The following is a 57671-nucleotide window of genomic DNA, read 5'->3' as shown; positions in this document are numbered from 1 at the left end:
GAGAGAGGAAGCTTGATATTTTCACCTGGAACTAGTGCTTGTAATTGTAAGTGTGGGTTTAAGTTGTAAAAAAGTTGTAAGCGTTCTGGAAAGGTCATGGGAACTTTAGCAGGGTGTAGAGCAAATAAACTATGAATGGTATCTCCTTCAATCGTTTGTACAGTAATATAATTTGGCTCACGCTGTTGTTCACAAAGTCCGTTTTCTGAGCTCTTTGTGGATAAAGCCGCAAGTGGGATGGACCCTTCTGTTAAATCTACTTTGACGACAAAGGCAATTACGATGATGATAGTTGTTAAGATGAATGCTCGCAAAAAATCCCCTCCTTTTCTACACTATATTGAGAAGAGAGGGGATTCATGCACATTATTTTATATTTGGTTGTTTTGGATATTTTGTAAAGGCCACAATTAATAGAGAGATGGTTAAAAATAAAGATAGTACAGTGATAACAGTACTGCTAACGGGCAGATAGTCTGCTAACATCGAAAGTAACGTAGCCCAAGTGATCGCAAAGGTAGTTGTTCTCCAGATATGGCGATACTCACCCCGACGCTTCATCGCCTTCAAGATAAATAAACCTGCTAAAGCATAAAGGGCAATTTGTGCAAAAATAAGCATTGTTGTCACGACGAAAAGCATTAGGAAGGTGAATGGATATAAGAGCCATTTAATGCCCTCTATGTAATCTGTTAAACCAGTTAAACTATCCATATCGAATGTATCAACGGACATACCTGCTGCAAAACGACCTAAAGAGAATACGGACACAATGGTAATCAGTAGAAAAGTATATTGAATAACCTTTCCAATAGGTAATAAACGATAGGCTGCTAGTTTTTTAGGATGTATAAGACTATCAATAAAAAGCTGTGAGTGTTTCATGCTATATCTCCTCCAATCGATATTTTAACATGTTCAATGAGGACAAGATATGAAAGAAGTATAAATGAGGAGGGTCTTGATGTTAAAATGTTAACATTATGTAAAGAAGTTAAAGGATTTCTTTACTTTTTGTTTGGAATCATTTAATGATTAGAACGAGGGTAGTAGAGATGTAGGAATTGGAGCGAAAACAATTGACAATAGATTGGCAAAGCATTCTCTTTCAGTTTTTAGGCGGACTAGGGGTCTTTTTATTTTCCATTAAATTCATGGGGGATGGGCTTCAAAAATCAGCGGATGATCGGTTACGTGAATGGTTAAATCGCTTTACCACAAACCCTGTTATGGGTGTCCTGGTAGGTATATTTGTAACAATTTGCATACAATCAAGTTCTGCCACAACAGTCATCACTGTAGGGTTAGTGAGTGCTGGTTTTTTAACACTGCGTCAAGCAATCGGCGTCATTATGGGGGCAAATATTGGTACAACTATTACAGCATTTATTATTGGTATTAATATTGGACTCTATTTTTACCCTTTATTGGCAATTGGGGCAGCCTGTTTATTTTTCTTAAAGAAAGCAACGTATCAACATATTGGTCAGATTCTATTTGGCTTTGGCGGTTTATTTTTAGGGCTAGAGTTGATGAGTGCTAGTATGCAGGCGTTACACCAGCTTGCAGATTTTGCATCGTTAACGCTTCATTTAAGCAATCAACCGATATTAGGCATATTTTTAGGAACCATTTTCACATTACTTGTGCAAAGCTCTACCGCAACGGTGGGGGTATTGCAAGGTTTATATGCAGAACAATTAATTGGTTTAAATAGTGCCTTACCGATATTGTTTGGGGAAAATATTGGCACGACCATTACAGCTGTTTTAGCTTCTCTTGGTGCTTCTATTTACGCTAAGCGTGCAGCAGCGGCTCATGTATTATTTAATGTGATTGGGACGATTATTTTCATGTTATTGTTCACACCGTTTATGCAATATGTACAGTGGATCAGTGGCGTATTTCATTTAGAGCCTCGCATGCAGATTGCCATTGCTCATGGCTCATTCAATGTCTTTAATATGATGATCCAACTACCATTTATTGCTGGACTCGCAGCCTTAGTTACAAAGCTATTGCCGGGACATGATGGCCATATCAATGTAACAACTAAGCATTTAGATCCTTCATTCATTGATTCCTCTCCTGCTATTGCGCTAGGTCAAGCTAAAGAAGAGGTATTACGCATGGGTGAACATGCATTGCGTGGGTTAGAAGAAACGTTTTTATATATGAAATCTGGAGAGACAGAGCATATTCCGACGGTGCTACAGCTAGAAGTCGGGCTTAATCATCTAGACAATGAAATTACTGATTATTTAGTAATGGTGTCTAAGCAGCCTCTTTCCCGTGCAGACTCTGTAAGACATCATACTTTATTGACAAATGTAAGGGATTTTGAACGAATTGGGGATCATTTTGAAAATATATTAGAGCTTTTACAGTACAAAGATCACCACGAGGTAAGCTTAAGTAAATCAGCGCGACAGGACTTAATAGGTATGTTTAGTTTAGCCATAGAGGCAGTGCGCAAAAGTATAGAAGCATTAGATACCGCTAGCTTAAGTTTAGCTCAAGAAGTAACAGAGCTAGAAAGCCTGATTGATGATATGGAAGATAAACTACGTCAAAAGCATATTGCCCGATTAAACACAAATGAGTGTAGTGGGGCTGCAGGAATTGTTTATATGGATATCGTTAGCAACCTAGAGCGTATAGGAGACCATGCAGTAAATATTGCAGATTCTATTTTAGGCATTCGTCATTAATGAAACTTTTCACTTTGTTATTTCGTATGAAAGGCAATGCACGTTAAAAGGAGAGAATCTTTATGGAAGTTGTTGGCTGGATCTTAGTGATTGCCTGCTTTATTATTTCATTTATTGGTTTAGTATATCCTATTATTCCCGGAGTACTGTTTTTAGTCGGTGGGTTTTTGCTCTATGGCTTATTTTTCTCATTCGCAGAGCTAAGCTGGTGGTTTTGGGTCATTGAAATACTATTTGTCGTGTTGTTATTTGGGGCAGATACTGTGGCAAATGCGTTTGGCATCAAAAAGTTTGGTGGTTCCAATGCTGGTATGTGGGGGAGCACCATTGGGTTATTAATTGGTCCATTTGTGATCCCTGTGGCAGGGATTTTAATTGGACCATTTTTAGGGGCTGTGATTGCGGAACTAATCGTTGAGAAACGTACATTTAGTGAGGCAGTGAAAAGTGGTGTAGGTTCTTTAATTGGCTTTTTGACATCTACTGTTGTCAAGGCTGTTATTCAAATTGTTATGATTATTGTATTTTTTATCGCCATTTAATGCCTTTCTTTTAAGGTTTAGTGTGTGAGAGAAAAGGGTAAGATAGTAAACATATCGGTATTTCGGTCAAAAGGCTGAAATCTACAAATTGAAGTATTTTTCGTTGAATGGTTTGACCAATTTTGATAATCTAAGGATGTACTAATTATTTCTTATTTTAGGGAGGAACTTAACAATGGCTTACGAATTACCACAATTAACTTACGCTTATGACGCATTAGAACCACATATCGATGCAAAAACAATGGAAATTCACCATTCTAAACACCACAATACTTATGTAACAAACTTAAACGCAGCAGTAGAAGGTACTGAATTTGCAGAAAAAGACATTAACGACTTAATCGCAAACCTAGATGCTCTTCCAGCTGACAAACAAACTGCTGTACGCAACAACGGTGGCGGACATGCTAACCATACATTATTCTGGGAAGTAATCGCTCCAGGCGGTTCAAATACACCAGTTGGTGAAGTAGCAAAAGCAATCGATGCTAAATTCGGTTCTTTCGACGCTTTCAAAGAAGAATTTGCTAAAGCTGCTACAACTCGCTTTGGTTCAGGTTGGGCTTGGTTAATCGTTGATGGTGACTCAGTTGCTGTTACGTCTACTCCAAACCAAGACTCTCCAGTAATGGAAGGGAAAACTCCAGTTTTAGGCTTAGATGTATGGGAACATGCATACTACCTAAACTACCAAAACCGTCGTCCAGATTACATCGGTGCTTTCTGGAACGTAGTAAACTGGGATGTAGTAGAAGCTAAATTCCAAGCTGCAAAATAATAACGAATAATTGGCTGTGCCTAAAGTGAGCAATCACGGAGGCATAGCCTTTTTTTGTTGGATAAAACAGCAAATTAAGGGATAGAATCTGAAAATATCAGGATAATGAAGACGAAATATAAGGAGAGCGTGAAATAGGGCAACCTTTCTCCATAAAGTACCGTCAAATAAATGATGTTTTACATAAGAAATCGAAAGTGCGTGCTTTTCTGTCATACCTTCGAATGGTATACTAGGTATCGTGTATTGAAATGATCAGAAGATGAGGAGGGGAATACATATGCGCAAAGCACCTGGAAAAAATCGCGCGGCGAGTGTTAAAGCAAAACATCATTCTAACTTAACATTTCGTATGAATATCCTTTTCTTTGCAATATTTATCGTATTTTCAATGTTAATTTTTAGACTTGGCTATATGCAAATCGTCAAAGGGGAAGATTATGTACGTATTTTAGAGCGTACAGAAGAAGTTCCTGTCAACACAAGTGTACCAAGGGGACGCATGTATGATCGTTACGGTCGTATTTTAGTGGATAATCACCCGGAAAATGCCATTACGTATACGAAAATGCAAACGACCACAACAGAGGAGATGCTTGATATCGCGAAAAAGCTGGCACAGTTAATTGAACAGCCAACAAAGCGTGTCACATTGCGTGATAAACAGGATTTTTGGATATTACAAAATCACGATGCTGCCTATGAAAAAGTCACAGAGGCAGAAAAAACAAAAATTAATGCACAAGAAAATATTACAACAAGTCAAATTAATGCAGAGATTGATAAACTGGTACGGGAACGTATCACAAACGAAGAACTTTTACAATTAACAGAGGCAGATTTAGAGGTATTAGCGATTTATCGTGAGATGGTATCTGGCTATAATCTATCTCCTCAAATTATTAAAAGTGAAAATGTATCAGCTGATGAATTTGCTCGTGTATCTGAGCGTTTAACTGAACTACCAGGTGTTAATACAACAACAGACTGGAAACGTGTCAAATTATCATCTTTATCTATTCTTGGGCGTACAACGGTCCCAACAAAAGGGATACCAAAAGAGAAGCTCAATTACTATTTAGCACGTGACTACTCACGTAATGACCGTGTGGGAGAAAGTTACATTGAAGCACAATATGAAGAATTACTACAAGGTCAAAAAACAGTCGTCAAAAATATTACCAATAAAAAAGGTCAAGTAGTCGATACAGTCACAACCTATGAAGGGGAGCCAGGTAAAGACTTAATCCTTTCATTGGATAGTGAGCTGCAGGCTGAAACGGATAAGATTGTAGAAGAAGAACTGCTTAACTTAAAGGCACTTCCAGGCTCCTATTTATTAGACCGTGCCTTCCTTATTATGATGGATCCAAATACAGGCGACATTTTATCGATGGTAGGTAAGAAAATAGAAAAAAATCCCGAGACAGGGCAAAATGAAGTCATTGACTATGCATATGGATCGTTTACAACAGCCTATGAGGCAGGTTCATCTGTTAAAGCAGCAACAGTCCTCACTGGCTACAATCAGGATGTTATTTCGATGGGTACTTCAATGGGAGACGAGCCGATTATATTAGCTGGCACGGACCCGAAAACGTCTATTTTTAACAGGGCTGGATATATCCCGATGAATGACTTGTTAGCATTAGAACGTTCTTCCAACTCCTATATGTTTAAAATTGCGATGCTGCTTAATGGAACCCCTTATAGTTATGGTATGCCATTACGCTTAAAGGACGATACGTTCTCAAAAATGCGTAATAATTATGCGCAATTTGGTTTAGGTGTGAAAACAGGCATTGATTTACCAAATGAATTTAGCGGAGTGCGTGGTCCATCAGGTCCAACAATGGGTGGTAAAACACTTGACTTGGCGATTGGTCAGTATGATACGTATACACCACTTCAACTTGCACAATATATTTCAACAGTTGCCAATGGTGGCTATCGTATTCAGCCACATGTTGTGAAAGAGGTTCGAGACCCATCACAGGATGGGAAGCAATTAGGGCAGTTAGTAACAGAAGTAGGTCCAACTATTTTGAATCAAATAGATAATCCTAAAGAAGAGATCGATTATGTAAAGCAAGGGCTACGTCGTGTATATACTGGTTCACATGGTACAGCACGAGCACAATTTGCCGATACTCCATATACAGCTGCAGGGAAAACAGGGACAGCAGAGGTAGTGTATTATGGTCCGTTACGTGAGCACTACGGCACAAATACGATTAATTTAACGCATGTTGGCTTTGCCCCATATGAAAATCCTGAAATTGCCTATGCAGTTGTGATCCCATGGGTTAATACAAATTTAGCGCCACACTACTATCAAAATAATGTCATTGCTAGACGTTCTTTAGATAAGTATTTTGAATTAAAAGCAAAATATCAAGCTGAAAAAGTAACTGATAGCAATGTAAAACAGCCAATTTTACCAGCGATTACGGAAGAAAAAATTGGAGAGAATGAGCAGGAATAAAGGGTATTGGATATGCGCTAATACAAAACGGATTTGGAAAAATTATTTTCCAAATCCGTTTTATTTTTACTTTTTTATGAATTTTGAATGATGTTAAGCTAATCCTTAAGTAAATATGGAATGTATAGGAATGTATAGCTTGTTTTGGCAATAATAAGGTATTGAAATACTAGCTGGGTGATTTCTATTCATTTTCAAAAGTCCACTATAGCGATTGTTGACATTGTGCGCAATTCAGAGGTACTTGTCAAAATTGCTGATGAACTGAATATGTTGTGAAATTTAAACTTAACTAAGTAGTGAAAGGGGCGTTTGCATAGCAAAACGCCCCTTTCAGATATTTAGTGCCTTTATGCGGATAATTGCTGAATGGCTAATTCAAATTGCTCTCTTGGTTTTACCCCATAAAGTTCTATATTGTTATAGAAATAAGAAGCAAGCATAAAATCAATCGCCTCTTGAAGTGTGTAGTCCCGATGTTCCATTACTAATGATAAATATGTTTTAAAATAATCGACATTTTGTACTTTTGCATGTTTCATGACAAAGGTCAAACTCTCCTTATCATTAAAATAAATATTTCCTGACACAATTGCTTATTATAACACCTTTCCTATAGGAAGCAAGTTTCCCCTATTGTAAATTCATCTTTACAAACGTTTACAAAGCATTACATTCCTTTACATCTCTTTTACGAACCGTTTATACGACTTCAACATTCAGTCATTATAGTAAAGATTGTAAGACAAATAACTATAAAACAGTTCATGACGGAGGCAAATGAGATGAAAAAGTGGAAGTACTTAACGATGACAGCGGTAATGGGTTCTGCATTAATGCTAGGTGCATGTGGTAGCGATTCTGCACAAAACGGAAACAATACAGAAACGAACGCACCAGCAAGCTCAGGACAAGAAGCTGCTGATGAAAAGCTACAAGGGTCTGTAGCTGGAGATGGCTCATCAACAGTAGCACCAATCATTGAGGCAGTTGTTGAAGAGTATGCAGGTACACAACCAGATGTCAAAGTATCAGTGGGGGTTTCTGGTACTGGTGGTGGTTTTGAAAAATTCATCGCAGGTGAAACAGACTTTTCAAATGCATCTCGTAATATAAAAGATGAAGAGAAAGCGAAATTAGAAGAAGCGGGCATTGATTTTACAGAGCTAGCTTTAGCATATGACGGTTTATCAGTAGTCGTGAACCCAGAAAATGATTGGGCGAAGGACTTAACGGTAGAACAACTACAAAAAATTTGGATTGAAGATGGGACAGAGAAAAAATGGTCTGATATTGATCCATCATGGCCAGATGAAAAAATCGTTTACTATTCACCAGGTACTGATTCAGGCACATACGACTACTTTGATGAAGTGATTTTAGATGGAGCAGATCTAGTAAGCTCAGCAACATTATCAGAGGATGATAATATGCTAGTGCAAGGTGTAGCTGGTGATAAAAATGCGATTGGCTTCTTCGGTTATGCTTACTACCTTGAAAATAAAGATAAATTAAACATTGTCAAAGTAAATGGCGTAGAGCCAACAAATGAAACAATTGAAGGTGGCGAATATACACCACTTTCACGTCCATTATTCACATACGTAAAAAATAGTGCAATGAAGGACAATGAAGCAGCATACGACTTCATTAAATTTACACTTGAAAACGCAGGCGATATGGCTGAAGCAGTGGGCTATGTTCGTTTACCTGAAGAAAAATATACTGAAGGCTTAAAAACTTTAGAAGGCTTAAAATAAGAAGACATGCATAGAGGGGAAGAGATGTATGCTCTTTCCCTCACTTATTTGAAAGGAGCTCCCAATGGTTTCTCAAAAGGAAGATAAGACATCATCTGTGCAGCAATTAATTGTAAATTCGCGCAACCAAAAAACAAAGAAAATAGTGGAAAAAGCCATGCCAGCTCTATTATTTTCTGCAGCTATTATTTCGATATTAACAACATTTGGCATTGTTTTCACCCTTATTTTTGAAACGTTTGAATTCTTTAAACGTGTGTCGATTACGGATTTCCTTTTCGGTACTAAATGGTTACCGTTTTCAGGTAACGAACCGTTATTTGGGATACTGCCATTAATCGCTGGTACATTAAAAGTGACACTTATTGCAGTTGTAGTAGCTGTACCATTTGGAATTGCTTCAGCTATCTATTTAAGTGAATATGCAAGTGAGAAAACACGACGTACAGTGAAACCTATTTTAGAGGTATTAGCAGGTGTGCCAACAATTGTTTATGGCTTCTTCGCTTTAACATTTGTCACACCAGTTTTACAAGAAATTGTACCTGGACTCAAACTATTTAATGCATTAAGTCCTGGTATTGTTGTAGGGATTATGATTTTACCAATGATTACATCTCTTTCAGAAGATGCTATGTCATCTGTACCAAATAGTATGCGTGAAGGAGCCTTAGCTCTAGGTGCGACGAAATTTGAAGTAGCAATCAAAGTAGTATTACCAGCTGCGCTTTCAGGGATTGTCGCTTCTGTTGTGTTAGCTATTTCCCGGGCAATTGGGGAAACAATGATTGTATCGCTTGCAGGTGGTTCAACACCGAAATTTGACCTCAATGTGACAGACTCTATTCAAACAATGACTGCATACATTGTACAGGTTTCAACTGGTGATGCGGGTTATGGTACAACCATTTATTACTCAATTTATTCAGTAGGATTTACACTATTTATCTTTACTCTAGTAATGAATTTACTTGCTCACTATATTTCGAAACGCTTCAGGGAGGTTTACTAGCATGCGCTATATGGATGACACAGTCGTCATGAAACGAATGACAAAGCGTATTACAGCAAATAAAGTCTGGAAAACTCTCTTTTTCTTAGCTACTACGTTTGCACTTGTTGCTTTAGCTATTTTACTGTACCGCATTGTGACACAGGGGATTGATTACTTAAATATCGATTTCTTGACGAATTTTGCATCACGATTTGCGGATAAGGCAGGTATCAAAGCTGCTTTAATCGGTTCGCTTTGGTTAATGGCAGTTGTAGCACCAGTATCCATTATTTTAGGAGTTGGTACTGCGATTTATTTAGAGGAGTATGCCAAGAAAAATAAAATCAATGACTTTATTCGCATGAATATATCGAATCTAGCAGGTGTTCCTTCCATTGTTTTTGGATTACTTGGATTAACTATTTTTGTACGTATGATGGGTCTAGGAAAAAGTATTTTAGCTGCTGGCTTTACAATGAGTTTGTTAATTTTACCTGTTATCATTGTAGCGGCTCAAGAGGCTATTCGTGCAGTGCCAAACGAACAACGTGAAGCTTCATATGGCATGGGTGCAACGAAATGGCAAACGATTTTGCGTGTTGTATTGCCAGCTGCCATTCCAGGTATTTTAACAGGAAGTATTTTAGCCTTGTCTCGTGCCATTGGAGAAACAGCTCCACTAGTTGTAATTGGAATTCCAGTTATCCTCCAGTTTTTACCGAATGGTTTACTGAGTCAATTTACAGCATTACCAATGCAAATATATGATTGGGCAAAACGACCACAAGAAGCCTTTCAGTACGTAGCAGCCGCAGGTATTTTAGTGCTTATGACAGTGCTGCTATTAATGAATTCGATTGCCATCTATATCCGAAATAAATTCCAAAAACGTTATTAATGAGGTGACCTTATGGTATTAGATTTTAAAGAGGAAAAAACAATTGTCAAACGGAATCAGGCAACGACTAAGCCTATAGCAGATGTGGCGAAAAATATTGTCTATGATACACGCAATTTAAACTTATGGTATGGTGATCATCATGGTTTAAAAGATGTTAATTTAAGCATCTATGAAAATGAAGTAACGGCTATTATTGGACCATCTGGCTGTGGGAAATCTACGTATCTAAAAACATTAAACCGCATGGTTGAACTTGTACCAATCGTACGTACATCAGGAGAAATTTTATATCGTGAGCGAAATATTTTAGATAAAAACTATACGGTAGAGGAATTAAGAACACGTGTAGGTATGGTATTCCAAAAGCCAAACCCGTTTCCAAAATCCATTTATGATAACATTGCCTATGGACCAAGAATTCATGGCATTAAAAATAAAAAAATTCTCGATGAAATTGTGGAGAAATCATTAAGAGGGGCAGCCATTTGGGACGAGGTAAAAGACCGTTTGAATCAAAATGCTTACGGATTATCAGGTGGTCAGCAACAACGTATTTGTATTGCACGTTGCTTAGCGATTGAGCCTGATGTCATCTTAATGGATGAGCCAACATCTGCCTTGGACCCGATTTCTACGTTGAAAGTGGAAGAGCTGGTTCAAGAACTGAAAAAGGATTATTCCATTGTCATCGTGACACATAATATGCAGCAAGCGGCACGTATTTCTGATCGTACAGCATTCTTCCTAAGTGGAGAGGTTGTCGAATACGATAAAACGGATGTTATTTTCCAAACACCAGCAGATCAACGTACAGAAGACTATATTTCGGGACGTTTCGGCTAAGGAGGAGCAATGAATGATCGTACGTGAACGTTTTGAACAAGAGTTAAAAGAGGTACAGGGACAATTTCTTGCAATTGCTAATAGCAGTATCCTTGCATTAAAAACAGCTTTTGAAGCATTGGTAGAGCAGGATTTAGAAAAGTCTTTGAAAATTTTGGAGGACGATTTAATCATTAATCGCCTTGAAGAAGAAATTAATGACCATGTGATCCTAATGATTGCCAAGCAACAACCAGTAGCAACAGATTTACGCCGTCTCATGGTTCTCGTAAAGGCAGCTTCAGATATGGAAAGAGTAGGGGACTATGCGGTTAATATAGCTAAAGAAGCAATTCGAATTGGTAAGGAGCCGATGATATTTCCAATAACAAATCTCCAAACCATGTGCAATAAAACAGTAGAAATGCTAGAGAGCATCATGAAGGCCTTTACTGAGGAAGATACGGTACGCGCTAAAGAGATTGCAGAGTTAGATGATTACGTGGACGATTTATACGGGGCAACGATCACCCTTTTACTCCGTGCTGGGGTAGAAAACCCCTCCCATATTTCACAGATTACGCACCTAACATTTATATGCCGCTATTTAGAGCGTTCTGCTGACCATGCTACAAATATTGCTGAACATCTATTTTACTTAGTAAAAGGCAAACATTATGAATTAAATAATTAAGAAAGAAGAGCTGCGTTTTAGCTCTTTTTTTCATTTGCAGAAAAAAATCTCCTGAAGCAGCAACATTGTCTTTGGCTGTAGCGTCTTTATAGCAAGCGTTTTTGTATTGTCAAAAAATTTTTTTGGTTATACTATAGACATTATCCAAAAAATGTGGTGCTTAGGAGGTGCTGCTACATGAAAGATGCGATTGAATCCCTCATCAAGCAATTTGACAAGCAGTTGACAATAGAACAACTTGACTATTTACGTTTTCTCTATGAAAACCTACATATAGAGGAGTTAAGTGAAGGGGAACAACATTATTTTATCGATTATTTTTTCAAGAGTGAGCCATTACGAAATATGGCAGCATTTGCTCTGGAATTGACGGATATCATGCATGAAATCCAAGAGAATATTCCTGCTATTGAGAAGGCAGAACGCTTAGCAAATGGCAAAGAGCAACGCCAGTATTATGAACGAAAATGGTCAGAGCTTAGACGTCAAAAGCTTAAGCAACAGACAACGAAAAGCGGCAATATTTACTATGTACCCTTTCATGATTATCAACAAGACCCTGGCCCGATGATTATTTGTTTAGAACAAACGACAGGAATGGCCGCTTATTCTGAGATTTGTAAAAGTATGATTTTAGCGTTATTTATGAGTGCACATCGAGAAGGCCGTGATTTATACATTGTACCGTATGATCGGCAAATTCATGTCCACTACCGCTTTGAAAATGGTCATTTAAATTTAGCTGATTTTAAAAGTTTTATCGAATATAAGGCAAAGGGAGAGGCAGCCATTTTACCTGTTTTACAATTTGTGAAAGCATTGCTACAGGAAAATCAATTAGGTACAGAAGCAGATGTCATTATTTTTACAGAAGGAGCACCTATTGATGGGCAGCATCTCGTTGGCAAGCAAGCAAAAATGATGCTAAAGGAAATGAAGCAAAAATATCATGCTGAATTTTCGGTAATTGCCATGCATGAACATAACTTTAATAAACAGCAATTTTGGTTTGCTAGTAAGGCTTTTTTTGCAGATGATGCCATACAATAACAAGAACGGGGCTAACCATTACTGAAGGTCGGCTCCTTTTTGCTGGCGATACATAGGTAGTTATAAAGGAGAAATACATGGATTCATTACATTGGTTATTACCTAAATTTACAGTCCCAACCTGGCTAGATGGCTTAATTGCTGTCATTATTTGTTTAGTCGGGTGGCTTATTCAACGATTCATCATCAAAAAAATTATTCATCGTGTTGTGCTATTTTTAAAAGATCGTCAGCGCAATTTCCAAGCAAATGTACTGGCTCAATTTAGTAAAGCAATTGGCTATGCCTTTATGACGACGGTCATTGTGCTAAGCTTATCTTATTTAATAAAAGTCCCTTTATTTACACATCCATCAACAAAGAATTTTGTATTGTCTATTATGGTGTTTTTTGCTTTTAAAGGGATTTATGATGTTTTGAATTTTTATACGAAACAACCATTTGAATTAACAAGCGAAGAGGATCAAAATGTTTTACTACCGTTTTTTCTACGAATCGGTAAAGTACTTATCATGATTTTTGCTATGTTTACGATTGCTTCCTTTTGGGATTTTAATCTGAATGGCTTTTTAACTGGAATCGGCTTAACGGGTGTGGCGATTGCCTTTGGGATTCGCGATACACTAGCGCATGTATTTGGTGGCATGTCCGTAGCTTTAGATAATCCATTCCAAATAGGAGATTGGATTGCGACAGAGGATCAAAAAATTGAAGGAACGATTGAGGATATCAATTTAAGAAGTACGTTAATTCAAACAGGAGACAAAGGACTTGTGTATGTGCCGAACTCCTATTTAGTGAATCGCCCACTTTATAATTTATCTAAACGAGAAAAACGGAAATGTGAGCAATTTTTATATATCGCTGCTGCTAATAATGAGGAAGACATACGTAGCGCTTTAACGGCCATTCATAAGGAAATTTATTTACATGCTAAAACAGAGAAAGACATGATTCATGTATTTATAGATGAATTTCATCATGATTCGTATCGCGTGCTTGTTCGATTCTTTGTTGCCACAAATGATACCGCTGTTATGCTGGAAGTGCGGCAGGATATTTTATTTGCCATTCGTCAAATAATGGAGGAGCTATCGATTACATTAGCTAGCCATCCTGAAGAAGAAAGTCTGCGAAATAAAAAATAAATTGAATTGTAAGATAGTTTGCTTTACAATATTACCAAGAAATCAGCTTTGATGAAGAGTAGTAGCTAGTACAATTTGTTATAGAGAGCTAGTGGTTGGTGAAAACTAGTACAAATGTTTAGTGAATGGACTTCGGAGCTCTAATCCTGAAAAAAGTACGGATTAGCGGATGCCTACGTTACAAGGCTTAGAGAGGGTTTTCCTATCAGGAGACCAATGAAGGTGGCACCACGGCTTTTCCGTCCTTTTGTGATGGAAAGGCCTTTTTATATTTTTTTCTTTAGACGGCAAATGTTTTAGCTGAATGAAGAGAAAGCCTTTAGCAGATTTCTGCTGCTAAAGATAGATGAGGTGTAGATGAGCAGAGCTTAGAGAAGGAGAGAAGAGTATGACAGTTGAGCTTAGAAAGTATGCTATGAAAGTATTACATGGGGATATGATGACCCCGATCTCTGTGTATCAATCACTGAAAGGGCAGCATAAAATGTTGTTCGAATCCTCAGCGAAACATGAGGAAAGTGGGAGATATTCCTTTATCGCCATCAATCCAGTGGCTGAACTAAAAGGAAACAATGAAGAATTCGTGTTTTCAAAAGGAGCAGAAAATGACAAGGCTAGGGGCAATGTGCTTGATCGATTAAAAGAACTAATACCCTTTCATAAAGAAAGCTATCCTTTTGCTTTCTTTGGAGGAGCTATAGGTTTCTTTGGCTATGAAACAGCATTTTACACAGAAAAAATAGGTGACTATTTACAGGATGATTTAGCTATGCCTGATGTTCATGTTTTTTTCTATGATACATTTATTGTTTTTGATCATCTAACACAGGAAATTACACTAGCTTCGATTGATCTATTTCAGGATGGGCGTTCATTAGAGGAGATGGAAGCTGCTATTACAAGGATGGAGCAACAGCTTTGTGCAGGTACGACCTTTGAGGTATTAAAGGTGGATGAGCTACAGTTTAAGCCTATGATTTCAAAGGAACGATTTGTTGCTTTGGTGGAACGTGCTAAGCAGCATATTTTGAGAGGTGATATTTTCCAAATTGTGTTATCGCAACGTTTTTCTGCGCCATTTACAGGTTCGCCGTTCTCGCTCTATCGTCAATTGCGCACGTCTAACCCGTCACCCTATATGTTTTATATGGATTATGGTGACTATATTATTTTAGGAACATCTCCTGAAAGTCTTGTGAAAGTAAAAAATCGAAAAGTGACAACCAACCCAATAGCAGGTACAAAGCCGCGTGGCACGACAATAGAACAGGATGAAGCCATCGCAAATGCGCTATTAGTGGATAGCAAGGAAATAGCTGAACACCGTATGTTAGTGGATTTAGGTCGCAATGATCTTGGACGTATTGCAAAAGTGGGTTCTGTCAAGCTAACCAAATACATGAAAATTGAGCGCTATAAATATGTGATGCATATGGTATCTGAGGTTATTGCCGAATTGCGAGATGACCTCCATGTACTGGATGTACTTCGTGCTTGTTTACCTGCTGGTACAGTGTCAGGGGCACCAAAAATTCGGGCCATGCAATTGATTAATGAATTAGAACCAGTAAAGCGTGGGGTGTATGCGGGAGCAGTAGGCTATATTTCGACAACTGGTGATATGGACTTGGCCCTCGCGATTCGCACGATGCTCATTAAGGATCAAAAGGCACATGTACAGGCAGGAGCAGGTATTGTTTATGATTCGATTCCATTGTCAGAATATGAAGAAACACTGAATAAGGCACGTGCCCTATTGGAGGTAAAAAAATGATTTTAATCATAGATAACTACGATTCTTTTACCTATAATTTATTTCAGCAAATCAGTATGCTTGGAAAAAGCGTCAAGGTCGTACGGAATGATGTCATTACTATAGAAGAAATTCAAAAACTATCGCCAGAAGCCATCATTTTATCACCAGGGCCAGGAACGCCAAATGAAGCAGGGATAACGATAGAGGTCATCAAGGAACTCTATCAAAAATTCCCTATTTTAGGTATTTGTCTAGGGCACCAATCGATAGGTCAGGCTTTTGGCGCAAATATTGTACAGGCAAAAAATATTATGCATGGAAAGCTGTCCCCATTACAATACGAGCAAACAGGTTTATTTGCCCAATTAGATGGGGATATCGAGGTTATGCGATATCATTCACTTATTATTGAAGAACAAACTTTACACAAGGATTTTAAAATACTCGCCACAGCAGGTGATGACGGAGAGATTATGGCCATTCAACATAAAGAATATCCTCTTTATGGGCTGCAGTTTCATCCTGAATCAATCGGCACAAAAGAAGGCAGTATGATGATGCAAGCCTTTCTAGAAAGTATAGCGTAATAAAAAAGCTGTCGCCTCATATATGAATGGGCGCCAGCTTTTTAAATTATTGTTTCTTGCCTGTAATTAAATTAGCTATTTCTTCTAAAGTCATGGAAGAATTGACCTCATAGGAGCCGATTTGTAAGCTTCTAGCATATTTAGGGTTAGCAAGTAGTAACTCCATTTCAACACTATTGGTAATAATGCCACCGTCTTCAAGTTTTTGGGCCACACTATAGGGTGTGATACCACTATAGATTTGCAGAGACATCGTTGTTACATCTGTATCTGCTTCTTCATCAGCTTGTTTAGATGCATCTGTTGTAGAAGTTTTTTCAGTCGTATGTACTTGCTTTAATTGATCCTTTAACGAGGCAATTTCTTGATTGGCCTTACTTAGTTTGTTTTGTAGTTCTTTTACCTGTTGTTGATTGGAAAATTCCTTAGTAGGAAGACCAATATTTACATCGAAGCGGTTTGCGAGTGCAAGCAATGCCCCAACAAGAAAAATGGCTATACCAAATGCACGAATGGCAGACTTATTCATCAATCAACGCCCCCCGTTTGCAATCACTTGCCGAACTTGCTCTTCTGTTAAATTTGAGCGAATACTAATATCTGCTACAGAAAGACCCTGTTTATTTAATTCAAGTACCTGACTAATAATAATTTGATGAATCGGTTTTGCTGGTGCTGTTGTTTGTCCAACTTTTGAACTCTGTGCAGCCTGTTGAACGGCCTGCATGACTTGGTGCACTTTAGGATCTTGACCTTTTGGAGGGATACTTGATTTTGATTTCACTTGGAACTCAGGCTCTAGTAAAAGTTCTTCCTCCACAATCTTAAGGCGACGTTTTAAATTATTCGTTTCTTGGAAGATGGAGATAGATAATTCTTCGACATCTTGTTCGATTTTTTTCGAGCTATTTTTGAAAAAGAACGAAACGATGATCAGAAAAATGCCGATACTCATTAATACGATGGATAAATCCAATAGTTTCACCTCAATGTAGTATGTAATTATAAGATATTTTACCATATGCAAACTTAATATGAAATGAAGGTAGATTTTTTTTCAGTTTATGTTATAATAGGTTAGTCGTATAAATCATGCTCAAATTTAAATTCTTGATATAGAGTGGGAGGGTTAATGATGCGCGTAAATATTACTTTAGCTTGCACAGATTGCGGCGAACGTAACTACATTTCTAAAAAGAACAAGCGTAACAATCCAGAGCGTCTTGAACTTAAAAAATATTGCTCTCGCGAGAAGAAATACACTCTTCACCGTGAAACTAAGTAATCGCTCATTAAGCCAAAACCACAAGTGGTTTTGGCTTTCTACATTTTATCACATCATTCAATGTAACAATTCCAGGAGGATATGAAGTTTTACGATATAGGAGGTAGCCTAGATGGATAAAACAACTTTACGAAACACGGTACGCCAAGCCCTTGCAACTATGACGGATGAAGACTATCATCGTCAATCATTAGCTGTGTTAAACAAGGTGCTACAGGAACCATATATAATAGAAGCAAATACAATTGGCATGACCATTTCAAATAAGCCAGAAGTCGACACAATTCTTATAATTGAGGAATTATGGAAACTAGGTAAAAAGGTCGCAGTTCCTAAATGTCACCCGAAAACAAGGGAAATGTCATTTTATGCCATTGAATCATTTGCACAGCTTGAAACTGTATATATGCATTTGCGTGAGCCCATTCCAGCAAAAAGTGAGTTTGTTGACGCAAATGAGATGGATATCATTGTTGTACCAGGCGTTGTTTTTGATCCATACGGTTATCGAATCGGCTATGGCGGTGGTTATTATGACCGCTATGTATTAAACTATAATAAGGGTAAGCTGATGTCGCTGCTCTTTGATGAGCAAATCATTGATTGTGTTCCTACTGAAGCACATGATTGCCCAGTAGATATCATTGTGACGCCCACAAAACGTATTGACTGTGTTGCACAACGAGGAGCGAATGAAAATGGATAAAATGCTAGATATTTATGAACTCTTGAAAACATATGGTACCTATATTTATACACGTGATCCTATTGGCGATTTGATGTTGATGGAGGATGAAATACGTGAGCTCTATAAAGCGAATGTACTAGATATAAAAGATTATCAAATGGCTCTACTGCTTATTCGACAAGAAACAACAAGACTTCGTATGGAAGAGCATAAAAAGTAATGTTTGAAATATAATGTAATTGGGTATTGTAAAATTAATGTAACATGTATGTAATATTCTTAAAAACAGTGGGTTTCCGCTGTTTTTATGTTTTTACGAAACTTTTTACAATGCAAAACGTATATATAGATATCTGGTGCATAGAAAGAGCAGGGAGAAAAAATTTTCCCTAAGATATGTGTTGATTATCTGTTAAAAAAGGATTAAGATATATTTTGTTTCCGTAACAAAATGTAAAAAATTATTATTTTTTTGTAAGGAAGTAGGGAGGATGTTAGGAATGAAATCAATAAAGTGGCCTAAACATTCATTTATGATACTAGCAATTATAGCAACTTGGATCAAAACGGTCATTGTTTACCACACAAGCTTTGAAATGAAAATTGAAAATGCAATGCAACAGTTTATTTTATTTATTAATCCATTAAGCTTCTTGCTATTTACGTATGGTTTATCACTATTCTTTAAATCAGCAAAAGCTAGAAATCGTTATTTGATTACGGTCAGCGTTATTTTGTCCATTGTTTTATACGGAAATGTAGCGTTCTATCGATTCTACAATGATTTTATTACGCTACCAGTATTATTCCAAACAAGTAACTTTAGTGACTTAGGAACATCAGTAGCAGCCATTGTTGAGCCTTGGGATGTATTATATTTCGTTGATGTCGTTATCTTAATCTTAGCGAATAAATTTTTACCAAAAATGAAAGATGCATTTAAAGTGAATATTGAATTCCGTCGTGCATTCTTTGTGCTTGCAATAGCAATGACATTCTTAAATTTAGGCTTAGCAGAAACTGAGCGTCCACAATTACTAACACGTAGTTTTGACCGCGAATTATTAGTAAAAAACATTGGTACGTACAATTACCACTTGTATGACATTTATATTCAATCTAAATCATCTGCACAACGTGCGTTAGCCGATGGTAGTGAACTAGTAGAAGTGAACAACTATATACGTTCTAATCAGGCTGCTGTAAATCCAGAGATGTTTGGGAAATATAAAGGTCGTAACCTGATTGTGGTATCGATGGAGTCATTACAAAACTTTGTCATTAATAATGACATGAATGGTCATGAAATTACGCCATTCTTAAACTCTTTAACAAAAGATAAAGATACGTATTATTTCAGTAACTTCTATCACCAAACAGGGTTAGGAAAAACATCTGACTCGGAGTTTATTGTTGAAAACTCACTGTTTGGTTTAGGTCGAGGTGCTGTATTCTTCACGCATGGTGGAAATACGTATAATTCAATGGCTGAACGCCTTGGAGAAAATGGATACTTTACAAATGTCATGCACCCTAATAATAAATCATTCTGGAATCGTGACATGATGTATCAATCGTTAAAAATTAATAAATTCTACGATATAGATTCATATACTGTGGAAGAGGGGCAAGCTGTAAACTGGGGAATGAAAGATGTTCCATTCTTAGAGCAATCAGCTGCTTTAATGAAGGATATGCCTCAGCCATTCTACTCTAGACTTATTACTTTAACGAACCATTATCCATTTACATTGGATCCAGAAGATATTATGATTCCTGAATATGATTCAAATTCAGGTACATTAAATCGTTACTTCCAAACAGTACGTTATATGGATGAGGCTTTAAAAGACTTCTTCCAACAGTTAAAAGATCAAGGTGTCTATGATAATTCTATTATTGTGATGTATGGGGATCACTATGGTATTTCTGAGAACCATAATAAAGCAATGGCACAATATTTAGGAAAAGATCAAATTACACCAATGGATAATGCAATGCTTCAAGAAGTACCTTTATTCATCCACATCCCAGGAGCTGGCGATGGAAAAGAAATGACTGAGATTTCAGGACAAATGGATTTACGTCCAACGATCTTACATCTTCTTGGCGTTGAAACGTCAAAAGATATGCAAATGGGGGCAGATTTATTTTCTCCAGAGCATGAGGACTTTGTAGTCTTCCGTGATGGACGTTTTATTACAGATAAATACGTCTATGCTGGTGAAGCTTGTTATGACAAAGCAACTGGCGAAGAAATAGATGGTGAGCCATGTCAGTCTTATGCTGATCGTGCTACAATGGAGCTAGAAAATTCTGATGCCATCATTAATGGAGACTTACTTCGCTTCTATGACGAAAAAACAGGTAATTTAAAGCAGGATTCAGTTAAATAATCAAAGAGAGATCTCGTATAGGGATCTCTCTTTTTATTGCTGATAAAAAAGAATTAGTCTCAAGCACTATTCATAAAATTTTTTTGTGAATCCTATGCTAAAGAAAACACTTTTCGCAATGTTTTACAACACTATGCAACGTGAATACACTTTATTGAACATTTCTTTTTATTGACAAATAGCAAGATATGATTATAATAAGTGTAAATATCTGCATAACGAAGATTTGTTTTTCGCATTTCGGAGTATAAGAGTGAAAGGCATCGAAAAGAACGAGTAACTTTAATGGAACTGACAGAGAGTAGCCGGTTGTTGAGAGGCGCAAGGGGATATTAAAGTGAATACATCTTGGAGCTGCGTACCGAAACTATAGTAGGCTACGACGGGGTTGCATCCGTAATCATTGCAAAAGTATCGCTATGGCTGTACTTGTTGAGGAGAGCTATGTGAATAGCTCTCGAAAAAAAGGTGGTAACACGTTTATCTACGTCCTTTAGGAATTTCCTAAAGGCGTTTTTTTATGCCTTCTAAGCATAAAGGTGTAAAGCTATTAAAGCCTTGTAAACAAAATCGGTACCCCATTTACTCTTATAGAACTTGCAATATTAATATTTAATATTACAAGGAGATGTTTCGTATGTTTTTAACACCAAAGGAGCAAATAGCGATTATCAAGAAGGGTGCTAACAAGATCGTTGATGAACAGGATTTATTTGAAAAATTAGAGCGATCGTATAAAGAACAGCGACCTTTAACGATTAAGCTAGGGCTCGATCCGTCCGCACCAGATATTCATTTAGGTCATGCGGTTGTTCTACGGAAAATCAAGCAAATGCAAGATTTAGGCCATCATGCAGTTATTGTTATCGGTGATTTTACAGGACGAATTGGCGATCCTACAGGTAAAGCTAAGGGGCGAACAGCCTTAAATGACGATATAGTGAAGAAAAACGCCCAAACTTATTGTGAGCAAATTTTTAAAGTACTAGATCCGAACAAGACAACGGTTCGTTTTAATAGTGAATGGTTAGCGAAGCTGTCCTTTGAAGAAGTCATCAAGCTAGCAGCCACAACATCTGTTGCTCGACTTCTAGAGCGCGAGGATTTTCAGAAACGTTACCAGCAGCACATCCCAATTGGTATACATGAGTTTTTCTACCCACTTATGCAAGCATATGATTCAGTAGAACTTGAGGCAGATATAGAGTTAGGTGGAACGGATCAGACGTTCAATATTTTAATGGGACGCACCTTACAAAAGCATCGAGGATTAGAAAAACAAATTGCTATTTTTATGCCCTTACTAGAGGGGTTAGATGGTATTGAAAAAATGAGTAAGAGTTTAGGTAATTATATTGGCATCAATGAAGCACCTGAGATTATGTTTAAAAAGGTGATGGAAGTACCAGATACTTTAATTATCAAATATTTCGAATTAGCAACAGATGAGCATCCACTACAAGTGCAGGCTATTCAAGATAGACTACAAAAGGGAGAGAATCCCCGCGATTTGAAATTCCTATTAGCAGAAATTATAACGGCTTTATACCATGGATCTACAGCAGTGGAGGAAGCAAGAGTTTATTTTGAAGCAGCATTTCAAAAAAAGGAAATACCGAAAAACATTCCTATACTGCTCTTAGAAATTGATAAGGAAAGAATCGTGGATATCATTCCACAACTAGTGGCAATGGGTTTTATTCAAAGTAAGAGTGAGTTTTTGAGGGTAATCAAGCAAAAAGGAGTATCCTTGAATGGAGAAAAAATGGCGATGGATGACATATCACAAGTATTAATGAATAATGATGTTCTACAAATCGGCAAGAAGCGGTTTCTTCAATTCAATAAGTAATAATAGACAAAAAAGAGCAATCTCCGAAGAGACTGCTCTTTTTCTGTCTGAATTTTAGTGTAATTTTGGTGGGTAACCGCTGTGAACAATCGTCATGATGACGAACCATCCGAATACAGCAGCACTTAATAAGTTGAAAACAACGCTTAATAGGTTCTTTTCTTTAATTGCTTGGAATGTACCAAATACAGCTAAAATCGCTACTAGACCAAAAATAACCATTAATAAGTTCATTAAAAATAGACACTCCTTTCGACATCAGAAAATGAATGTCGCAAACAATATTCCTCCTTAATTGTAAACGTTCTACTTGTTTTTGTCGAGGACTAAAATACTGTAAACTATGAACATTTATCGTCAAATTGTGGCAAAGCCTGTATAATAAGAAGTTGAGGTGATAACTATGATGAACGTACGAAGTTATTCTCTTGGTCCCGTCCAAACGAATTGCTATATCGTATCGAATAAAGAAAAAGAATGTATCGTATTTGATCCAGGTGAAGAGGCGGAGCGTCTAATTAAAACAATCCGTAGCAACGGCTTAAAACCTCTTGCTATCTTTTTAACACATGCCCATTTTGATCATATAGGGGCAGTAGATGCAGTGCGTGAGGTATTTGACGTTCCTGTATGGATTCATGAAAAGGAAGTTAGTTGGCTAGAAGATCCAACGAAGAATGGCTCTAGTAAATATCCTGCATTACCAGATTATAGGGTAGCTGCACCAGCGCAAGATACAATTATCAAAAAAGAACAGCAAATTGAAATGAGTAATTTTGTGTTTCAAGCTGTTTTTACACCTGGGCATTCACCGGGGAGTATTTCTTATATCTTTGAAAATGACGGTTTTGCCATCGTGGGAGATACGTTATTTGAACAAGGTGTAGGACGTACAGATCTATTAGGTGGATCAACCAAAATTTTATTGGAATCTATCCATAATAAACTGTTGACATTACCTGAGGATACTATTATCTATCCTGGACACGGTAATTATACAACGGTAGGCGCAGAAATGGAGACAAATCCTTTTTTAAATGGATTTTAAAACATGGATAATAAACTGTTTTAGCACATAAAAAAGCGTATCTCACCGAAAGTGAGATACGCGATTTTGTTTGTATTAATGACCGCCACCAGGTACGTGAATGAATGTTGTATAGTACGTGAAGCCAGCGAAGAATACAGTTAAATATGCTCCGAAAATGTACATGTACATACGTTCTGAAAGGTTTAAGAAGCCTAATAATAAGAATAAACCTGTATTACCTAAGAATAATAGCGATACCTCGTTCATACCTCCAAGGTAGAACATAACGGCAAAAATACCTGTCCAGAATGCCATAACTTTATACATATTATCCATGAAATTTCCCCTCCTTTTGCCCACGACACAATAATCTCTTACTCATTATAAATGATAGGAAAGGTGTCTGTAAACTGGAACTTCTCCATGTTTGTGACAAACAAATGGATTTTTAATTTAGCTATCGATTTCTGTCACGTTTATTTCATATTTACATAAATCGCAATTATGTATCATACTTTCCATTTGCACAAATTCATTGTTCGTAAACAATGCATCTAATTGCCCTTTTAAATAGGATTCATGTAATGAACAAACAATTTCAGAATAGGCTGTCAGTTGCTCCTGGAATGGACAATTGAAGATGGAGAAGATAACTTTTTTTCCTTGCTCAGTTTGTTGAATCTGTGGAATATAGCCAATTAAAGCGGCATTGTCCGTTAATAGCTGAAGTTTTTCATCGAAGGAAAGAGAATTACTTAATGTCAATTCAGCACTCATATAATTTTTCATTTGCTGATAGCCGTCTTGGTAGCTAATTTCCTGGCACTTTGTTAATGCAGATGGACCAAAGTCTTCAATTAATTGTATCGTCCATTTTAATAAACGATCTTCATCACGTCTTGGAAAAGTAAGAGATACGCCTTTTTCTGAAGCTTTATAAACACGTCCGGGTCTGCCACCTTTACCTGTTTTTACATAGTCAGCTGTAATAATATTTATTTCTGAAAGCTTCGTTAAATGAAGTCGAGCAACGTTTGGATGGATACCGAATTTATCAGCAATATGTTGTACAGTAACTGTTTTTTTCTCTTGCAATATGTACTCATAAATAGAGTATCTTGTTTCATCCGCTAGTGTACTAGTAATTTTTAATGGATGGATCATGAGCTTCACCTCTTTAATTAATTATAAAAATTATGTTCGTCTACCAAGTGTTAGGAAAATAATCATGTTGATACTATTATATTGTATTATTGAAAAAGATACAGTTCATTTCGGCATAAATATTAATTTTTTCATGTATTTATATTCTTTTTTAGTGGAAAATTGCACTTTATCCACATTTTTATAGCAAAAAACATTATTGGTAGAAAATTAACTTATAAATTTTTATTTTCTGAAAAGGGCTTTTCTCGTGGCGAGTTCCTCCTTATACTAGGAAATAACGAATAGAGCGGTCATATTCGAATGAACTAAAAGAGAGGTGCATACATGCAGAATTTTGAAACAGTTGTCGAACAAAAATGTGAGCAACTTTTACTAAAGGCCTATCATTTTGGAGCATCCGATTTATTGCTAGTTCCAGGAAACATAAAATATCGGATCTATTTTCGAAAATATGATAAACTTCTCCACGCTGGTGAGCTACCTCATGAACTTGCAGAAAGAATGATCTCTTACTATAAATTTCTTGCAGAATTAGATATTAGTGAGCGTCGTAAACCTCAAAGCGGTGCCTTTCAAAAGGCAATGGAGCAAAATTCTTATTCGTTTCGTGTATCCACACTGCCTTCTGTATTTTTAAAAGAAAGCTTAATTATTCGTTTACTTCTCCAAAATCATGCATTTCCACTAACTTCCCTAAGCTTTTCCAAAAGCGCAGCTTACCAACTCATGGAGCTGGTACAAAACCGACAAGGTCTTCTGTTTTTTACGGGAGCAACCGGCTCTGGCAAGTCTACTTCACTCTATTCCCTCATCCACTACTGTTCCACAGAATTGAATCGACATGTGATTTCTTTAGAAGATCCTGTAGAAAACAGCCAAGCCAATTTACTTCAAATTCAAGTCAACGAGCGAGCAGGCGTTACATATGCTGCAGGATTAAAAGCCATTTTGCGCCATTCACCTGATGTCATTATGATTGGTGAAATTCGCGATAGAGAAACAGCAAATATTGCCATCCAAGCCTCTCTAACAGGGCATTTAGTTGTCTCCACTATTCATGCAAAAGACTCCATTAATTGTCTCTATCGTTTAATGGATTTAGGTGTGTCGATAGAGGAGCTTCGTCAAACGGTTATCGGTATAGTTGCCCAAATGCTTGTTCAAACCTCAGCTATACATGAAGAACGTCGAGCTATCTTTGAGATATTACATGATGACCATCTATCAAGAGCCATCACCGCCATCAAAGATAAGGGCAATTACAAACTTCCTTATGATTTAACATTAATGGGACAAAAAGAATTAGTGGAGAGCCTATATGCAGTTACAAACATACATCGATAAAATTGTTCTTTTTTATAATCGGGCTACGAAATGGCGGGTAAAGGAGCAAGCTCAGCTTTTCAATCGTTTATGTGTATTAATGCAGGAAGGATATTTATTTCCCCAAGCTATTTCCATGCTACTACCTCATCATATTGAAGCACATGAGGACATACAGCAGCAAATTGATGAAAAGCTCAGACAAGGAGTAGGCGTTGCAGGGATATTTGAAACATTACAGCTAGGGAATCATTATTTAATGGCAATTAAGGTGGCGGAAAACAATGGCCACATGATAGAAGCATTTAAAGGTGTAGGTAAACAGATAACAGTAAGTGAAAAGACTAAAAAAAAGTTAATCAAGCTGCTGATCTATCCTGTCACACTGATTATCTTTTTATTGTTATTACTTTTTGTGTTTCGTACATTTTTTTTGCCGAACATTGAAAGAATGGTCGGCAGTCGTACCTCTGAAACAGAAGAGACAAGCATTGCATTGTCCAATCTGTTATTGCATGTTCCAGATGTAGTTATCTCGACCATGTTCATAGTAATAGGTAGCATATTCCTTTTTCGATTCTATCTTAAACGACAAGCTGTTGCTCATCAACTTACAGTCTTATTAAAAATCCCCTTTATACAACGCTATTTTAGGTTGACTTTGACAAGGCAATTTGCTGCTTATTTAGGAAGCTTACTACAAAGTGGATTTTCATTACAAGCAAGCCTACAGCTATTAGAGGAACAGCAACTACAACCATTTCTTCAAGTTCTTTCACAGCGTATAAAAGATAGAGTCATCTTTGGAGAATCACTCACACAGGCGGTAACGATCATGGCCGTTTTTCAAAAGGATTTTCCGATGTTCGTTGAGCATGGCGAGCACAGCGGATATTTAGGAAAAGAGTTAGTATTGTATAGCGATTTATTAATGGAAAAGCAGGAACAGCTTTTGCAAAAAATATTAGCTTTTGTGCAGCCAAGTTTCTTTATCCTTATAGCTGCTTGTATAATAGCGGCTTATATCAGTTTATTATTACCCATCTATCACATGATTGAATTAGTTTAGGAGGAAGATGATGAAACGTCTTAACCAACAAGCTGGTTTTACTTTAATTGAGATGCTTATAGTTTTGTTAATTATATCTATTCTTATTTTAATTACAATCCCAAATGTTACAAAGCATTTCGCCACAATAGATAAGAAAGGCTGTACGGCTTATATAAGCATGGTACAAGGTCAAGTAGAGGCGTATCGTGTAGATTATATGGCTTATCCTACCTTAGAGGATTTAGTGGCAAAGGGCTATTTAAAGGAAAATGAAACAACCTGCCCAAATAAAGAAGAAATAGTGATTACTAATGAGGGAGAGGTACGTCCAGCCAATGTCAACTTGGAAACAGGTACGGATAGCTAATGAATGTTCATAAAAACGGTGGTTTTACAATTCTTGAAATGCTGGTTGTCTTATTTCTTGTTATGAGTTTAACAGCGATTGTTAGTAAATTCTCATTGAAAATAGCAGAAACCAAGGAATTAGAACGATTTTTTACGCAATTACAACTGGATATTCAATATATTCAAACCTATAGTATGAGCCAACGACAATATATAGCCCTGAAAATGGAAGGTTCAACAAATCGTTATACTATTCAAAAAGATATTTATACTCATTTATATGAACGCTCTTTTCCAAAGGGGGTTGAATTTTTGCCAGCTGAGAGTTCAATTCAAACACTTGTCTATAACTATAGCGGCAATGTGATGACAGCAGGCACCATGGCATTTAAAACACCACAGGGCAAGAAAAAAGTAATCATAACATTAGGGCGAGGGAGAGCTAGGATTGAATGAGTCAGGCTATTCTTTTGTAGAAACTATTTTAGGTGTGGGTATTTTGATGCTGCTTTGTACCTCGTTAATCCCCATTACCTATACGATGAAAACAAATCTTGCTAATAAAAAAATGGAGCTAATTGCAGCTGAAACAGCATACGAAGGTTTAAAACAGTACCATGCGATTCAAGTAACAGAGGGCTCTCGGACCATTGAACAGGTTGCTTATCATTGGATAGTTGACGAACAACAAGTTTGTGTCCAATTTCAAAATTTACAGGAGCCACGCCAAAAATGTATCCAAGTGACAGGTGAAGTGCATGAATGAAAAAGGCTATACATTAATAGAAGCTATGTTTCAATTAGTCGTTTTTGTGCTTATTTCTCATTTTTTTGTTCTTATAATACTTTGGTTTGCTGAAATGAAATCAACTATGCTAATAGATGAACAAACAAAGTGGGAACTATTTGTTTCTGACTTGAACCTCTCTCTAAAAGATATTTCCACCTTTTCCATTCGTGAAGATCAAAAAAGAATAACTTTCCAAACAGCTAATACGCTCCATCATATTGATTGCTACTCGAATATTATTCGTGAGCAGGTAAAGGGTGGACATGTTCCTATGCTAATAGGAATCAATAAATGTCAATTTAGCTATTCCGAAAATAAGCTGACGGTAGCTGTTGAAATGGCTAGTGGTATTCAAAAGGAGCGAGCCTTTTATGTGCCAATTATTGAAAAATGACAGAGGGGCTATTTTTTTGATCGCAATTGCATTATTATTTTTTGTAACTACTTTTGTTCTTGCGTATTATATGTCTTATGAAATGCAGTATCGAACATATGATGGGCTAGAAAAATTGAATGTTCGAGCTACGATAAATTTATTGGGACAAATTTTGTCAGACAGTGTAGAATCGTAGTTATAAGAAGGTGAATCGAATTGCGAAAAATATATTTAGTTGGTTTTATGGGTAGTGGAAAAAGTGCATTAGGAAGACGTTTAAGCTATTTATTGAAGATGCCATATTACGATATGGATCATGAGATTGTACGTCAGCAGGGGATGACAATTCCACAGATTTTTGAAAAATACGGTGAGGCCCACTTTCGAGAAATAGAAACAGAATTTTTGAAAAATTTTAGGGACGAGGCCTGTATTATTTCGACTGGTGGTGGCGTTGCCATCAATGCTGAAAATCGAAAAATTATGAGACGCAGTGGACTGGTGTTTTTTTTAGATGCGTCGTTTGAGGATATTTATAAACGAGTTCAGCATGATCCAAATAGACCCATTGTACAGAGCTCTACAAAGGAGGAGCTAGAAAGTCTGTATCACTACAGAAGGAAGTTTTACCGTGATGCAGGTCATATTCAGGTACTGACAGAAGGTAGGACGATTCGCCAAATTCTAGAGTATTTAGTATTTCAAGTGAAAAGATTGAAAAACGAACGATAAGTAGCTTATTTTTATTTAATGTTCGTGTTTTATTATCTTTTAAAAAATGATTGCCTTTCCAATGCATTTAATGTTAGGATATAGACAAATAAGTAACTAAATGTTCATTGAATACTAAATAGTACCAAGATTTATCTTGGGCGGATGATTGTGCGGGGAGAGAGCGTGTAGACGTCACCGAAGGAGCAAGTAGCAATGGGCTATGAATCTCTCAGGTAAAAGGACTCGTACAAGACGCAACTCTGGAGAGAGCTGTAGTATAACAATAACAGCCACCAAAGGGGAAAGCCGACTGATTGGCAACGGTAAAGCTTGCGAGCCAGTCTGGTGTAACTTTCAGGTGCAAGGACAGAGAATCCCGAAAAGGGGTTCGTCTGTCTTTTTTTATGTCTATAGCCCGTTTTACTTAAGTGACTGTAGGAATACAAAAAGCAGACGAACTACTACCAGTAAAAATGTAACTAACAATAAGGGGGCAAAAAAGAATGTCGAATGAATTAAAACGTACACCTCTATTTGAAGAATACGCGAAATATGGTGCAAAAACAGTTGACTTCGGTGGATGGGAATTACCTGTTCAATTCTCTTCTATTAAAGAAGAACATGATGCAGTACGTAATCGTGCAGGCTTATTTGATGTATCACATATGGGAGAGATTTTAGTAACAGGTCCCGATGCATTAGGTTTTTTACAAAATCTTTTATCAAATGATGTATCAAAAATTGTTGACGGTCAAGCGCAGTACACGGCAATGTGCTACGAAGATGGTGGCGTTGTTGATGATTTATTAACATATAAATTAGCTGACAATCACTATTTATTATGTGTCAATGCAGCTAACATTGAAAAAGACTATGATTGGATGATGGAAAATCAACATCAATATGATGTGACGATTGATAACCAATCGGATGCCTACGCACAAATTGCTCTTCAAGGACCACTAGCAGAAGAAGTTCTTCAATCCCTTACTTCGACTGATGTAAGTGCCATTAAATTTTTCCGCTTCCAAGAGAATGTGGAGGTTGCAGGACATAAAGTATTAGTGTCTCGCAGTGGCTACACAGGTGAAGATGGCTTTGAATTATATGGCGCTCCAGAAGACATCAAAGCGCTTTGGGGTAAAATTTTAGAGGCAGGTCAAGAAAAAGGTGTGGTTCCAGCTGGACTAGGATGTCGTGATACACTTCGTTTTGAAGCGGGGCTACCACTATATGGTCAAGAGCTATCAGCAACAATTTCTCCTCTAGAGGCTGGTATTGGTTTCGCTGTGAAATTAAATAAAGAAGGCTTCATTGGTCATGAAGCATTAGTAGCTCAAAAGGAAAATGGTCTACCACGCAAACTTGTAGGCATTGAAATGATTGATAAAGGCATTCCACGCCATGGCTACAAAGTGTTTAAGGATGGTCAAGAAATCGGTGAAGTGACAACTGGTACACAGCTTCCTTCATCAAAACGTAATGTTGGTCACGCATTAATTGACAGTCAATTCGCAACAATCGGAACTGAGCTAGAAATTGAAATTCGCGGTAAACACTTAAAGGTAATAACAGTAGAAACACCGTTTTACAAGCGTTCAAAATAATAGTTGAAAAGAGGGACCTACATTTATGAAACATCGTTATTTACCTATGACGGAGCAAGATCAAAAAGAAATGTTAGACGTAATCGGTGTATCCTCAGTCGATGAGTTATTTGAGGATATTCCTGAGAAAGTCCGTTTTAAAGGCCTTTATGATATTAAAGAAGCAAAATCAGAATCTGCGTTATTAAAAGAGTTAACGGCACTTGCTGCTAAAAATAAGGACACAAATGCCAACGTATCATTTTTAGGTGCAGGTGTGTATAACCACTATAAACCAGTGATCGTAGACCATGTTATTTCTCGTTCAGAATTCTATACAGCTTATACACCATATCAGCCAGAGATTTCACAAGGTGAGCTACAAGCCATCTTTGAATTCCAAACGATGATTGCTGAGCTAACGGGGATGGATCTTGCTAACTCTTCTATGTATGACGGTGGTACAGCATTGGCAGAAGCGGGTATGTTGGCAGCTGGTCATACGCGTCGCAAGAAAATTTTAGTGTCAGAAGCAGTGCACCCAGAATATCGCGATGTTGTTGCTACATATGCATATGGTCAATCCATTGATATCGTGACTATCCCGCAAAAAGATGGTGTGACAGATGTGGATGCATTAAAAGAGTTAATCGATGACAACACAGCAGCTGTTATTGCACAATATCCAAACTTCTTTGGACAAGTGGAAGATATCCAAGTGATCGGGGATATTGCACATGCTGCAAAAAGCTTACTCGTTGTATCTTCTAACCCATTGGCATTAGGAATTTTAACGCCTCCTGGCAAGCTTGGTGCTGATATTTGTGTAGGTGATGCGCAAGTATTTGGTATTTCTGAAGCCTTCGGGGGCCCACACTGTGGTTTCTTTGCAGTGACAACAAAATTGATGCGTAAGGTTCCAGGACGTCTTGTTGGTGAAACAGTGGATGGTGAAGGCCGTCGTGGATACGTATTAACACTACAAGCACGTGAACAACATATCCGTCGTGATAAAGCAACTTCCAATATTTGCTCGAACCAAGCACTACTTGCACTTGCAGCTTCTGTAGCGATGACAGCTCTAGGAAAACAAGGAATTCGTGAAATGGCTACTCAAAATATCGAGAAAACACGTTATGCAAAAAATGCCTTTGAAGCAGCAGGTTTTACAGTAGCATTCCAAGGTGCACACTTCAATGAAATCGTTGTGAAAACGAATAAATGTGTGAAGGAAATCAATAAAGGCTTAATCGAAAAGGGTATTATCGGTGGCTATCCTTTAGGTCAAAATTATGACTCTCTTAAAAATCATGTGCTAATCGCAGTAACTGAATTACGCACGAAAGAAGAAATTGATGCACTTGTTGCAGAAATGGGGGCTCTTAATGCATAACGAAAATCAATCACTCATTTTTGAAATTTCAAAAGAAGGTCGCGTTGGCTATAGTTTAGAAGCACTAGATGTGCCTGAGGTAGACCTAGCAGATTTATTACCTGCAAACTTAGTACGTTCAGAGGCAGCAGAACTACCTGAAGTGTCTGAGCTTGATATTATGCGTCATTATACAGCACTTTCTCGTAGAAACCATGGAGTAGACTCTGGCTTCTATCCCCTTGGCTCTTGTACGATGAAATATAATCCGAAAATTAACGAAACAGTTGCACGTCTTTCGGGCTTTGCAAATGTTCACCCATTACAGGATGAATCAACAGCACAAGGGGCAATGGAGCTTCTTTATGATCTTCAAACTTCTTTGGTGGAAATTACTGGGATGGATGAAGTTACATTACAACCAGCAGCAGGTGCTCATGGTGAATGGACAGCGTTAATGATGATTCGTGCCTTCCATGAAGCAAATGGTGAAGGTCACCGTAACAAGGTAATCGTTCCTGATTCAGCTCACGGTACAAACCCAGCATCTGCGACAGTAGCAGGCTTTGAAACAATCACTGTTAAATCAGATGAAAATGGCTTAGTTGATATCGAAGACCTTCGCAAAGTAGTAGGTTCTGATACAGCAGCTCTAATGTTAACGAATCCGAATACACTAGGGTTGTTTGAAGAAAACATTATCGAAATGGCAGAGCTAATTCACTCTGTAGGCGGTAAAGTGTACTATGATGGTGCGAACCTCAATGCTGTAATGAGTAAAGCACGTCCTGGCGATATGGGCTTTGACTGTGTGCATTTAAATCTACACAAAACATTTACAGGCCCACATGGTGGCGGTGGTCCAGGTTCTGGTCCAGTAGGTGTAAAAGCAGATTTAATTCCATTCCTACCAAAACCAGTATTAGTAAGAACTGAAGAAGGCACATACCACTTTGACTACGATCGTCCACAATCAATCGGACGCGTAAAACCTTACTATGGTAACTTTGGTATCAATGTTCGTGCTTATACGTACATTCGTACAATGGGTCCTGATGGTCTAAAAGCTGTTACAGAATATGCTGTATTAAACGCCAACTACATGATGCGTCGCTTAGAGCCATTCTACGATCTACCATATAACCGTCACTGTAAACATGAATTTGTCTTATCAGGTCGTCGTCAGAAGAAACTAGGCGTTCGTACATTAGACATCGCAAAACGTCTGTTAGACTTTGGCTACCATCCACCAACAACATACTTCCCATTAAATGTGGAAGAGGCGTTGATGATCGAGCCAACTGAAACAGAATCTAAAGAAACGTTAGATGCATTCTGTGATGTAATGATTCAAATTGCGAAAGAAGCAGAAGAAAATCCATCAATCGTTCAAGAAGCACCTCATACAACAGTCGTATCTCGTCTAGACGAAACTCGTGCTGCTCGTACACCAGTGCTTCGTTATCAAAAAGCATAGTCTACAAAACCGTTCACGTTTATGTGAGCGGTTTTTTTGCATCTTAAATTACAGGCTAAACGAATCTTCAATTGATTATGAAAATCTGAGTATCTTACAAGAGAAGTGTCAAGTAATGCAAAATTAAAAGTTGATGGAAGTTTCGTTGATAAGTATATAAGATTGGTGTTAAAAGACTCTGATCTTGATTTATTTCCATTAAACGATTTAAACTGGGAAGATACCTGTTTTGTTCAGAAAAATTTAAATCTGTGAAAAATTCCATCTTAAAGGGATTCAATTTAAGGACTTAGAGTTAGTGCCTAACTATCTACAATCGAAAGTATAATTAATAAAATCTTTGCACCTTATTAAGCACAAAAATATGATAGGGTTAGGTTGGTTCTATTAAGGGGGTAAAGTGATGGAAGAAGATATCAATTTTGGTAATAGTCTATTATACTATAAATGTGATAATATTGAATTTTTAAAAGGTTATGGTCAATTATATACAGAATTTGATGATGGCGTTGCAACTAGGCAGATCAATATAATAAAAAACGATATGTACTGTTCTTCATCATTGCACGATTGGAACGAAGATATTGGATTTTTATTGTATGACGGACATATCGATAGTTTAGATGTAAGCGATAGTGTACCTATTACAAGATTAGATTTTGAGAACAAATGGCAGGAGGGAATTGTAGCTAACAAATCTCCAATAAACTACTTAAAGGGCGATGCATCTCTTCCTTTAGAAGAACATACACTCATTATTCATGTAGTCAATATTTTAGGAAAATGGGGAAAAGGCTTTGTTTTATCTTTATCAAAGCAATTCCCTATTGCTAAAAATGATTATGTAAAATGGTCGAAGGATAAAGAAACTTTTGGGTTAGGAGAGGTTCAGTTTGTATGTGTAGACCAGCAGAAAGCTACTTTTGTTGCCAATATGCTTGCACAGCATGGTGTGAGGAAAAATGATAAAGATCGTACAGCCTATATTGATTATAATGTGCTTCGTTTATGTTTAAGAAAAGTTGCGAGGTTTGCCTTAAAAAATAGATTATCGATACAGATGCCTAAAATTGGTTCAGGTTTAGCTGGAGGAGATTGGAGAGAGATCGAAAAAATAATAAATGAGGAATTGATTTATTATAAAATTAAATGTACTGTTTTTGAATTGTGATAAATTAAATTAAAGCTAGGGGTGGCATCTATGGTAGATACAAAATTGAGGGAGCGGGTGTTTGACACTTTATACGGTGGGATTATCGGTGATCTAATGGGCGTACCTGTTGAGTTTAAACAAAGAGGGACTTTCCATGTGCAAGATGTGATGGGGTACGGTACTTACAATCAGCCACCTGGTACTTGGTCTGATGATACTTCTTTAACACTCTGCCTGGTCGAGAACATTATTGAAAATGGGGATACCAAAACATTAATGAATAAATTTGTACAATACATGGAGCAGGGCTATCTCACACCATTTGGCGAAATGTTTGATATTGGAATTACTACAGCTGAAGCCGTTTCGAACTATAAAAAAGGTGTTCCGCCAGCAAAATGTGGTAAAACGGGCGAGTTTGATAATGGCAATGGTACGTTAATGAGAATTGCTCCTTTAGTATTCGTTGTCATGCATGAGGTAGATTTTACTAAAAGAAAAGAATTAGTTCATCAGTATACAGAGATTACTCATGGTCACCCACGTTCTATAGTAGGGTCCATCATTTACATTGAACTATTATTAAGCTTATACCGAAATAATTCACTAGAAGTGGCCTTAAAAGAGGTCTTTGAACTACTTCAAAATAATTTACAAAATGAAATGAAAGCAGAGTTAAATGCTTATGCAAGGATTTTTCATGAAAACTTTTTAAATACGCCTGAAGACGAGATTCAATCGAGTGGCTATATTGTTCATTCACTAGAAGCCGCTATTTGGTGTGTAGGTAATTCTACAACATTTAAAGAAGCGATTCTGATGGCAGTTAATTTAGGAGAAGATACGGACACCGTTGCAGCAATTACAGGATCGATCGCGGGAATGTATAAACAGTTGGACAATATTCCAGAAGAATGGTTAGGTAAAATTGTCAGTAAACAAAAGGTTGATGCCTTAATCCTGGCGTTTTATGAATTTTGTGCAGCGCAGACGTAAAAAAGTTTATTGGAAAGGACGGTGACGACATGTTACCTATACATAATAGCTATACAGCTAATCTACCAGCAACAGATCACCAAATTGTACACATAGAACATAGGCTGAATTGCCAACTTCCGAGTGCGTATACACTTGTATTAAAGGAAAGTAACGGTTTATCGTTTACGAATGGCGTGTTCATTTATGGTACAGAGGAAGTAATAGAAAGAAACCAGACTTGGGAAGTGGAGGAATATGCAAAAGGCTATATTGCAATTGGTGATGATAGTGGAGGAATGGTCTTTTTAATGAACATAAAGGCAGAGGATTATCGTGTTTTAGCAGTAGATAGTGGTGATATGAACCCAGAGCATGCAACATTGATTACTTGTGATTTCTACAAGTGGCTACAAGAAGGGTGTCAGTATTAGCAAAAGAGAAAAATGAAAAGCTTCTTCCTACTAGAAGGAAGGAGCTTTTCATTTGTTTTTATGTCTATTTTTGGAGAAAAATAATTGAAAATAAAGCAAAATTATTACGTAATCTATTATTTTTTGAATTTTTTAGAAAATTATGTTGAATTATTGGAGAGAGGTAGTATAATGAAAATATAGTTACATAAATGGTTAATAATTCCTTATTAAGAGGAATTATTGGCAAAAAATAGTGACTATAAACTAAAAAAATGAAGAAATGAGGCGATTTTAATGATTAACATGATTCAGTATTTAGAGCAAAATCCGACGTTAGTGACATTGTTAAAAGAAAAAAAAGCTTCTCTCATTGGTGTAACAGAACTTGAACAAAAAGCAATATTAGATTCTTTTGAAGAAAAGTTAGGTCCTGAGTGGGGACTGTGGAACTAAAATTAAAAATAAAAGAAAAATGGTTTTTGAGTGCTATAAGTATCTATTTAATGTTGGGTGTTTATTTATTATTTATTACTTATAGCACTTCATTTTTAGGTATAAAAATAAAAAAAGAGAATGAACAATGGCTTGTAACGGATTTTTATTATAAAGACTGGGCAGCAGAACGACAAATAACTCCTGGAGATAATGTAGTAAAAATCGATGGAAATAAAATAAACGACATTCCATTTATAAAAAGTGAATATATTATCAGGGAAGCAAAGAGTTTAACCATAATGCAACCTAATGGGAATTTGGTTCACATCCAAATAAAACCATTAGCTATTCCTGAGTATTTTTATTTTGTATTTATAGTACCAACGTGTTACTTTTTCTTAACTTTAATGATTTCATTGTATTTATATTTTAAACAAAGAAATACGCCATTATTGGATTTATTGATATTGTTTATATTAACTGTATCATTAGCATATGTAAGCTTAGGTGCCTCTGGTATCTTAAATAATTTTGGAATTATTGTTAATCGCGGTAGTATGCTACTCTGCCTAGTTCTTTTATTACATTTTTTAAAAGAGTATTTTAGCTTTCTGAATATAAAATGGCCGTTGTTAAAAAATATTAAGGTATTATATATACTTCCTCTAACTGTAGTAATTCTAAGTATCTTCGGTATAGTCTTTGACGACATTCATTCTCTAGTTTCAAGTATTATTTTGGGCATATTTTTCTTATTACTAGTAGCCATTCTTAGCATTATGATTATTAGTTATATTATATATAGAGTGCCAAAACTTAAAATACTTATTAGTAGTATTATTATTCCATTTATACCTTTCTTATTTCTATATGCGTTACCTGAGACTTTTTTTCATAGGCAAATTCTTTCGGCAGATATAAGTTCCATATTTCTTTTACTAATTCCATTCAGCTTCATTTTTACACAACTCACTGAACGTATTTTTGATATGGAGTATTTCATTTCTCGATTGCGTTATTATTTTAATTTCTCATTTGGCTTTACGATATGGCTGTTAATCGGTTTATATTTATTTGCAGATTTATCAGTTTCGCGCATGACAGAGATTTTCTTTTTTGCCTTTCTATCGTTAATGGCGTTGTTCTACATTAAAGAGCGGATTGATTATCGTAAGCGGAAAATTTTATTTTCTACAAAAGGCGACTACATCCACCGCTTGTATACGACCGTTGAGAGTATTGGTAGAGTGGTGAAGATTGAGGACTTATTGGAGAAATTTGTACAAGAGGTTGTGGTTCAGCTTGAAATGGAAAGTGTGTATGTGCTCACATATGATTTTCAAACACATCAAGTTACCTTAACAAATAAATCAAAAGAATACACGCAGCATCAAATAGATGAGGTACTAGTCGAACGATTAGGCTTGGGAGATATAAAGAAGACAGATCATTTCTATATCGCCTTTATTCATCAGGATGTGAACTATAAACGAATCCTTGTTGTGGATCATAATAAAACGATTTATCTCAAGGACGAGGAACTGCTATGGCTAGAATTATTACTGCTCTATTTAAATAATTTTATCGAAAACACAAAAATGGTTGAGGAGCTTTTAAATCAGTTAAAGCATATGAAAGAAGCTGATAATCGACAGCTACCATGGCTCAATAAATTACTCTGGCTAAGGTTCGAGGAAGAAAAATATCAGTTAGCACAGGAACTTCATGATACGATTTTACAAGAACAACTGCACATTGCAAGGGAAATGGATGTCCTCATGCATACCAAAGAAAAAGAGGAGATCCCATCTAAACTTATAAAGCTTCATGAACATATGATTATCTCTCTGAATGATTTGAGGGGCTACTGCGAAAACTTAAAGCCACCTCTATTAGATACATTGGGCTTAAATGCAGCCCTTGAAAAATTAATACAGAAAATTCATAAACGGGCTAATTTTGTTTTGATATATACGATTGACCGCCTCTATTTAGAGGATGAGCGTTTAAATTTAATGATTTATCGACTGTTTCAAGAATTATTAAACAATGCGTTAAAACATTCCTATGCTAATACAGTTGAAATACATTTATTGGGCACCGAAGAGGGATTCCAAATTTTGTATAGCGATGATGGTGTGGGTTGTAATATAGATGATATTCTACTTGCCGATTCTATGGGCATACAAGGCATGCAGGAGCGCGTTCAAGCTTTTAATGGGAAATTCGCATTAGATAGCAAAGTAGGAGAAGGGATGACGATTCGTATCCAAGTAAGTGAAACCCAACATACGAATCCCTATACCTATAAGACCCTGACCCGACCAACTTATATGATACGAGGATAACCAGATGAAGCGGAAGCATAAGTGCATATATTTTTTTAATACCTTTTAATCTCTTCGTAGAGGCTACGAATGTGGGTTAGAAGGCTTTTGTTTGAAAAGTATTTATTTATAATCAAAAATGATAAAACGTTATCAAAAAAATATTATTTGGTAAATAGTAAATCAGGAAAAAATACACTTTTTAGAGTATTTACCTAATATTCAAGGAAATTATGGCCATATGACCGATATAATTCAGGAGAAGGATTGAGGAGGTCAATAGATTTGAATAAAAAATTATTTTTAACAGCAGCAGCTATTCCTGTTGCACTTATCGTTCCCACTGTAGCAGGTGCGGCCGAAACAGTTTCAGTCACTGGAGAAAATATTGTCAATGCAACATTAAAAGTAGAAAAATTACCAAATGATACAATCGTCAATGCCTATCAATGGTATTATCTAGAGGAAATTACTGGTGAAGAGGGTTCAACAAATAAGCCCATCTCTGGAGCAACATCTATTTCCTTAAAAGTGCCCGTTGAAGCAGCTGGAAAAAGCATTTTTGTGGAAGCAACTACGACAGACGGTAAAAAATTTAAAAGTGCACCGCGCACTATTCAGCCATTAGAGCTCGATATCACCATTCCAACGTTAGAAGGTCAATCCGCTGGTTTTGTAGCACCGGGAGAAACAGTGAAAGTGGCTGGTATTACTGTAACTGATAAGAATGGTGCAAAATTGCAAAGTGATCAAATTACATATAGTTATCAATGGTTTTATAAATTAGGCGATAACTCCTTTACTATCATAGAGGGAGCTGCAGGTAGTACATATACGATTCCGAAGGATGCCATTGAAAAGGATATTAAAAATATTGCTGTTACTGTCAAAGCAAAAGTGGGTCTTTCTTTTGCGGAATCTAAACTATCTGATACCATCACAGTCTCTAAACAACCCACTGATACTTTAACGAAAGAGATTAAAGCTTTACTGGTCAATGATAATAAATACAATGTATCAAGCTTAGCAGAATTTAGTGCTAAAGTTGCGGAACTAGAAAAAAACTATCAATCCTTATCAGCGGCAGCTAAAGGTAATGTGTCTAATTATGATGTCTTAAAGCGAGCACTTGCTGATGTTGAATTAATAACTAAGTTAAATGAAAAATGGAGCAAAATAGAGACTAGTAATGAAAAAGAAATAAAGGAACTAGAAGAGGCTTATAATAAGCTAGATCTGTTACAGCGTAGCTTAGATGTAGATGAGACCCTATATACGAGCATTAAAAAACTATTAAACGAGCCAAATGATCTTGAAGAGATAAAAGAAGTCAGAAAACTCAATCAAGCTATTATTAATTTATTATCTTATGAGAATTCACTTGTGAAATATGTAGCTTCGGATGTTGATTCCTTACAAGCGAGCGTGAAGACAATCGAAGCGGATATTGAGAAATTATCACAAAGCTACCGAGCCGCTGTTCAAAACCAAGCAATTTTGTCTGAGGCTAAATCGGATATTAAAAAGGTCGAGCAATTCATTAAATCATTTGATAAATTAGCTACAAATAGTACGCCTAATAAACAAGTGACGACTGCTAAATCAATCCGTACAGCCTATGAAAAATTAACGTATAAACAATTAAAATTAGTGCCAGATGTGTATGTGCAGCGTTTGACTACAGCAGAACGTGCAGAAGAAAGCCAAATTATAAATTTAAATAATGTTATAGATAGCTATATTAGCGATGATGTTTATCCGTTCAATCCGTCTGCTGGTTCATGGCAAAGTCATGTCAATAATGTTAATCAAATGATCAAGGAATATAAGAGCTTAACAAAAGCCTCCGCAGCACAAATTAATGGCTACGATAGTCTTGTTACCTTACAGAAAGATTTAAAAGCAGCTGAAAAAGTAATTAAAGATATGGATGCCTATCAAAAATTATCTGCAACAACTGGTGTAACGGAAAGTAAACTTAATTCAAGCTATACAAGTACTTTAAAAGCTTATAATAATCTTACAAATTTACAGCAATCACTTGTATATAATGCTGAAGAATTTTTACTAAACACGCCAAAGATTTCAGTTGATGGCAATGGTAAAGTGCCTACTGATAAAGCAGCAGCAGAGGCGTTAAAGGCGGATATAGCCAAATTTGCGGATGTTACGAAATATTCATTCAATCAATTAGAAACCGCTGTTAATACAGCTTCTGAATCCTATAAAAAATTGTCTTCAGCTGCAAGAAAATACGTGACAAATTATTATTTATTAACAGCAGCAAATAAGGATATTACAGGAGTAAAATCATTTTATAAAAAAATACAGACTGCTAGAGAAGAAACAGATGCTGCGAAAAAGGCTAAAAAAATTGAATCAGTGCAAAAAGCTTATGCGAAATTACCTGCGAATCAGCAGCATTTAGCAAAAGAACAATATGAAGCTTTATTAAAAAATCAAAATATAGATGAAAATGCATCGAAAATTACACAGCTAAATAATGATATTGCCACAATTGTTTCCAATAATCTCTATGTCGTAACGATTGAACGTATTAAAAATCTTTCTACACAATATAGTAGCCTTAGTTCAAGTGAGAAAAAACTGATTACGAACTATGATATTTTAAAAACTGCGCTTGCAGAAGTGAAAAAAGTGGAAAGCTTTATGAAGACCTATGAGAAATCCTTTGCTTCAAATCCCAGCACTGTGATCAAGGCATATGAAAAGCTTACATCTAAACAAGTGAGCCTGATTGATGCAGGAACTAGACAATTGATCATTGATAAGCAAAAAGGACAACAGCAAACGAATGAAAATGCATTGTCATTAATTGAATCCATCAATTCACTTCTTGTAAAAGGTGAATATATCAATGGTTTACAGGAGAAAGTAAGTGAAATCCGTAAAGCCTATGATGCTCTGAGTGATGCTGATAAGAAGGTTGTTAAAAATTATTCGAAGCTCACGCAAGCAGAGGGTGATTTGAAGAAGGTTGAAGAGGTGCATGCTATATACGAACCAGCAGGGAGCAGTAATGATGCTGCACGTAAAGCATGGCAAACAGCCTATGGGAAGCTCTCTAAAAGATTAGAGTTACTCTATACAAACATGTATCCAACCGAGCAATAATTGTTACTTCCAGATGGCCTCGAACAGTTTTCGAGGCTTTTCTTTATACATAAGATTTGTCTAGTAATTTGATTGTCCGCTATACTATGTACAACAAAGGAATAAATTTTTTACATAAAGATTGTAGTTTCACAAAGAAGGTAGGAACAAAAGATGTATAAAATAGGTGTTGTTGGTCCCATTCAATCCGTTGAAAGAATTATTGCCTTAGCACGAGAAATCGAACAGGATATGGAATTTATTCCGTATATATATGAAGTGGCGACGGAAACAAAGCATCTTGTGGAGACACATAATCAGGCTGTCGATTTCTGGTTGTTTTCTGGTTACATCCCTTATAAGCTTGCCAGTCAAACGAATGTATCCAAAGATAAATTGACCCATATTATTTTTTCCGAAGCGGCTATTTATCGGGGTTTTTTAGAGCAATCCTATCAGCAAAAAAAGTTTATAGAAAATGTTAGTATCGATATTATTCCTTCGCCTTCTCAAATGGCTTCAGAAAGTCTTGCAGAGATTCAGCATAATGTCCATCATATGTATTTAAAGGAATTTGATGTCGCTATTGATCCACAAGAGCTATTTGATTTCCATTATAGTCTTTGGCAGGCGAGCAAAATTGATTTTGCGATTACTTGTTATCCCTCTGTTGATGAAGAGCTGAAGAAACGAGGCGTTCCATCTTATTGGGTTTCCCCGACAAAAACAGAAATTTATCATACAGTTCAGCTTTTTACAGAGAAGATCAAAACGTCCTACTATAAAGAGACACAAATTGGTGCAGTCATGCTTGAAATTAAGGACTTTGATTCATTAAAAGAGCGCATGAAGCAAGGCTATCGTATTCAATATTTAGAATTGCGTACGAAGGAAAATCTACTACAGCTCTGTGAACAGATTGATGGCTCTCTTATTGAAGAGGGGAATGGTAAATATACGATCTTTAGTACAAGAGGTGCGATTGAAGGGCAAATACGATTTTTACAGGAAAAAATGTATCAGTTGTCGATTGAAATGGAGACGAAGGTGACAGCAGGCATTGGCTTTGCTCAAACAGTGTTCAATGCTGAGTTACATGCTCACCGAGGACTAAGACAGACGAAGGAAAACGAGGCTATTGACATCGTGATGATACAGGATGATGGCACCATTATTGAATCGGTAGGGAATGTAGAAGAGCTATCCTATTCCTACCGAGCAGAGGACCCTTATATTTTGGAAAAACTAAAAAAAGGGAATATTAGTATTAAAACCTATATGAAAATCCATGCACTTGTACAAAAAATGCATTGGAAGCATTTTACGACAAAGGATTTGGCGTCACAACTGCAAATGAGCGAGAGAAATGCCCAACGAATCGTAGCAGATTTATGTAATGTAGATTTAGCGAGAATTTGTGGGGAAGAATTACAGCATACTCGAGGCAGACCTATTAAAATGTATCAACTTGTCTAAAAACAAAAATGTCCCAAACCAATATATGGTGTGGGACATTTTTTTATGCTTTTTGAAGTCTTAAATACTGATAAATTAATGAATTTAGCGGTTATTTAGGTAAATAATATGGATTTACGATGACGATTATCTATTAAAAATTTTCAAAAAAATATTGTCTTTTTATTGAACTTTGATTATTATACGAATATATAACGAAAATGTCGGTATATAAAAGGGGATTTACGGACAAGGGGGCAAGCATATTCAAGAATAGTCGTGGCAATAAAGAGAGGATTTCTATATATGGGAGGGATATGAATGACAACAAATGAAATAACGAAGAAATCTAGAAATGTCATCCTTGCACTTTTATTTTTAGGCTGGTCTTTAGGGAATTTAGATCGCTATATTATGAACTATGCAGTAGTTTCGATTACAGGGGATTTGCAACTGGATGCATCTTCAACTGGTATTATTTTAAGCGCTTTCTTTTTAGGCTATGCCATTATGCAAATACCGGGTGGCTGGCTTGCCGATAAGTTTGGCGCAAAACGAGTTTTATTGATGGCTGTTATCACGTGGTCTATTTTTACTGGTCTAACAGCCATTGCTTGGTCTTTAACAGCGATGATTGTGATTCGTTTTTTATTTGGCATTGGTGAGGGTGGTTTTCAGCCATCAAGCTCTAAAATTATTGCTACGATTTTCCCAAAAGAGGAAAGAGGTAGAGCGATGTCCATCATGCTTACTTCTGGTGGCATTGTTTCACTCATCGTCCCTTTGCTAGCTGCTTATTTATTAGGAACGATTGGCTGGCGCATGATGTTTATCATCATTGGGGCAATAGGGGCAATAATTGCCTTTATATATTGGAAATACATTCAACTCCCGCAAGATGAGGCAGCTACAGCTGGAACAGAAAATACTACGAACAAAGTGAATTTTAAAGAGTTACTGAAAACACCCCTAATGTGGAATTTAATCATTGCTTATTTTTGTATTTATGCAGTGAACTGGGGATTAGTTTCTTGGATTCCAACATATCTTCAAAAAAATCGAGGCTTGGATTTAATGTCCATTGGTTGGGCGCAAACAATACCTGCGATTACAACGATAATTGGTGTATATGGTAGTGGCTATATCATTGATAAGCTACCAAAAGGTATGGAGAAAGTGTTAGGCTCCATCTCCTGCGCAGTCATTGGTCTTTTATTGTATTTAATGTTTACTGCCAAAACAGTGACGTTATTTATTGGTTACCAAACAGTCGTTTCGATATTTATTGCGTTTGTCATTACATTACTACCTGTTATTGTACTCAAGAAATTACCTTCTTCTATCACAGGTTCTGCAATGGGGATTGCCAATACAGGGGGACAATTAGCAGGGTTTGTTACACCGATGGCAATTGGATTTATGGTGGATGCCTTTAATGGCTCCTTTGATGCAGCCTTTTGGATGTTAATTGGCTTTGCGCTTATCTGTATTGTGTCGCTTGTCACACTAAACGACCAAAAAGGAACATTGTTAAAAGCATAATGAAATTGGAGGGACAAATATGAGTTATCATGAGAAAATTTCAATGTTAATTGAAGCAAAACAGCAAGCTACAGTAGCATTAAGCGATGCAATTTGGGCTGTACCCGAGCTTCATTTTCAAGAAAAGAAATCGATGGAATATATGAAACAGGCACTAGAAAAAGAGGGTTTTCAAACACAAGTCGGTGTTGCGGGTCTTGAAACAGCGCTTGTTGGAACTTATGGTTCTGGCAAGCCTGTAATTGCCTTTTTAGGTGAATATGATGCGCTTCCAGGCTTGAGTCAAAAAGGTGGGGCGACACAACATGAGCCTCTTGTGGATGGTGGAAGCGGACATGGCTGTGGTCATAACTTATTAGGTACTGGCGCATTCGCAGCTGCTGTTGCTGTAAAGGATTATTTAGAGCAAAATCATCAGTCAGCAACAATCCGTTTTTACGGTTGCCCTGCAGAGGAGAATGGATCTGGTAAAGCTTATATGGCAAAGGCTGGCCTTTTTGATGATGTTGATATCGCGATCTCTTGGCATCCAGGTACGTTTTCGACTGTGATGACGTGTAGTTCTCTAGCAAACTATGCCGCAACGTTTAAGTTTACGGGCAAAAGTGCTCATGCCGCAGCTGCACCACATCTTGGACGAAGTGCTTTAGATGCTGTTGAGCTTATGAATGTTGGGGTAAACTACTTACGAGAACACATCATTCCAGAAGCACGTGTGCATTATGCCATTACTAATTCTGGCGGAACTTCGCCAAATGTAGTTCAACCATATGCAGAGGTAACGTATCTAGTTAGGGCACCTAAAAAGCAGCAAGTACAGGAAATTTATCAACGCGTTGAGAACATTGCAAAGGGTGCCACAATGATGACAGGGACGTCAGTGGACATCGAGTTTGAAGGTGCTGCTTCGAATCTTATTACAAATAAAACACTTTATGATGTGATGTATCAACAAATACTTGAAATTGGTATGCCAGACTATACAATAAAGGATGAACAGTATGCGCAGGCTATTTTCAATACGTTTACACCAGAAGTACAAGCAGCTTCATTAGTGGGCTTGCGTAAAGAAGATGCCAAGCTATTACAAGGAAAAGTGATTGCTGATCATGTTCCAGGCATGCTACCTGAATTTATTATGGGTGGCTCTACAGATGTTGGAGATGTTAGCTGGAACGTACCAACCGTACAGTGTACAACTGTATGCATGGCATTAGGGACACCATTACATACATGGCAGGTAGTGTCTCAGGGAGTGACCCCAATAGCGCATAAAGGAATGCTACAGGCTGCTAAAATTATGGCTTGTACAGCCTTAGCGTTGCTGGATAATCCTCTATACATTGAAAAAGCGAAAAAGGAATGGCAAGAACGTCTAGATGGTGAAACATATCAATCTTTAATTCCAGAGGGAACACAGCCACCTAAGCGCTAACAGGATAGAGTCTTCATAGGAGAACTATGAAGGCTCTGTTTTTGCCTCATTTTGAAAGGAGAACGCGACATGTCAACACAACCCAATCATCAGCATCATCTTCTAGCACAGTGGGTATCACAGTATCGTGCAGCTACTAAAGAAGGGCAATGTGCTAATTATATCCCTGCTTTAGCCAAAAAAGATCCTAATCAATTAGCTGTGGCGATTGTGGGGACTGAAGGCCACGAAATCAAAGCGGGAGATACCGAAGAACTATTTACCCTTCAAAGCGTTTCCAAGGTTATTACCTTTATTTTAGCCTGTATGGATCGAGGCTTACCATATGTTTTAGAAAGAGTAGATGTTGAGCCAACAGGAGATACCTTTAACTCAATTATTCGCTTAGAAAGTCATCAGCCAGGTAAACCCTTTAACCCGATGATTAATGCTGGGGCTATTACGGTATCCTCCATGTTGGCTGGTCATTCTCCACAAGAGAAGGTCACAAAGATTCTACAATTTTTAGAACAAATCATAGGCAAGCAATTGAGTATCAATGAAGAAGTATTCCAGTCAGAGTGGCAAACGGCTAATCGTAATCGAGCATTGGCCTATTACTTAATGGATTCAGGGTTTTTAGATTGTCCAGTAGAGGCGGCACTTGAGGTTTATTTGAAGCAATGTGCAATTGAAGTCAATGTATCAGATTTAGCCATGATTGGCCTAGTTATTGCGAATGATGGCTATCACCCACTGTTAAAGAAACAGCTATTCCCAAAACAAGTGGCAAAATTAGCGAAGGCTTTGATGGTAACGTGTGGTATGTACAATGCCTCAGGGAAGTTTGCGGCATTTATTGGTCTCCCTGCCAAAAGTGGTGTATCAGGTGCGATTCTTGCGGCTGTTCCAGGACATGCAGGCCTACACTCGCCGTTTCCTACTGGCTGTGGTATCGGAATTTACGGACCAGCGATTGATCCAATAGGAAACAGTGTGGCAGGTGTACAGTTGCTGAAACAGCTAGCAACAGAATGGGATATGACTATTTTTTAATAAGTGGAAGATGATTTCAGCGCTTAGTCTGAAGTCATCTTTTTTTCATTTTATAAATAATAAATAAAACGATAAACCAAATTGGTGTTAACAGCAGTGCCGTACGCGTAGCCTCAGAAATAAACATCACCATTAATAAAAAGGCGAAAAACGCAAGCACGACGTAGTTGATAAAAGGTGTCAGTGGTGCTTTGAAGATTGAAGCTTCATGTAAAGCACGTTTTTTTCGTTTGTAGATAATGTGCGAAATGATGATAATGCTCCACACCCATATAAAACAAATTGCACTAATCGTCGTCACAACACTAAAGGCGTTCTCTGGCATCAACTTACTTAACAGAGCACCAGCTGATACAACAATAGTAGAAATAACGAGTGCATTACTTGGTACACTGTTTTTGTTGAGTTTGGCGAATGCTGGAGATGCCTGTTTATTGTTACCAAGATTATAGAGCATCCGACTTGTGGAGAATAACCCACTGTTACCTGCTGAAGCCGCTGAAGTAAGCACAACAAAATTTATAATACCAGCAGCAATCGGTATACCTGCTAATGTAAACACTTGGACAAAGGGGCTGCTTGAAGCAGACATCTCATACCATGGGTTAATACATAAAATGACAAATAATGCCCCTACATAGAAAAGTAAAATGCGAAATGGAATTTTATTAATGGCAGAAGGAATATTTTTTTGAGGATCTGCTGTTTCAGCTGCTGAAACCCCCACTAATTCCACACCAACAAATGCAAAGACAACCATTTGGAAGGCCATTAAAAAGCCGTATATACCATTTGGGAACATGCCTCCATGTGCCCATAGATTTTCAACTGATACTGCTCCTGAGCTAGTTTGGAAGCCAGTTACTAGCATAATAAGACCAATAATAATAAGTGCTACAATTGTAATAACTTTAATAATAGCGAACCAAAATTCTAGCTCACCAAAAAGCTTAACAGTTAATAGATTTAGTAGTAATAACAATACGAGGCAACCAATGGCTGGCACCCATTGTGGGATATCAAACCAATATTGTGTATAAACCCCCACCGCAATAATGTCTGCCATCGCCGTCATAATCCAACAGAACCAGTATGTCCAACCTGTGATATAACCTGCCCAAGGCCCTATGTATTCGGATGCAAAATCCGTAAATGAAGTGTAGCCTGCATTGGATAGTAACAATTCACCTAAGGCACGCATCACAAAAAATAGCGCTGTCCCTACAATTAAGTAGGCTAGGATGATCGAAGGCCCTGCTAAGGCAATAGCTTTTCCAGAGCCTAAAAATAAACCAGTCCCAATTGTTCCACCAATGGCAATAAGCTGTACATGGCGATTTTTTAAATCTCGTTTTAATTGTTGCTGTTCCACGTTAATCCCCCTCAAAGATGCATAAAAAACTATGACTGGAAAAATAAAAAGAGACTAGTTGTGACACTAGTCTCGGAAAAACGTCAGAATAACAAATACCATTTATTCGCAGATGTCTACATGAAATAGTGTAGCATCGCTTATAAAAGCTGTATTACTCCTCTGTCCTTTTGCCTGAGATAGTGAACCCTTCGGCGACGCAATGTGCGCTCTCTCCAGAACTGCTCCTGCTATAGTTTGATCCATAGCATTCATAGCTTATTAACTTGATAATCAATTATTATTGTAAGATATTATACATCCTAACAGTGCTTCTAAAATTATTCAACAATAAATTTTAACTATTTTCAGAAAAATAGAAGAATAGGGTTCGTAACTGGCATATCTCTAACGAAAAATAGTATTTTTGGTCATACAAAGTGTTTCGTGAAGGAGTTTTTAAATATGAGGTGGTTTATTGGAAGATTGCTCAACGTAGCTTTCGAAGTGCTCAAACATAAGTGAAAACCGCTCCAAAAAGACATCAAAGCGCTCATTTTTATGAGGACCCGACTCAAGTAGCGAACTCGTTCAAAGTAGATTTTGTATCAAAAAAGGGGACTATAATGCGTTTTGTTGCTTTACTTTTTTATTTTAATGACATGAAGCTTGTACAGCATCATTTGAAATAGATATAATATAGTAGAAACTCTGAATTTTTTTAAAAAAAAGTCGTCTCATAGTACTTTGAGACGACTTTTTTTGATGAGAGCATTAATATTTTTTTGCTTTTATTTTACCTGTCCAAGTTTTGAAACCACCTTGAAGTTGGTAAATTTGGTTGTACCCACGTTTTTTAAGAAATAGTGCAGCACGTGAGCTACGGCCTGTATTTTGACAGTATAGATATACTGGTAAATCTGGGCGGATTTCTTTATAACGTTGACGTAGTGTTGTCGAAGGCACATTTCGTGCACCAAGAATGTGACCAGCATCAAATTCTTTTTGCTCACGAACATCGATCAGCTGGGCTTTACGATAGCCTTCTATGAATTGCTCTTGTGTTAGGTTGGTTACGGCTTTTTTGAGTCGTAGTGCATTAATTCCGATATATGCAATTGTGACTACTAAAACGACACCGATTGTGATAAGTATGTCCAAGATTTTCTTACCCCTTTCTATCTTCTCTATTATTATAAAAGATGCGCTAGCGATAGTCCAATGAGTTTGATAAAATTAACTAGGTTGTAGCGAAATCACTTTTTTCGTTACACAAGCAATCGTTCGCAATTTGAACTGTAGTATAATATTCGTTAAAGTTGACCCACAGGTGGGGCCTGATGGATCATTTTATATTTGTAGGAGATGAGCATATGACAACTTGGTATTTTTTAAATTCAGGGAAATGTAGTCCTTCTTTTAATATGGCACTAGATGAAGCCTTACTTGATTGGCATAGTGAGGGGTTAATTCCACCAGTAATTCGTTTCTACGAGTGGGAGCCTGCGACATTATCCATTGGTTATTTTCAACAAGCTAAAAGAGATATTAATTTAGATGCTGTGCGTGAACAAGGCTTAGGTTTTGTACGTCGACCAACTGGTGGACGAGCTGTCCTACATGAACATGAGCTAACTTATAGTGTCATTGTGACGGAAAGCTATCCGAATATGCCAGAATCTGTGACAGAGGCATATCGTGTGTTAAGTGAGGGAATTTTGCAAGGTTTCCATAACCTAGGTATGGATGCCTATTTTAGTGTACCTGATACAGAGGAGAAAAGAGCGGACCTGAAGAGTCCAAAAAGTGCTGTTTGCTTTGATGCACCAAGTTGGTATGAACTTGTCGTAGAAGGGAAAAAAATAGCTGGAAGTGCTCAAACACGTCAAAAGGGTGTCATTTTACAGCACGGCGCCATTTTATTAGATTTGGATCAAGAGAAATTATTATCCGTATTTAATTTCTCCAGTGAAGAAGCGAAGAATCGTATGCGTAGAAAGCTACCAGAAAAGGCTGTTGCCATCAACAGTCTTGTAAAAGAGCCAGTGACAGTTGAACAATGTGTGACAGCTTTTAGAGATGGCTTTGCAAAATCGTTGCAAATTGAATTAAAACCATTTACACTTTCTGAGGAGCAATTAGAATATGTCCAAGCTTTAGAAGAAAAAAAATATGCTTCAGATGAGTGGAACTTTAAAAAGTAAAAAATGGTATGAAAAAAATATTTTTTAACGTTCAATCCTAGTCATAACAAGTAGTTCTGAATCTATTAAAAAAAGCAAGAGTTGAATTAAAAAACTATATATAGTATCTTTTTTAAAGACATATACACAATATGTAGTGTTTAACGACACAAGATATTGTGTATTTATTTTGTAATGAAGAAAACAAGGGAGGCTAAACGATGGTACTCACAAATCATCAACCCGAAGTAAACAATCAATTTGAACAGTTAAACAAAGATATTGAACAATTCCCGCAGGTACACCCCGTAACATCTGATATGCATATTACACACAAAGGTGTATCAAGACTTGTCATGATCGATCGCTATTCGTTTAAAGACACAGAAAAGAAAACATTGAAAGCCGGCGACTTTGTTGTATTAACGGTAAAAGCTGATCCGAAATTTCCTGCACGTGGTTTAGGGACAATTCAAAAATTGGATATGTCTACAAAAACAGCAGAGATTTTGATTGAAGAGGATTATCGTAGCGCATTAGACGATCCGCAAGAGCAAGAAACGGGTGTGATTACGCGTTCAATTGACGTGTTAGAAAAGCCTCTTGAGATATTTTATGAACAAATTGCAAAACGAAATGCAACGGGCCTTGCCGCTGTTGAAAAAACACCAGAAAAACGTCAAGAATGGTTTGAAAAATTTTATGAGCAATTAGTATCCTTGAAATTCATTCCAGCTGGACGAGTGATTTATGGAGCTGGTTCTGAAACAGATGTAACTTTCTTTAACTGTTACGTGATGCCATTTGTCGCTGACTCTCGTGAAGGTATCAGTGATCACCGTAAGCAAGTAATGGAGATTATGAGCCGTGGTGGCGGTGTAGGAACAAATGGTTCAACATTACGTCCACGCAACACATTAGCTCGTGGTGTAAACGGTAAATCATCTGGTTCTGTTTCCTGGTTAGATGACATTGCTAAATTGACACATCTAGTGGAGCAAGGTGGATCACGTCGTGGCGCACAAATGATTATGCTAGCAGATTGGCATCCAGATATTGTGGAGTTTATTATTTCCAAAATGCAAAATCCACGTATTCTGCGTTACCTGATCGAAAATACAACGGATGAAACAATCATCCGTCTAGCCAAAGAAAAATTAAACTTCAAGCCACTTTCTATGCAAGAAGAAGCGATGTATCAAGGCATCGTGAATTATAAAAACATTGAAGGCTTAGGTGGATTTGATACAGCGATCATTCGTGAGGCTGAAAATAAATTACGTGATGGTGGCACGTACACTGTTCATAACCCAGAGTTTTTAACAGGTGCCAACATTTCTGTGACATTAACAAAAGAATTTATGGAAGCAGTTGAAAAAGATGCTGACTTCGAGCTTCGTTTCCCAGCTGTTGAAGAATATACAAAGGAAGAAATGAGCGTTTACAACACGAAATGGCATGAAGTTGGTGATGTTCGTGAATGGGAGAAAATGGGCTATAAAGTCCGCACATACCGTACAATTAAAGCAAAAGAGTTATGGAATTTAATTAATGTATGTGCAACATACTCAGCAGAGCCAGGTATTTTCTTCATTGACAACGCCAATGACATGACAAATGCAAAGGCATACGGTCAAAGTGTTGTAGCGACGAACCCATGTGGCGAGCAACCACTTGCACCATATTCTGTGTGTAACTTAGCTGCTGTGAATTTAGCACAGTTTGCGAATAAAGAAAATCAATCAGTTGATTACGAAGCACTACGTGAAACAGTTCGTGTTGGTGTTCGTATGCAGGATAATGTGATTGATGCGACACCTTACTTCTTAGAAGAAAACCGTGTACAAGCTCTTGGTGAACGTCGTGTCGGATTAGGCGTTATGGGCTTAGCCGATTTGCTGATTTACTGTGAAAAAGAATACGGTTCAGAAGCAGGTAATGCGTTAGTCGATGAAATCTTTAAAACAATCGCTGAAACTGCGTATGAGGCGTCTACAGAGCTTGCGAAAGAGCGTGGTAGCTTCCCATTCTTAGTAGGTGCTACAGACGAAGAAACAGCTCGTTTACGTAAAGCCTTTACAGAGACAGGCTTTATGCAAAAAATGCCTGCTCATATCAAAGAGCAAATTTTAGCGACTGGTATCCGTAACTCACATTTATTAACGGTTGCACCAACAGGGTCAACAGGAACAATGGTAGGGGTAGCAACAGGTCTTGAGCCATACTTCTCCTTCACGTACTATCGTTCTGGTCGTCTAGGTAAATTCATTGAAGTAAAAGCTGAAATTGTCCAAGAATATTTGAACCGTCATCCAGAAGTAAATGAGCAAGAGCTTCCAGAATGGTTCGTTACAGCAATGGAGCTAAAACCAGAAGCGCATGCGGATGTGCAATGTATTATTCAAAAATGGATCGATTCATCTATTTCTAAAACTGTAAACGCACCAAAAGGCTATACAGTACAGCAAGTTGAAAAAGTGTACGAGCGACTATATAAAGGTGGCGCTAAAGGTGGTACGGTCTATGTTGACGGTAGCCGTGATTCACAAGTACTTACACTAAAAGCAGAAGAAAATGATATGGATCAACTTTCATTTGAAGAGGAATTGGTTGAAGAACATACAAAACGTCCAGTCGTATTAGTAGATACGATTCAAGCGTTAGAGTCAACAACTGTTATTGGCTCAGACGTTGGGAATACATGCCCAGTATGCCGTAAAGGCACAGTCGAAGAAATGGGCGGCTGTAATACATGTACAAACTGTGGCGCACAGTTGAAATGCGGTCTGTAATTAATATTTTAAATTAATTTGTTGTGGCTTTGAAATAAAGTTGCGATCTATATAATGGCAATGAAATACCTCTTTAGATATTTTATCTAGAGGGGTATTTTTCATGTCTAACACAAACAGAACATCTAAAATTATAATTGGCTGTATAACAAGAAGAATTTTTTGAGGTGCAAATTACTTCAATTAGGCGACTCTTGTTGAGTTGGAGGGGAATGTTAGTACAATAAAAATAAGTGTTGTTAGATACATTAAATAAACTAAATGAAATGATTTTGTGCAGCAATTCATTCAAGCCAGGGGTGGCACTATCAACATCATTGGTGATAACATTCAAGCAAAATAAGATTTTCCTAAGCATGTCTGTAAAGCAACGTGTGCAGACAATGCGGCCATGGAGAACTTCTTTGGCTAAATGTATTACAGAGAAGAATTGATCTCCTACGAAGCGTTTAAGAAGAAAATAGAAAAGTATATCGATTACTATAATAATGATCGAATTAAACAAAAATTGGCCGGCATGAGTTCAGTAAAATACCGAACTTATGCCAGCCAATTAGCTGCATAAATAAAACTCTAACTTTAAGGGGTCACTACCAATACAAGCGATCTAACATTTTTCTTTTTTGTCTCAGCCTCTTGTATTTGGCTTTTTCTATTCTGAAAGCTGTTCTTTTCCAACTGTATCTTTTATATAAGAGTGAGAGTTTGCGGCTTCTTCAATTTCCTTGAATGCCCAATGTGTTGCTTTGACATCTGGGAAGCTTGGTTTTGTCACACCGTTTAATGGACCACGTTCAAACATGCGGTTCATCATTACGACTACTTGTGCACGTGTTAAAGCAACATTTGGTGCAAAGCTTCCATTCTCAAGGCCATTGATGAGGCCTGCAGTACGGTTTGCTTCAATAATCCACTGTGCCCAATGGCCTTCAGTATCCTTGAACGTAATTGCCACACCTTCTTCAACATAAAGCTGTTTATAGTTGGCTACGACTGCCGCCATTTCAGCACGTGTGATGTTGGCATTTGTATGGAAGTTACCATTGTTATCACCATTCATAATGCCCTGTTCTTTTACAAAGGCAATTGCTCCTGCAGCACTATGGTTTTTGGCTACATCTTTAAACGGTGCTTTCTTTAATGCTTGTCCTTCTGTATAGCCTAAAATACGAGCCATCATGATCGCTACTTGTGCACGTGTAACATTCTTATCAGGACCAAATGTGCCGTTTGGGAATCCTTTAATATAAGCTTCATGCTCGCTTACCTCTGGCTTTTCAAATTGAATAATGGTAAACGTACTGAACTTATCTACAGTGAAGCGTAGACAAAGCTCACCCTTTGCCATTGTGACGACTTCAGGAAAGACCACTTTTTTCTCACCATCTGAGTGTTCAATAAAGACGGCTAGTTGCTCTAAGAATCTTTGACGTGCTACTGCTTCTGTTGGTACCTTTACATCTCTTAGTGGTAGTGTTACTTGTACTGGACGACTTGGCATATTCGTTTCTATTGTCATTGGACGAGCTACCACACCCCAATCGTTACTTTGTAGTGTCTCTCGGACAACTTTTTCTACTTTAGCGCGTTCTTCAATCGCTTGACGCTCGCTTTCTTTCTTTACTGGTACTAAACGGAAGTAGAAGTTATCGTCAAGGCCTTCCATTGAGCTTTGTGGAATTGCAATATGACCATTTACTGTTGAAATTTCTAGTGATAAACCATTGTCACGTAATGTTTGTAGAGATTGCTTTGGTATTTCTACTGTTACTTTATCCACTTCATCATTCACATCAGGAATGACGATACGTGCAATGTTATTGCCAATTTGTTTTGCTTTTTCTACAGTTTCTAATGCTTGCGTTGGTGTGAAGTTGACAAAGTCTATCATTTCACCATTGGCATGTTTAGTGCGTTCAATTTCCACTGTTGTTTTTTCAAGTGGATGGTTACCATCAATTTCTAATGCTACTTGGATTTTCGTTGTTGTCGAGCTTGGATTAGTTGTTGCAGGGATAGAATTTGGTGTCCATGTATCACCATTGCTACTTGATTTTTGAACCGTAAAATTAATTTTATATGTTTTTGTTGTAAATCCATCTTCTGCTGTGACAACAATTGTTGTTGTACCTGGTAAACTTGTTGCATTCGTCACGACTGCACTCGCTTTATCCTTATCTGCGACAGTCGGAATTACCTTAGGAACCATAGTAGTGTATGACGGTAATTCGACATTGTATATTTCTTTTTGAGATTCGAACTCTGCTACAGTTGAGGCGTTAACAGTTAGATTACTTAATGTTGCATTATTGCTTAAAGTTGGTGTTAAATTTTTAACCGTAAAATTAATTCTATATGTTTTTGTTGTAAACCCATCTTCTGCTGTGACAACAATTGTTGTTGTGCCTGGTAAACTTGTTGCATTTGTCACAACAGCATTCGCTTTATCCTTATCTGCAACAGTTGCCATTACACCTGGAACCGTAGTAGTACCTGCTGGTAATTCTACGTTGTATATTTCCCTTTCAGATTCAAACTCTGCTACAGTTGAAGCATTAACTGTTAAGTCTCTTAATGTTGCATTATTGCTTACAGTTGGTGTTGAATTATTTTCAACATCCTCTAAAGTCTGTTCAATATTGCTATCTAAACTATAAAAATACTCAACTGTTTTAGCTTCACCAGGTTTCATGTTACCAACAGCAAAAGTTAAACCAATCCATGAATCATAAGTTGTTTCAGCTACTTTACCGTCATCATTAAATGCAGTTGGATCAAATGGATTGGAACTATTAATGGATGCGCGTGATTTTGAATCTGTAGACATCAAAATCAATGCATTTCCAGTAATAGGACCCTTCGATAATACAACAGATTTAGCATCATTCGGATAGTTAAATGGAACCGAATTGATAGTATCAAATATAAGATTCTTATCCGCATCAATATCAGGATCTACAGAACGCATATAACGTACATCTAAAAGTTCTCTATCTGTCATATTCGTCATTTTAACTGTAGCTTTAAAAAATTTATCATTTGCTTTAAATGAAACAGTTTGTTCTATTTTTAATGCACCATCAGACGTTACCCCACTCGTTTTTGCTACTAAATTATCTTCTGTCGATAAATCTTCATTAGTGCTCATTAGAATCTCCATAGATCCTAAAGCATTTGCATTTAAAAATACTTTTGTGCTATCATCACTTTCTTTATAACCAACATAAAATCCTTCGTATGGGCTTCCTGGTAAGAAATAATCGCCACTGTTCATTGCTTCCCCACTATCAAACCCATCAGAATCCACTGTAAATCCTAAATTTTGACGTCCAGTAGGATGGAAATCTATTGGGGCTGCACTTTCCGTTCCAAACGAACCACCTTTTGAAATCCCCATCTCAATGTATTTTCCTCCAAGGAAGATATCATCACCAACTTTTTCATGTCTCGCATAGGAAACATTTTCCGGAACTATCAACTCTTCAGGTTGAGATTCTTCCGGCGCTATCGGCTCTTCAATTTGTGATGCTTCTGCTCCTACAGAACTTACAGGAAACAAGCTAAGTAATAACATACAAATTGTCATTATCAATAAATCTTTGCTTTTTTTCATAACTTTTTCTCCTTTCCGAATAGGATAATGCCTCGTTTTATATTTTTTTATAATGAGGATTCATTAACAAAGTTATTATAAATAAACAAACTCTCAAATAACTCTCAAAAAAATAATGAATTTTCCTATTTAGATAGAAGAGTTTTACAAGTCTTTAAT

54 protein-coding genes, 2 riboswitches and 2 other annotated features (1 of these 58 running past the window's edge) are annotated in these 57671 nt (G+C 37.1%); of the genes, 43 read left to right on the top strand and 11 right to left on the bottom strand.

All coding sequences use genetic code 11. The features are described from left to right. On the bottom strand, positions 1-314 hold the 5' portion of the coding sequence (locus C7B89_RS15870) for a hypothetical protein (RefSeq protein WP_004230996.1). 31 nt of this gene lie to the left of the window's left edge; 314 of the gene's 345 nt are visible here — the first part of the coding sequence; its start codon is at positions 312-314; its stop codon lies off the left edge, out of view. 52 nt (positions 315-366) lie between these two features. Continuing rightward, a complete protein-coding gene (locus C7B89_RS15865) occupies positions 367-885 on the bottom strand; it encodes a DUF1189 family protein (RefSeq protein WP_066036426.1) in 519 nt (172 codons plus the stop codon). 194 nt (positions 886-1079) lie between these two features. Between C7B89_RS15865 and C7B89_RS15860 the strand changes: the two genes are divergently transcribed. The 4 genes from C7B89_RS15860 (at position 1080) to C7B89_RS15845 (ending at position 6519) form a co-directional block, all read left to right on the top strand. After that, positions 1080-2711 carry a Na/Pi cotransporter family protein gene (locus C7B89_RS15860; RefSeq protein ID WP_048392243.1) on the top strand — a complete coding sequence of 544 codons (1632 nt, stop codon included), beginning with the start codon at positions 1080-1082 and terminating at the stop codon, positions 2709-2711. 62 nt (positions 2712-2773) lie between these two features. Further along, entirely contained in the window at positions 2774-3253 is a 480-nt protein-coding gene (locus C7B89_RS15855; RefSeq protein ID WP_004230999.1) for a DUF456 domain-containing protein, read from the top strand. Between the two features lie 175 nt (positions 3254-3428). Next, entirely contained in the window at positions 3429-4034 is a 606-nt protein-coding gene (locus C7B89_RS15850; protein ID WP_016995356.1) for a superoxide dismutase, read from the top strand. 280 nt (positions 4035-4314) lie between these two features. Then, complete coding sequence (locus tag C7B89_RS15845) at positions 4315-6519, top strand: peptidoglycan D,D-transpeptidase FtsI family protein (protein ID WP_048392244.1); 2205 nt, start codon at positions 4315-4317, stop codon at positions 6517-6519. 350 nt (positions 6520-6869) lie between these two features. Here C7B89_RS15845 and C7B89_RS15840 read toward each other — a convergent pair whose 3' ends face one another. Then, positions 6870-7061, bottom strand: coding sequence for a hypothetical protein (locus C7B89_RS15840; protein WP_009370174.1), 192 nt, complete (start codon positions 7059-7061; stop codon positions 6870-6872). 243 nt (positions 7062-7304) lie between these two features. On the opposite strand from C7B89_RS15840, the gene C7B89_RS15835 reads away from it, so the two are divergent. From C7B89_RS15835 to C7B89_RS15795, 9 genes are all read left to right on the top strand, one after another. After that, on the top strand, positions 7305-8279 hold the full coding sequence (locus C7B89_RS15835; RefSeq protein ID WP_004231003.1) for a PstS family phosphate ABC transporter substrate-binding protein: 975 nt from the start codon (positions 7305-7307) through the stop codon (positions 8277-8279). A 64-nt stretch (positions 8280-8343) separates the two neighbouring features. Beyond that, on the top strand, positions 8344-9291 hold the full coding sequence (gene pstC, locus C7B89_RS15830) for a phosphate ABC transporter permease subunit PstC (RefSeq protein ID WP_054549134.1): 948 nt from the start codon (positions 8344-8346) through the stop codon (positions 9289-9291). Position 9292: 1 nt separating this feature from the next. Then, complete coding sequence (gene pstA / locus C7B89_RS15825) at positions 9293-10171, top strand: phosphate ABC transporter permease PstA (protein WP_048392246.1); 879 nt, start codon at positions 9293-9295, stop codon at positions 10169-10171. A gap of 12 nt (positions 10172-10183) precedes the next feature. Continuing rightward, positions 10184-11017 (top strand): phosphate ABC transporter ATP-binding protein PstB, encoded by an 834-nt coding sequence (gene pstB, locus C7B89_RS15820; RefSeq protein WP_048392247.1) that lies wholly within the window; start codon positions 10184-10186, stop codon positions 11015-11017. 13 nt (positions 11018-11030) lie between these two features. Beyond that, positions 11031-11690 (top strand): phosphate signaling complex protein PhoU, encoded by a 660-nt coding sequence (gene phoU / locus C7B89_RS15815; RefSeq protein ID WP_048392248.1) that lies wholly within the window; start codon positions 11031-11033, stop codon positions 11688-11690. Between the two features lie 177 nt (positions 11691-11867). Beyond that, on the top strand, positions 11868-12740 hold the full coding sequence (locus C7B89_RS15810; protein ID WP_048392249.1) for a vWA domain-containing protein: 873 nt from the start codon (positions 11868-11870) through the stop codon (positions 12738-12740). A gap of 77 nt (positions 12741-12817) precedes the next feature. After that, positions 12818-13888: a mechanosensitive ion channel family protein gene (locus tag C7B89_RS15805; RefSeq protein WP_048392250.1), complete on the top strand. Its 1071-nt coding sequence runs from the start codon at positions 12818-12820 to the stop codon at positions 13886-13888. A 39-nt stretch (positions 13889-13927) separates the two neighbouring features. Further along, positions 13928-14138: a binding site (T-box leader), on the top strand. Positions 14139-14276: 138 nt separating this feature from the next. After that, positions 14277-15662, top strand: a complete 1386-nt coding sequence (gene trpE / locus C7B89_RS15800) for an anthranilate synthase component I (RefSeq protein WP_103118432.1) — start codon at positions 14277-14279, stop codon at positions 15660-15662. Continuing rightward, positions 15659-16231, top strand: a complete 573-nt coding sequence (locus C7B89_RS15795; protein WP_054549137.1) for an anthranilate synthase component II — start codon at positions 15659-15661, stop codon at positions 16229-16231. Before trpE ends, C7B89_RS15795 begins: the two co-directional genes overlap by 4 nt. A gap of 46 nt (positions 16232-16277) precedes the next feature. Here the strand turns inward: C7B89_RS15795 and C7B89_RS15790 are convergent, their stop codons facing one another. After that, positions 16278-16760 carry a hypothetical protein gene (locus tag C7B89_RS15790; protein ID WP_115674087.1) on the bottom strand — a complete coding sequence of 161 codons (483 nt, stop codon included), beginning with the start codon at positions 16758-16760 and terminating at the stop codon, positions 16278-16280. Between the two features lie 3 nt (positions 16761-16763). After that, the gene (locus tag C7B89_RS15785; protein WP_231595624.1) at positions 16764-17216 is read right to left on the bottom strand and encodes a hypothetical protein; all 453 of its coding nucleotides are present in this window, start codon (positions 17214-17216) and stop codon (positions 16764-16766) included. Between the two features lie 150 nt (positions 17217-17366). Between C7B89_RS15785 and rpmG the strand changes: the two genes are divergently transcribed. From rpmG to tyrS, 5 genes are all read left to right on the top strand, one after another. Beyond that, positions 17367-17516, top strand: a complete 150-nt coding sequence (gene rpmG / locus C7B89_RS15780) for a 50S ribosomal protein L33 (protein ID WP_008408521.1) — start codon at positions 17367-17369, stop codon at positions 17514-17516. Positions 17517-17628: 112 nt separating this feature from the next. Further along, positions 17629-18222: a 5-formyltetrahydrofolate cyclo-ligase gene (locus C7B89_RS15775; protein WP_048392254.1), complete on the top strand. Its 594-nt coding sequence runs from the start codon at positions 17629-17631 to the stop codon at positions 18220-18222. After that, on the top strand, positions 18215-18424 hold the full coding sequence (locus C7B89_RS15770) for a YqgQ family protein (protein WP_004231021.1): 210 nt from the start codon (positions 18215-18217) through the stop codon (positions 18422-18424). The genes C7B89_RS15775 and C7B89_RS15770 overlap by 8 nt, the downstream gene beginning before the upstream one ends. Positions 18425-18704: 280 nt before the next feature. Continuing rightward, positions 18705-20600 carry an LTA synthase family protein gene (locus tag C7B89_RS15765; protein WP_048392681.1) on the top strand — a complete coding sequence of 632 codons (1896 nt, stop codon included), beginning with the start codon at positions 18705-18707 and terminating at the stop codon, positions 20598-20600. A 254-nt stretch (positions 20601-20854) separates the two neighbouring features. Next, positions 20855-21097: a binding site (T-box leader), on the top strand. 140 nt (positions 21098-21237) lie between these two features. Continuing rightward, positions 21238-22452 carry a tyrosine--tRNA ligase gene (gene tyrS, locus C7B89_RS15760; protein WP_115674086.1) on the top strand — a complete coding sequence of 405 codons (1215 nt, stop codon included), beginning with the start codon at positions 21238-21240 and terminating at the stop codon, positions 22450-22452. Positions 22453-22506: 54 nt separating this feature from the next. On the opposite strand, the gene C7B89_RS15755 is transcribed toward tyrS, so the two are convergent. Continuing rightward, a complete protein-coding gene (locus C7B89_RS15755) occupies positions 22507-22686 on the bottom strand; it encodes a DUF2759 domain-containing protein (RefSeq protein ID WP_004231029.1) in 180 nt (59 codons plus the stop codon). Between the two features lie 169 nt (positions 22687-22855). Between C7B89_RS15755 and C7B89_RS15750 the strand changes: the two genes are divergently transcribed. Further along, on the top strand, positions 22856-23500 hold the full coding sequence (locus C7B89_RS15750) for an MBL fold metallo-hydrolase (RefSeq protein WP_115674085.1): 645 nt from the start codon (positions 22856-22858) through the stop codon (positions 23498-23500). A gap of 75 nt (positions 23501-23575) precedes the next feature. Here the strand turns inward: C7B89_RS15750 and C7B89_RS15745 are convergent, their stop codons facing one another. Together C7B89_RS15745 and C7B89_RS15740 are read right to left on the bottom strand one after the other, a co-directional pair. Next, positions 23576-23818 (bottom strand): DUF2626 family protein, encoded by a 243-nt coding sequence (locus C7B89_RS15745; protein ID WP_004231035.1) that lies wholly within the window; start codon positions 23816-23818, stop codon positions 23576-23578. Positions 23819-23935: 117 nt separating this feature from the next. Continuing rightward, complete coding sequence (locus C7B89_RS15740; protein WP_048392257.1) at positions 23936-24646, bottom strand: helix-turn-helix transcriptional regulator; 711 nt, start codon at positions 24644-24646, stop codon at positions 23936-23938. Between the two features lie 327 nt (positions 24647-24973). Between C7B89_RS15740 and comGA the strand changes: the two genes are divergently transcribed. From comGA to C7B89_RS15635, 21 genes are all read left to right on the top strand, one after another. Further along, positions 24974-25993, top strand: a complete 1020-nt coding sequence (gene comGA / locus C7B89_RS15735; protein WP_112118243.1) for a competence type IV pilus ATPase ComGA — start codon at positions 24974-24976, stop codon at positions 25991-25993. Continuing rightward, positions 25968-27041 carry a competence type IV pilus assembly protein ComGB gene (gene comGB / locus C7B89_RS15730; protein WP_115674084.1) on the top strand — a complete coding sequence of 358 codons (1074 nt, stop codon included), beginning with the start codon at positions 25968-25970 and terminating at the stop codon, positions 27039-27041. Before comGA ends, comGB begins: the two co-directional genes overlap by 26 nt. 10 nt (positions 27042-27051) lie before the next feature. Further along, complete coding sequence (gene comGC, locus C7B89_RS15725; RefSeq protein ID WP_048392260.1) at positions 27052-27390, top strand: competence type IV pilus major pilin ComGC; 339 nt, start codon at positions 27052-27054, stop codon at positions 27388-27390. Next, positions 27390-27827, top strand: coding sequence for a competence type IV pilus minor pilin ComGD (gene comGD, locus C7B89_RS15720; protein ID WP_048392261.1), 438 nt, complete (start codon positions 27390-27392; stop codon positions 27825-27827). Before comGC ends, comGD begins: the two co-directional genes overlap by 1 nt. Further along, positions 27820-28137, top strand: coding sequence for a hypothetical protein (locus C7B89_RS15715; protein WP_115674083.1), 318 nt, complete (start codon positions 27820-27822; stop codon positions 28135-28137). The genes comGD and C7B89_RS15715 overlap by 8 nt, the downstream gene beginning before the upstream one ends. Next, positions 28130-28555 (top strand): competence type IV pilus minor pilin ComGF, encoded by a 426-nt coding sequence (gene comGF, locus C7B89_RS15710; RefSeq protein ID WP_115674082.1) that lies wholly within the window; start codon positions 28130-28132, stop codon positions 28553-28555. Before C7B89_RS15715 ends, comGF begins: the two co-directional genes overlap by 8 nt. 16 nt (positions 28556-28571) lie before the next feature. Further along, positions 28572-28733 carry a hypothetical protein gene (locus C7B89_RS15705; protein WP_225340350.1) on the top strand — a complete coding sequence of 54 codons (162 nt, stop codon included), beginning with the start codon at positions 28572-28574 and terminating at the stop codon, positions 28731-28733. Between the two features lie 20 nt (positions 28734-28753). Next, positions 28754-29269 carry a shikimate kinase gene (locus C7B89_RS15700; protein ID WP_004231053.1) on the top strand — a complete coding sequence of 172 codons (516 nt, stop codon included), beginning with the start codon at positions 28754-28756 and terminating at the stop codon, positions 29267-29269. A 144-nt stretch (positions 29270-29413) separates the two neighbouring features. Next, a riboswitch (glycine riboswitch) is annotated at positions 29414-29506 on the top strand. A 248-nt stretch (positions 29507-29754) separates the two neighbouring features. Then, positions 29755-30858, top strand: coding sequence for a glycine cleavage system aminomethyltransferase GcvT (gcvT, locus tag C7B89_RS15695; RefSeq protein ID WP_054549144.1), 1104 nt, complete (start codon positions 29755-29757; stop codon positions 30856-30858). Between the two features lie 25 nt (positions 30859-30883). Next, positions 30884-32230: an aminomethyl-transferring glycine dehydrogenase subunit GcvPA gene (gcvPA, locus tag C7B89_RS15690; RefSeq protein WP_115674081.1), complete on the top strand. Its 1347-nt coding sequence runs from the start codon at positions 30884-30886 to the stop codon at positions 32228-32230. Continuing rightward, the gene (gene gcvPB / locus C7B89_RS15685; RefSeq protein WP_048392265.1) at positions 32223-33686 is read left to right on the top strand and encodes an aminomethyl-transferring glycine dehydrogenase subunit GcvPB; all 1464 of its coding nucleotides are present in this window, start codon (positions 32223-32225) and stop codon (positions 33684-33686) included. The genes gcvPA and gcvPB overlap by 8 nt, the downstream gene beginning before the upstream one ends. 403 nt (positions 33687-34089) lie before the next feature. After that, complete coding sequence (locus C7B89_RS15680; protein WP_115674080.1) at positions 34090-34857, top strand: macro domain-containing protein; 768 nt, start codon at positions 34090-34092, stop codon at positions 34855-34857. A 30-nt stretch (positions 34858-34887) separates the two neighbouring features. Then, a complete protein-coding gene (locus C7B89_RS15675; RefSeq protein ID WP_115674079.1) occupies positions 34888-35835 on the top strand; it encodes an ADP-ribosylglycohydrolase family protein in 948 nt (315 codons plus the stop codon). Between the two features lie 29 nt (positions 35836-35864). Next, complete coding sequence (locus tag C7B89_RS15670) at positions 35865-36248, top strand: SMI1/KNR4 family protein (protein WP_115674078.1); 384 nt, start codon at positions 35865-35867, stop codon at positions 36246-36248. Between the two features lie 276 nt (positions 36249-36524). Beyond that, complete coding sequence (gene comX, locus C7B89_RS15665; protein WP_048392269.1) at positions 36525-36683, top strand: competence pheromone ComX; 159 nt, start codon at positions 36525-36527, stop codon at positions 36681-36683. 50 nt (positions 36684-36733) lie between these two features. Then, the gene (locus C7B89_RS15660; RefSeq protein ID WP_112118808.1) at positions 36734-39013 is read left to right on the top strand and encodes an ATP-binding protein; all 2280 of its coding nucleotides are present in this window, start codon (positions 36734-36736) and stop codon (positions 39011-39013) included. A gap of 264 nt (positions 39014-39277) precedes the next feature. Next, positions 39278-42127 carry a hypothetical protein gene (locus C7B89_RS15655; protein ID WP_115674077.1) on the top strand — a complete coding sequence of 950 codons (2850 nt, stop codon included), beginning with the start codon at positions 39278-39280 and terminating at the stop codon, positions 42125-42127. 153 nt (positions 42128-42280) lie between these two features. Further along, positions 42281-43582 carry a hypothetical protein gene (locus tag C7B89_RS15650; RefSeq protein WP_048392271.1) on the top strand — a complete coding sequence of 434 codons (1302 nt, stop codon included), beginning with the start codon at positions 42281-42283 and terminating at the stop codon, positions 43580-43582. Positions 43583-43882: 300 nt separating this feature from the next. Then, positions 43883-45103: an MFS transporter gene (locus C7B89_RS15645; RefSeq protein WP_115674076.1), complete on the top strand. Its 1221-nt coding sequence runs from the start codon at positions 43883-43885 to the stop codon at positions 45101-45103. 19 nt (positions 45104-45122) lie between these two features. Further along, the gene (locus C7B89_RS15640; protein WP_115674075.1) at positions 45123-46538 is read left to right on the top strand and encodes a M20 family metallopeptidase; all 1416 of its coding nucleotides are present in this window, start codon (positions 45123-45125) and stop codon (positions 46536-46538) included. A gap of 69 nt (positions 46539-46607) precedes the next feature. Further along, a complete protein-coding gene (locus C7B89_RS15635) occupies positions 46608-47573 on the top strand; it encodes a glutaminase (RefSeq protein ID WP_048392274.1) in 966 nt (321 codons plus the stop codon). Between the two features lie 34 nt (positions 47574-47607). Here C7B89_RS15635 and C7B89_RS15630 read toward each other — a convergent pair whose 3' ends face one another. Both C7B89_RS15630 and C7B89_RS15625 read right to left on the bottom strand, forming a co-directional pair. Continuing rightward, complete coding sequence (locus C7B89_RS15630; RefSeq protein WP_066036347.1) at positions 47608-48945, bottom strand: amino acid permease; 1338 nt, start codon at positions 48943-48945, stop codon at positions 47608-47610. A 152-nt stretch (positions 48946-49097) separates the two neighbouring features. Then, positions 49098-49174: riboswitch (glycine riboswitch) on the bottom strand. Between the two features lie 524 nt (positions 49175-49698). After that, positions 49699-50085, bottom strand: coding sequence for a rhodanese-like domain-containing protein (locus C7B89_RS15625; protein ID WP_004231073.1), 387 nt, complete (start codon positions 50083-50085; stop codon positions 49699-49701). A 212-nt stretch (positions 50086-50297) separates the two neighbouring features. On the opposite strand from C7B89_RS15625, the gene C7B89_RS15620 reads away from it, so the two are divergent. The 3 genes from C7B89_RS15620 (at position 50298) to C7B89_RS15610 (ending at position 54464) form a co-directional block, all read left to right on the top strand. Next, positions 50298-51128: a lipoate--protein ligase family protein gene (locus tag C7B89_RS15620; RefSeq protein ID WP_048392686.1), complete on the top strand. Its 831-nt coding sequence runs from the start codon at positions 50298-50300 to the stop codon at positions 51126-51128. A gap of 200 nt (positions 51129-51328) precedes the next feature. Next, on the top strand, positions 51329-53899 hold the full coding sequence (locus tag C7B89_RS15615; RefSeq protein ID WP_048392276.1) for a vitamin B12-dependent ribonucleotide reductase: 2571 nt from the start codon (positions 51329-51331) through the stop codon (positions 53897-53899). A 412-nt stretch (positions 53900-54311) separates the two neighbouring features. Continuing rightward, positions 54312-54464, top strand: coding sequence for an IS3 family transposase (locus tag C7B89_RS15610; RefSeq protein WP_081010949.1), 153 nt, complete (start codon positions 54312-54314; stop codon positions 54462-54464). An 87-nt stretch (positions 54465-54551) separates the two neighbouring features. On the opposite strand, the gene C7B89_RS15605 is transcribed toward C7B89_RS15610, so the two are convergent. Beyond that, positions 54552-57512, bottom strand: coding sequence for an S-layer homology domain-containing protein (locus C7B89_RS15605; RefSeq protein ID WP_115674074.1), 2961 nt, complete (start codon positions 57510-57512; stop codon positions 54552-54554). Between the last annotated feature and the right edge of the window lie 159 nt (positions 57513-57671).

It is taken from the genome of Lysinibacillus capsici (assembly GCF_003367505.1).
GTDB lineage: Bacteria > Bacillota > Bacilli > Bacillales_A > Planococcaceae > Lysinibacillus > Lysinibacillus capsici.
The sequence above is the reverse complement of the archived record's forward strand: the minus strand, read 5'-3'. Positions and strand labels throughout refer to the sequence as shown.

What these genes read in the sequence shown, in the direction of transcription:
- C7B89_RS15845 (WP_048392244.1), top strand. Translation starts at nt 4,315, where the DNA reads ATGCGCAAAGCACCTGGAAAAAATCGCGCGGCGAGTGTTAAAGCAAAA.
- C7B89_RS15810 (WP_048392249.1), top strand. Translation starts at nt 11,868, where the DNA reads ATGAAAGATGCGATTGAATCCCTCATCAAGCAATTTGACAAGCAGTTG.
- C7B89_RS15740 (WP_048392257.1), bottom strand. Translation starts at nt 24,646, where the DNA reads ATGATCCATCCATTAAAAATTACTAGTACACTAGCGGATGAAACAAGA.
- C7B89_RS15835 (WP_004231003.1), top strand. Translation starts at nt 7,305, where the DNA reads ATGAAAAAGTGGAAGTACTTAACGATGACAGCGGTAATGGGTTCTGCA.
- gcvT (WP_054549144.1), top strand. Translation starts at nt 29,755, where the DNA reads ATGTCGAATGAATTAAAACGTACACCTCTATTTGAAGAATACGCGAAA.
- rpmG (WP_008408521.1), top strand. Translation starts at nt 17,367, where the DNA reads ATGCGCGTAAATATTACTTTAGCTTGCACAGATTGCGGCGAACGTAAC.
- C7B89_RS15805 (WP_048392250.1), top strand. Translation starts at nt 12,818, where the DNA reads ATGGATTCATTACATTGGTTATTACCTAAATTTACAGTCCCAACCTGG.
- C7B89_RS15670 (WP_115674078.1), top strand. Translation starts at nt 35,865, where the DNA reads ATGTTACCTATACATAATAGCTATACAGCTAATCTACCAGCAACAGAT.
- C7B89_RS15680 (WP_115674080.1), top strand. Translation starts at nt 34,090, where the DNA reads ATGGAAGAAGATATCAATTTTGGTAATAGTCTATTATACTATAAATGT.
- trpE (WP_103118432.1), top strand. Translation starts at nt 14,277, where the DNA reads ATGACAGTTGAGCTTAGAAAGTATGCTATGAAAGTATTACATGGGGAT.
- comGC (WP_048392260.1), top strand. Translation starts at nt 27,052, where the DNA reads ATGAAACGTCTTAACCAACAAGCTGGTTTTACTTTAATTGAGATGCTT.
- C7B89_RS15770 (WP_004231021.1), top strand. Translation starts at nt 18,215, where the DNA reads ATGGATAAAATGCTAGATATTTATGAACTCTTGAAAACATATGGTACC.
- comGD (WP_048392261.1), top strand. Translation starts at nt 27,390, where the DNA reads ATGAATGTTCATAAAAACGGTGGTTTTACAATTCTTGAAATGCTGGTT.
- C7B89_RS15790 (WP_115674087.1), bottom strand. Translation starts at nt 16,760, where the DNA reads ATGAATAAGTCTGCCATTCGTGCATTTGGTATAGCCATTTTTCTTGTT.
- C7B89_RS15750 (WP_115674085.1), top strand. Translation starts at nt 22,856, where the DNA reads ATGATGAACGTACGAAGTTATTCTCTTGGTCCCGTCCAAACGAATTGC.
- tyrS (WP_115674086.1), top strand. Translation starts at nt 21,238, where the DNA reads ATGTTTTTAACACCAAAGGAGCAAATAGCGATTATCAAGAAGGGTGCT.
- C7B89_RS15775 (WP_048392254.1), top strand. Translation starts at nt 17,629, where the DNA reads ATGGATAAAACAACTTTACGAAACACGGTACGCCAAGCCCTTGCAACT.
- C7B89_RS15840 (WP_009370174.1), bottom strand. Translation starts at nt 7,061, where the DNA reads ATGAAACATGCAAAAGTACAAAATGTCGATTATTTTAAAACATATTTA.
- pstB (WP_048392247.1), top strand. Translation starts at nt 10,184, where the DNA reads ATGGTATTAGATTTTAAAGAGGAAAAAACAATTGTCAAACGGAATCAG.
- C7B89_RS15745 (WP_004231035.1), bottom strand. Translation starts at nt 23,818, where the DNA reads ATGGATAATATGTATAAAGTTATGGCATTCTGGACAGGTATTTTTGCC.
- gcvPA (WP_115674081.1), top strand. Translation starts at nt 30,884, where the DNA reads ATGAAACATCGTTATTTACCTATGACGGAGCAAGATCAAAAAGAAATG.
- C7B89_RS15865 (WP_066036426.1), bottom strand. Translation starts at nt 885, where the DNA reads ATGAAACACTCACAGCTTTTTATTGATAGTCTTATACATCCTAAAAAA.
- comGF (WP_115674082.1), top strand. Translation starts at nt 28,130, where the DNA reads ATGAATGAAAAAGGCTATACATTAATAGAAGCTATGTTTCAATTAGTC.
- C7B89_RS15620 (WP_048392686.1), top strand. Translation starts at nt 50,298, where the DNA reads ATGACAACTTGGTATTTTTTAAATTCAGGGAAATGTAGTCCTTCTTTT.
- C7B89_RS15650 (WP_048392271.1), top strand. Translation starts at nt 42,281, where the DNA reads ATGTATAAAATAGGTGTTGTTGGTCCCATTCAATCCGTTGAAAGAATT.
- C7B89_RS15605 (WP_115674074.1), bottom strand. Translation starts at nt 57,512, where the DNA reads ATGAAAAAAAGCAAAGATTTATTGATAATGACAATTTGTATGTTATTA.
- comX (WP_048392269.1), top strand. Translation starts at nt 36,525, where the DNA reads ATGATTAACATGATTCAGTATTTAGAGCAAAATCCGACGTTAGTGACA.
- pstC (WP_054549134.1), top strand. Translation starts at nt 8,344, where the DNA reads ATGGTTTCTCAAAAGGAAGATAAGACATCATCTGTGCAGCAATTAATT.
- C7B89_RS15765 (WP_048392681.1), top strand. Translation starts at nt 18,705, where the DNA reads ATGAAATCAATAAAGTGGCCTAAACATTCATTTATGATACTAGCAATT.
- C7B89_RS15755 (WP_004231029.1), bottom strand. Translation starts at nt 22,686, where the DNA reads ATGAACTTATTAATGGTTATTTTTGGTCTAGTAGCGATTTTAGCTGTA.
- C7B89_RS15660 (WP_112118808.1), top strand. Translation starts at nt 36,734, where the DNA reads ATGTTGGGTGTTTATTTATTATTTATTACTTATAGCACTTCATTTTTA.
- comGB (WP_115674084.1), top strand. Translation starts at nt 25,968, where the DNA reads ATGCAGTTACAAACATACATCGATAAAATTGTTCTTTTTTATAATCGG.
- comGA (WP_112118243.1), top strand. Translation starts at nt 24,974, where the DNA reads ATGCAGAATTTTGAAACAGTTGTCGAACAAAAATGTGAGCAACTTTTA.
- phoU (WP_048392248.1), top strand. Translation starts at nt 11,031, where the DNA reads ATGATCGTACGTGAACGTTTTGAACAAGAGTTAAAAGAGGTACAGGGA.
- C7B89_RS15610 (WP_081010949.1), top strand. Translation starts at nt 54,312, where the DNA reads ATGTATTACAGAGAAGAATTGATCTCCTACGAAGCGTTTAAGAAGAAA.
- gcvPB (WP_048392265.1), top strand. Translation starts at nt 32,223, where the DNA reads ATGCATAACGAAAATCAATCACTCATTTTTGAAATTTCAAAAGAAGGT.
- C7B89_RS15635 (WP_048392274.1), top strand. Translation starts at nt 46,608, where the DNA reads ATGTCAACACAACCCAATCATCAGCATCATCTTCTAGCACAGTGGGTA.
- C7B89_RS15645 (WP_115674076.1), top strand. Translation starts at nt 43,883, where the DNA reads ATGACAACAAATGAAATAACGAAGAAATCTAGAAATGTCATCCTTGCA.
- C7B89_RS15795 (WP_054549137.1), top strand. Translation starts at nt 15,659, where the DNA reads ATGATTTTAATCATAGATAACTACGATTCTTTTACCTATAATTTATTT.
- C7B89_RS15675 (WP_115674079.1), top strand. Translation starts at nt 34,888, where the DNA reads ATGGTAGATACAAAATTGAGGGAGCGGGTGTTTGACACTTTATACGGT.
- C7B89_RS15850 (WP_016995356.1), top strand. Translation starts at nt 3,429, where the DNA reads ATGGCTTACGAATTACCACAATTAACTTACGCTTATGACGCATTAGAA.
- C7B89_RS15615 (WP_048392276.1), top strand. Translation starts at nt 51,329, where the DNA reads ATGGTACTCACAAATCATCAACCCGAAGTAAACAATCAATTTGAACAG.
- C7B89_RS15855 (WP_004230999.1), top strand. Translation starts at nt 2,774, where the DNA reads ATGGAAGTTGTTGGCTGGATCTTAGTGATTGCCTGCTTTATTATTTCA.
- pstA (WP_048392246.1), top strand. Translation starts at nt 9,293, where the DNA reads ATGCGCTATATGGATGACACAGTCGTCATGAAACGAATGACAAAGCGT.
- C7B89_RS15640 (WP_115674075.1), top strand. Translation starts at nt 45,123, where the DNA reads ATGAGTTATCATGAGAAAATTTCAATGTTAATTGAAGCAAAACAGCAA.